Origin of the sequence: Haloferula helveola, from assembly GCF_037076345.1 — a bacterium.
Taxonomy (GTDB): domain Bacteria; phylum Verrucomicrobiota; class Verrucomicrobiia; order Verrucomicrobiales; family Akkermansiaceae; genus Haloferula; species Haloferula helveola.
This window is the reverse complement of sequence record NZ_AP024702.1, coordinates 5,413,148-5,468,954: the sequence shown is the minus strand read 5'-3', so window position 1 is coordinate 5,468,954 and position 55,807 is coordinate 5,413,148. Positions and strand designations below refer to the sequence as shown.

52 protein-coding genes and 1 tRNA gene (2 of these 53 cut by a window edge) are annotated in these 55,807 nt (G+C 62.9%); 23 read left to right on the top strand and 30 right to left on the bottom strand.

Annotated features, from left to right (window positions below; all coding sequences use genetic code 11):
* The 3 genes from HAHE_RS20925 to HAHE_RS20915 all read right to left on the bottom strand — a co-directional run.
* A protein-coding gene (locus tag HAHE_RS20925) for an ABC transporter ATP-binding protein (RefSeq protein ID WP_338687244.1) crosses the window boundary here: on the bottom strand, positions 1-519 show its 5' portion. 456 nt of this gene lie to the left of the window's left edge; the window shows 519 of its 975 coding nt (coding positions 1-519); it begins with the start codon at positions 517-519; its stop codon lies off the left edge, out of view.
* 171 nt (positions 520-690) lie between these two features.
* On the bottom strand, positions 691-2,070 hold the full coding sequence (gene der / locus HAHE_RS20920; RefSeq protein ID WP_338687243.1) for a ribosome biogenesis GTPase Der: 1,380 nt from the start codon (positions 2,068-2,070) through the stop codon (positions 691-693).
* Between the two features lie 58 nt (positions 2,071-2,128).
* Positions 2,129-2,728, bottom strand: a complete 600-nt coding sequence (locus tag HAHE_RS20915) for a CDP-alcohol phosphatidyltransferase family protein (protein ID WP_338687241.1) — start codon at positions 2,726-2,728, stop codon at positions 2,129-2,131.
* Between the two features lie 71 nt (positions 2,729-2,799).
* On the opposite strand from HAHE_RS20915, the gene HAHE_RS20910 reads away from it, so the two are divergent.
* The gene (locus HAHE_RS20910; protein WP_338687240.1) at positions 2,800-3,531 is read left to right on the top strand and encodes an endonuclease/exonuclease/phosphatase family protein; all 732 of its coding nucleotides are present in this window, start codon (positions 2,800-2,802) and stop codon (positions 3,529-3,531) included.
* A 16-nt stretch (positions 3,532-3,547) separates the two neighbouring features.
* Here the strand turns inward: HAHE_RS20910 and HAHE_RS20905 are convergent, their stop codons facing one another.
* The 5 genes from HAHE_RS20905 to hisI form a co-directional block, all read right to left on the bottom strand.
* Entirely contained in the window at positions 3,548-4,717 is a 1,170-nt protein-coding gene (locus HAHE_RS20905) for a prenyltransferase/squalene oxidase repeat-containing protein (RefSeq protein WP_338687239.1), read from the bottom strand.
* Positions 4,714-5,463, bottom strand: coding sequence for a YdjY domain-containing protein (locus HAHE_RS20900; RefSeq protein WP_338687238.1), 750 nt, complete (start codon positions 5,461-5,463; stop codon positions 4,714-4,716). Before HAHE_RS20900 ends, HAHE_RS20905 begins: the two co-directional genes overlap by 4 nt.
* A gap of 118 nt (positions 5,464-5,581) precedes the next feature.
* Positions 5,582-6,502, bottom strand: coding sequence for a hypothetical protein (locus tag HAHE_RS20895; protein ID WP_338687237.1), 921 nt, complete (start codon positions 6,500-6,502; stop codon positions 5,582-5,584).
* Between the two features lie 172 nt (positions 6,503-6,674).
* Positions 6,675-7,022, bottom strand: a complete 348-nt coding sequence (rplS, locus tag HAHE_RS20890) for a 50S ribosomal protein L19 (protein WP_338687235.1) — start codon at positions 7,020-7,022, stop codon at positions 6,675-6,677.
* 116 nt (positions 7,023-7,138) lie between these two features.
* Positions 7,139-7,582, bottom strand: coding sequence for a phosphoribosyl-AMP cyclohydrolase (gene hisI, locus HAHE_RS20885; protein ID WP_338687234.1), 444 nt, complete (start codon positions 7,580-7,582; stop codon positions 7,139-7,141).
* A 178-nt stretch (positions 7,583-7,760) separates the two neighbouring features.
* On the opposite strand from hisI, the gene proB reads away from it, so the two are divergent.
* Both proB and HAHE_RS20875 read left to right on the top strand, forming a co-directional pair.
* Positions 7,761-8,525 carry a glutamate 5-kinase gene (proB, locus tag HAHE_RS20880; protein WP_338687233.1) on the top strand — a complete coding sequence of 255 codons (765 nt, stop codon included), beginning with the start codon at positions 7,761-7,763 and terminating at the stop codon, positions 8,523-8,525.
* Complete coding sequence (locus HAHE_RS20875; protein WP_338687232.1) at positions 8,522-9,781, top strand: glutamate-5-semialdehyde dehydrogenase; 1,260 nt, start codon at positions 8,522-8,524, stop codon at positions 9,779-9,781. Before proB ends, HAHE_RS20875 begins: the two co-directional genes overlap by 4 nt.
* Positions 9,782-9,853: 72 nt before the next feature.
* On the opposite strand, the gene HAHE_RS20870 is transcribed toward HAHE_RS20875, so the two are convergent.
* A complete protein-coding gene (locus HAHE_RS20870; RefSeq protein WP_338687231.1) occupies positions 9,854-16,177 on the bottom strand; it encodes a hypothetical protein in 6,324 nt (2,107 codons plus the stop codon).
* Between the two features lie 115 nt (positions 16,178-16,292).
* Here HAHE_RS20870 and HAHE_RS20865 point away from each other — a divergent pair, with 115 nt between their 5' ends.
* Positions 16,293-17,516, top strand: coding sequence for an MFS transporter (locus HAHE_RS20865; protein ID WP_338687230.1), 1,224 nt, complete (start codon positions 16,293-16,295; stop codon positions 17,514-17,516).
* Between the two features lie 20 nt (positions 17,517-17,536).
* Here the strand turns inward: HAHE_RS20865 and HAHE_RS20860 are convergent, their stop codons facing one another.
* Both HAHE_RS20860 and HAHE_RS20855 read right to left on the bottom strand, forming a co-directional pair.
* Positions 17,537-18,253: a L,D-transpeptidase family protein gene (locus HAHE_RS20860; protein ID WP_338687228.1), complete on the bottom strand. Its 717-nt coding sequence runs from the start codon at positions 18,251-18,253 to the stop codon at positions 17,537-17,539.
* A 31-nt stretch (positions 18,254-18,284) separates the two neighbouring features.
* A complete protein-coding gene (locus HAHE_RS20855) occupies positions 18,285-19,256 on the bottom strand; it encodes an SAM-dependent methyltransferase (protein ID WP_338687227.1) in 972 nt (323 codons plus the stop codon).
* Between the two features lie 95 nt (positions 19,257-19,351).
* Between HAHE_RS20855 and HAHE_RS20850 the strand changes: the two genes are divergently transcribed.
* Positions 19,352-19,789 carry a hypothetical protein gene (locus HAHE_RS20850; protein ID WP_338687226.1) on the top strand — a complete coding sequence of 146 codons (438 nt, stop codon included), beginning with the start codon at positions 19,352-19,354 and terminating at the stop codon, positions 19,787-19,789.
* A gap of 34 nt (positions 19,790-19,823) precedes the next feature.
* Here the strand turns inward: HAHE_RS20850 and HAHE_RS20845 are convergent, their stop codons facing one another.
* Complete coding sequence (locus HAHE_RS20845) at positions 19,824-20,090, bottom strand: PF20097 family protein (RefSeq protein WP_338687225.1); 267 nt, start codon at positions 20,088-20,090, stop codon at positions 19,824-19,826.
* Positions 20,087-21,247 (bottom strand): class I SAM-dependent rRNA methyltransferase, encoded by a 1,161-nt coding sequence (locus HAHE_RS20840; protein WP_338687223.1) that lies wholly within the window; start codon positions 21,245-21,247, stop codon positions 20,087-20,089. The genes HAHE_RS20845 and HAHE_RS20840 overlap by 4 nt, the downstream gene beginning before the upstream one ends.
* Before the next feature lie 109 nt (positions 21,248-21,356).
* On the opposite strand from HAHE_RS20840, the gene HAHE_RS20835 reads away from it, so the two are divergent.
* From HAHE_RS20835 to HAHE_RS20820, 4 genes are all read left to right on the top strand, one after another.
* Positions 21,357-22,196, top strand: coding sequence for a sugar phosphate isomerase/epimerase family protein (locus HAHE_RS20835; protein ID WP_338687222.1), 840 nt, complete (start codon positions 21,357-21,359; stop codon positions 22,194-22,196).
* A gap of 67 nt (positions 22,197-22,263) precedes the next feature.
* On the top strand, positions 22,264-22,539 hold the full coding sequence (locus tag HAHE_RS20830) for a hypothetical protein (protein ID WP_338687220.1): 276 nt from the start codon (positions 22,264-22,266) through the stop codon (positions 22,537-22,539).
* A gap of 66 nt (positions 22,540-22,605) precedes the next feature.
* The gene (locus tag HAHE_RS20825; RefSeq protein ID WP_338687218.1) at positions 22,606-23,028 is read left to right on the top strand and encodes an NYN domain-containing protein; all 423 of its coding nucleotides are present in this window, start codon (positions 22,606-22,608) and stop codon (positions 23,026-23,028) included.
* Between the two features lie 46 nt (positions 23,029-23,074).
* A complete protein-coding gene (locus HAHE_RS20820) occupies positions 23,075-24,082 on the top strand; it encodes a hypothetical protein (RefSeq protein ID WP_338687217.1) in 1,008 nt (335 codons plus the stop codon).
* 11 nt (positions 24,083-24,093) lie between these two features.
* Here the strand turns inward: HAHE_RS20820 and HAHE_RS20815 are convergent, their stop codons facing one another.
* Together HAHE_RS20815 and HAHE_RS20810 are read right to left on the bottom strand one after the other, a co-directional pair.
* Positions 24,094-24,678 (bottom strand): TPM domain-containing protein, encoded by a 585-nt coding sequence (locus tag HAHE_RS20815; protein ID WP_338687216.1) that lies wholly within the window; start codon positions 24,676-24,678, stop codon positions 24,094-24,096.
* Between the two features lie 12 nt (positions 24,679-24,690).
* The gene (locus tag HAHE_RS20810) at positions 24,691-27,621 is read right to left on the bottom strand and encodes a M16 family metallopeptidase (protein WP_338687214.1); all 2,931 of its coding nucleotides are present in this window, start codon (positions 27,619-27,621) and stop codon (positions 24,691-24,693) included.
* 149 nt (positions 27,622-27,770) lie between these two features.
* On the opposite strand from HAHE_RS20810, the gene HAHE_RS20805 reads away from it, so the two are divergent.
* From HAHE_RS20805 to HAHE_RS20780, 6 genes are all read left to right on the top strand, one after another.
* Positions 27,771-27,857 (top strand) — tRNA-Leu (locus HAHE_RS20805).
* Positions 27,858-28,139: 282 nt separating this feature from the next.
* Positions 28,140-29,090: a dihydrodipicolinate synthase family protein gene (locus tag HAHE_RS20800; RefSeq protein WP_338687213.1), complete on the top strand. Its 951-nt coding sequence runs from the start codon at positions 28,140-28,142 to the stop codon at positions 29,088-29,090.
* A 212-nt stretch (positions 29,091-29,302) separates the two neighbouring features.
* Positions 29,303-30,787: a sulfatase gene (locus HAHE_RS20795; RefSeq protein WP_338687212.1), complete on the top strand. Its 1,485-nt coding sequence runs from the start codon at positions 29,303-29,305 to the stop codon at positions 30,785-30,787.
* An 82-nt stretch (positions 30,788-30,869) separates the two neighbouring features.
* Positions 30,870-31,535 (top strand): hypothetical protein, encoded by a 666-nt coding sequence (locus HAHE_RS20790; protein ID WP_338687210.1) that lies wholly within the window; start codon positions 30,870-30,872, stop codon positions 31,533-31,535.
* A 35-nt stretch (positions 31,536-31,570) separates the two neighbouring features.
* Positions 31,571-33,979: a PSD1 and planctomycete cytochrome C domain-containing protein gene (locus HAHE_RS20785; protein ID WP_338687209.1), complete on the top strand. Its 2,409-nt coding sequence runs from the start codon at positions 31,571-31,573 to the stop codon at positions 33,977-33,979.
* 21 nt (positions 33,980-34,000) lie between these two features.
* A complete protein-coding gene (locus HAHE_RS20780; RefSeq protein WP_338687207.1) occupies positions 34,001-35,404 on the top strand; it encodes a DUF1501 domain-containing protein in 1,404 nt (467 codons plus the stop codon).
* Between the two features lie 12 nt (positions 35,405-35,416).
* Here the strand turns inward: HAHE_RS20780 and HAHE_RS20775 are convergent, their stop codons facing one another.
* The 10 genes from HAHE_RS20775 to HAHE_RS20730 all read right to left on the bottom strand — a co-directional run bounded on the left by HAHE_RS20775 (position 35,417) and on the right by HAHE_RS20730 (position 44,019).
* Positions 35,417-36,058 carry an HAD family hydrolase gene (locus HAHE_RS20775; protein WP_338687206.1) on the bottom strand — a complete coding sequence of 214 codons (642 nt, stop codon included), beginning with the start codon at positions 36,056-36,058 and terminating at the stop codon, positions 35,417-35,419.
* Complete coding sequence (locus tag HAHE_RS20770; RefSeq protein ID WP_338687204.1) at positions 36,055-37,485, bottom strand: hypothetical protein; 1,431 nt, start codon at positions 37,483-37,485, stop codon at positions 36,055-36,057. Before HAHE_RS20770 ends, HAHE_RS20775 begins: the two co-directional genes overlap by 4 nt.
* A complete protein-coding gene (locus HAHE_RS20765; RefSeq protein WP_338687202.1) occupies positions 37,482-37,925 on the bottom strand; it encodes a GNAT family N-acetyltransferase in 444 nt (147 codons plus the stop codon). Before HAHE_RS20765 ends, HAHE_RS20770 begins: the two co-directional genes overlap by 4 nt.
* The gene (locus HAHE_RS20760; RefSeq protein WP_338687201.1) at positions 37,922-38,812 is read right to left on the bottom strand and encodes a glucosyl-3-phosphoglycerate synthase; all 891 of its coding nucleotides are present in this window, start codon (positions 38,810-38,812) and stop codon (positions 37,922-37,924) included. Before HAHE_RS20760 ends, HAHE_RS20765 begins: the two co-directional genes overlap by 4 nt.
* Positions 38,813-38,822: 10 nt before the next feature.
* Positions 38,823-40,151 carry a sulfatase gene (locus tag HAHE_RS20755; protein ID WP_338687199.1) on the bottom strand — a complete coding sequence of 443 codons (1,329 nt, stop codon included), beginning with the start codon at positions 40,149-40,151 and terminating at the stop codon, positions 38,823-38,825.
* A 13-nt stretch (positions 40,152-40,164) separates the two neighbouring features.
* Complete coding sequence (locus HAHE_RS20750) at positions 40,165-40,575, bottom strand: CrcB family protein (RefSeq protein WP_338687197.1); 411 nt, start codon at positions 40,573-40,575, stop codon at positions 40,165-40,167.
* A 28-nt stretch (positions 40,576-40,603) separates the two neighbouring features.
* The gene (gene xylA / locus HAHE_RS20745; protein ID WP_338687196.1) at positions 40,604-41,908 is read right to left on the bottom strand and encodes a xylose isomerase; all 1,305 of its coding nucleotides are present in this window, start codon (positions 41,906-41,908) and stop codon (positions 40,604-40,606) included.
* A 76-nt stretch (positions 41,909-41,984) separates the two neighbouring features.
* On the bottom strand, positions 41,985-42,836 hold the full coding sequence (locus tag HAHE_RS20740; RefSeq protein WP_338687195.1) for a metal ABC transporter permease: 852 nt from the start codon (positions 42,834-42,836) through the stop codon (positions 41,985-41,987).
* Positions 42,836-43,522 carry a metal ABC transporter ATP-binding protein gene (locus HAHE_RS20735; RefSeq protein WP_425511004.1) on the bottom strand — a complete coding sequence of 229 codons (687 nt, stop codon included), beginning with the start codon at positions 43,520-43,522 and terminating at the stop codon, positions 42,836-42,838. The genes HAHE_RS20740 and HAHE_RS20735 overlap by 1 nt, the downstream gene beginning before the upstream one ends.
* A gap of 68 nt (positions 43,523-43,590) precedes the next feature.
* Entirely contained in the window at positions 43,591-44,019 is a 429-nt protein-coding gene (locus tag HAHE_RS20730) for a hypothetical protein (RefSeq protein ID WP_338687192.1), read from the bottom strand.
* 256 nt (positions 44,020-44,275) lie between these two features.
* On the opposite strand from HAHE_RS20730, the gene HAHE_RS20725 reads away from it, so the two are divergent.
* From HAHE_RS20725 to HAHE_RS20715, 3 genes are all read left to right on the top strand, one after another.
* The gene (locus tag HAHE_RS20725) at positions 44,276-44,446 is read left to right on the top strand and encodes a DUF1328 domain-containing protein (RefSeq protein WP_338687191.1); all 171 of its coding nucleotides are present in this window, start codon (positions 44,276-44,278) and stop codon (positions 44,444-44,446) included.
* Between the two features lie 12 nt (positions 44,447-44,458).
* Entirely contained in the window at positions 44,459-44,602 is a 144-nt protein-coding gene (locus HAHE_RS20720) for a hypothetical protein (RefSeq protein WP_338687190.1), read from the top strand.
* A 67-nt stretch (positions 44,603-44,669) separates the two neighbouring features.
* The gene (locus HAHE_RS20715) at positions 44,670-45,719 is read left to right on the top strand and encodes a lipid A deacylase LpxR family protein (protein ID WP_338687189.1); all 1,050 of its coding nucleotides are present in this window, start codon (positions 44,670-44,672) and stop codon (positions 45,717-45,719) included.
* A 4-nt stretch (positions 45,720-45,723) separates the two neighbouring features.
* On the opposite strand, the gene HAHE_RS20710 is transcribed toward HAHE_RS20715, so the two are convergent.
* From HAHE_RS20710 to HAHE_RS20700, 3 genes are read right to left on the bottom strand one after another with little or no spacing between them, the layout of a single operon-like run.
* Entirely contained in the window at positions 45,724-46,344 is a 621-nt protein-coding gene (locus HAHE_RS20710; RefSeq protein WP_338687188.1) for a response regulator, read from the bottom strand.
* Complete coding sequence (locus tag HAHE_RS20705) at positions 46,328-48,148, bottom strand: HAMP domain-containing sensor histidine kinase (protein WP_338687187.1); 1,821 nt, start codon at positions 48,146-48,148, stop codon at positions 46,328-46,330. The genes HAHE_RS20710 and HAHE_RS20705 overlap by 17 nt, the downstream gene beginning before the upstream one ends.
* 8 nt (positions 48,149-48,156) lie before the next feature.
* Positions 48,157-49,533, bottom strand: a complete 1,377-nt coding sequence (locus HAHE_RS20700) for a sigma-54 dependent transcriptional regulator (RefSeq protein WP_338687186.1) — start codon at positions 49,531-49,533, stop codon at positions 48,157-48,159.
* Positions 49,534-49,885: 352 nt separating this feature from the next.
* Here HAHE_RS20700 and HAHE_RS21795 point away from each other — a divergent pair, with 352 nt between their 5' ends.
* The 5 genes from HAHE_RS21795 to HAHE_RS20675 all read left to right on the top strand — a co-directional run bounded on the left by HAHE_RS21795 (position 49,886) and on the right by HAHE_RS20675 (position 54,214).
* Positions 49,886-50,059, top strand: coding sequence for an entericidin A/B family lipoprotein (locus HAHE_RS21795; protein WP_338687185.1), 174 nt, complete (start codon positions 49,886-49,888; stop codon positions 50,057-50,059).
* A 213-nt stretch (positions 50,060-50,272) separates the two neighbouring features.
* Positions 50,273-50,842, top strand: coding sequence for a fasciclin domain-containing protein (locus tag HAHE_RS20690; RefSeq protein ID WP_338687184.1), 570 nt, complete (start codon positions 50,273-50,275; stop codon positions 50,840-50,842).
* A 247-nt stretch (positions 50,843-51,089) separates the two neighbouring features.
* Complete coding sequence (locus HAHE_RS20685) at positions 51,090-52,079, top strand: BON domain-containing protein (RefSeq protein ID WP_338687183.1); 990 nt, start codon at positions 51,090-51,092, stop codon at positions 52,077-52,079.
* A gap of 72 nt (positions 52,080-52,151) precedes the next feature.
* On the top strand, positions 52,152-53,579 hold the full coding sequence (locus HAHE_RS20680) for a phosphatidylserine/phosphatidylglycerophosphate/cardiolipin synthase family protein (RefSeq protein ID WP_338687182.1): 1,428 nt from the start codon (positions 52,152-52,154) through the stop codon (positions 53,577-53,579).
* 47 nt (positions 53,580-53,626) lie between these two features.
* Entirely contained in the window at positions 53,627-54,214 is a 588-nt protein-coding gene (locus tag HAHE_RS20675) for a GNAT family N-acetyltransferase (protein ID WP_338687180.1), read from the top strand.
* 13 nt (positions 54,215-54,227) lie between these two features.
* Here the strand turns inward: HAHE_RS20675 and HAHE_RS20670 are convergent, their stop codons facing one another.
* Positions 54,228-55,076 (bottom strand): SMP-30/gluconolactonase/LRE family protein, encoded by an 849-nt coding sequence (locus tag HAHE_RS20670; protein WP_338687179.1) that lies wholly within the window; start codon positions 55,074-55,076, stop codon positions 54,228-54,230.
* On the bottom strand, positions 55,073-55,807 hold the 3' end of the coding sequence (gene ppk1 / locus HAHE_RS20665; protein WP_338687178.1) for a polyphosphate kinase 1. It continues 1,368 nt past the right edge of the window; only the last 735 of its 2,103 coding nucleotides appear in the window; the start codon falls outside the window, past its right edge — the gene reads right to left on this strand; the stop codon is at positions 55,073-55,075. Before ppk1 ends, HAHE_RS20670 begins: the two co-directional genes overlap by 4 nt.

Here is a 55,807-nt window from a genome sequence, read left to right as displayed (position 1 = left end):
GGGTCGGGTGATGAGTGCCATCGCGATCATCACGCGCTGCCGCATGCCGCCGGAGAACTCGTGGGGGTAGGCCTCGATGCGTTTCTCGGGTTCCGGGATGCCGACCTCGGCCAGCGCGTCGATGGCGCGGCTTACGGCCGCCTTGCCGCGAAGATTCTCGTGGATCTCGAGCGGTTCGGTAAGTTGGTCGCGGATCCGCATGAACGGATTCAACGAAGTCATCGGATCCTGGAAGATCATCGAGATCCGTTTGCCGCGGATGCCACGCAGTTCGCGCTCCCTGGCCTGCAGGAGGTCGACGCCGTCAAAGATCGCCTTACCCGAGTGAATCCGGCCTGGAGGCTGTGGAATCAGGCCGAGCAACGAGTAGCAGGTCACCGATTTCCCGGATCCCGACTCCCCGACGATTCCGAGCGTTTCGCCTGCCTTGACCTTGAAGGAGACGTCTTCGACCGCATGAACGACGCCGTTGCGGGTGTGGAAGCGGGTGGTGAGGTTCTGAACGTCGAGAAGGGCCATCGTGCTGGACCTTTCAAAGCACGGATACTGCCGGGTGGGCAGGGAATTTGTTCCGAAAATGTGGGTGGGCGGAGGGTTCGGACCGCGCCAGCCCAGTCGCACGTCTTCCGTAGCCGCCCTTGCGCGAGTGGGTTCGCGCGGTCCGGAGAACTCCGTCGTGATTGCGGAGCTTCAGCGGTAGTTCCGCTCCTCGCGGCGCCGGGAGCGGACGGAGAACACGACGGGAACGCCCGGTGCCGGATTCGACTCGCGGAGCCGGTTCGACAGATACTGCTCGTAGCTGGAGCTCATCAGGGTCTTGTCGTTGACGAACAGTACGAAGGTCGGAACAGGCACGGTTCGGTAGCGCTCATTGACCGCGCTGGTGGCGTAATAGAGCTTCAGCCTGCGCGTGCCTTTGCCAACGGTGGGCGGAGGGTTGGTTTCGAAGGCCTGGTGCAGGAAGCGGTTTAGTGTACCGGTGCTCGGCACCTTCTGGGCCGAGTCGCGGATCGCGAGGATCTGCTTGAAGATCTGGGGGATCGCAGTGCCTTCCTTAGCGGACACGCAAACGAACGGCGCGTAGCTGAGGAAGAACAGTTCGCGGCGGACCTGCGACTCCGCTTCCTTCTTGCGCTCCTTGAGCGGGGCGCCCGGGTGGAAGAGATCGAACTTGTTGAGGACGATCATGCACGGCTTCTTTTCCTTGAGGACGACCTGTGCGATCTTGCGATCCTGGGCGCTGACACCCGAGGCAAGGTCGATGACCAGCACGCACAGGTCGCAGCGTCGGATCGCCTTCTCGGTCCGCATCGCGGAGAACACCTCGACCGAAGAATCTCGCCGGGACCGCTGGCGAAGTCCGGCCGTGTCGATCAGCGTGAAGCGTTCGCCGCCAAACTCGTAGGGCAGGTCGATTGCGTCGCGCGTGGTGCCGGCGATGTCGGAAACGATCGTCCGGTCATCCTTGAGGATCGCGTTCACGAGCGAGGACTTGCCGGCGTTCGGCTTGCCGATGATGGCGAGCCGGATCCCGCTTTCCACGGCCTCCTCGACGGCTTCCTCGATCTCGCCGGCCAGCGGTTCGATCTGGCGGTCGATTTCGCCGGCGAGCTTGCCCATGCCTTTTCCGTGCTCTGCGGAAACCGCGAAGCCGTCTCCGAGTCCGAGTCCGCTCATGTCGGCAAAGGCGTTCTCGTGCTTCTTGTCGTCGACCTTGTTGACGACCAGAACGACCGGGATGCCAGCCTTGCGGAGCTTCTGAGCGAGTGCCTGGTCGATCGGGGTCAGGCCTTCCTGGGCATCGACCACGAACAGGATGAGGTCGGCCGTCTGGATCGCGATGTCGGCCTCCAGCGTGACCTGGGCGGCAAACCCGTCATCCAGCGTGGCACCGATCCCGCCGGTGTCGATGATCGTGCACCGGTGCTCGGTGGCGAGGCAGGGGGCGGATAGCCGGTCACGGGTCACCCCCGGCTGATCGTGGACAATCGCGATCCTCCGCTTGGCGAGGCGGTTGAAGAGGGCGGACTTCCCGACGTTGGGGCGACCGACGATGGCGACCGTGGGCATGCGGGGAGGCTCAGGGAGCGGAGCGCAATTGGGAATTGGATAATTGCGGTATTTGGGATCACGGGTGGGAGCCCGGATGGCTCTTCGGCGACTCCTGCAACTGGCGGATGCCGGCGCGCAGGTAGATGTAGCCTGACCAGACCGTGAAAACCGCCGCGAAGATGCAGGGATACATCGGCGAGAACGGGACGACCTTGAGCATCACCCAGCCGAGTGTGAACATCTGGGCGAAGGTGCAAACCTTGCCGGTCCAGTGCGGCGCGTGGTGCATCTCATGGTTCACGAAGTGGATAATCGCCAGTCCGCCGAGGATGATGATGTCGCGGACGATCACCAGCGCCGCGAACCACAGCGGAATGCTCCACCCGTCGGCGCCCCAGTCGACGGCGCTGAGCGTGATGATGCCCGTCAGCAGAAGGGCCTTGTCGGCAATCGGGTCGATGACGGCGCCGAAGTGGGAGCGCTGGTTGAAGCGCCGGGCGATCCATCCGTCGAGGCCGTCGCTGGCCGAGGCGATGATGAACACGGCGAGGGCGGACCACCGGAGCCACTCCTCCGGATGCCCCTCCTCGACGCTGATGCCGTAGTAAATCGCCAGCGTGGCGAACACCGGAACCAGCAGGATTCGGCTGATCGTGATCTTGCTGGCAAGGGTCATGGCGGTTCTTTCTAGCAGATGATTCCGGGAAAAGCGAGAAGTCGGATGCAGGGCAAGCGTAGGATTCCGGCATGAGGTTGGCGCTGCTTTTGTTGCTTTTCGCTTCGCCGATGGTGCTCGCGGAACCCCTGCGGGTGATGTGCTGGAACATCCATCACGGGCAGGGCATGGACCGGAAGACGGACCTCGAGCGGATTGCCCAAAGAATCACCGAGGAGAAGGCCGACCTGGTGGCCTTGCAGGAGGTCGACAAGCTCTGTGGCCGCAGCGGCAAGGTCGATCAGGCCGTCGAGCTGGGCAGGTTGACCGGGCTGACTCCGGTTTTCGGCAAGGCGATGGATTTCGGAGGAGGCGAGTATGGGCTCGCGGTTCTCAGCCGGCTACCGGTGGTGTCGCATCGGGTGCATCGGCTGCCGGGTGAAGGCGAGCCGCGGATCGCGCTTGAGGTGACGGTTCGCGACGGCGACCGGAAGCTGAGCATCGTCAGCGTTCATCTCGACCATCAGGACGACGGTCGGCGAATCGCCCAAGCAAAGTTTCTGGCCAGCGCTCTGGAGGAATCCCCGAAAGTGATTCTCTGTGGCGACTTCAACGATATCCCGGGTTCCCAACCATTGGCGGTCTTTAACGAAGACTGGAAGACGGCGCAGAAGGAGGCCCCGGGCTTTACCTATTCTTCGACAGCGCCCGTAAAGGAAATCGACCACGCGCTGGTCAAGGGACTGCGCGTGGTCGGAAAGGTCAGGGTGATCGAAGACAGGGTGTCGTCCGATCACCGGCCGTTCGCCCTTCAGATCAGATGAAGCGCGTCGAACGGGGTCAGGGCTTGCCGGGGATCGAGAAGTAGACCTGCTCGAGCGCCATGAGCGTGTAGGCCGAGACAAGCATCGCGTCGGACTCCATCCAGCGCGCGTTGTCGTTGACCCATGAGCCGTTCTCGCGTTGGAGGCTGAGCAACTTGCCGCCGAGGTCCTTGCGCCAGTCGGCGGTCTTGCCGTTCTCCAGCGGCAACCGGTCAATGCCCGCGGCGGAAAGTGCCTTCGACATTGCCTGGTAGTAGTAATAGAGGCCTTGGGCTCCCATGCCCGGGTTCTCATCGATGGTGTAGTTCTTGCCCAGCCACTCTTTCACGGCAACGACGCGGGGGTCGGTCGGTTCGAGCTTGGCGTAGATTAGCGAGAGCAGGCCGGCGTAGGAGATCGAACCGTAGGAGCGGAGCGCGATCTGGCCGTTGCCGAGGTCGTCCTCGCCCGCTTTGGAGCTCTCCGGATTGTAGATGAAGCCACCCTTGTTCTTCGGGTCGTCCGACGCCCATTCCTGGTCGTTGGTCTCGGTCAGGTTCTGGCAGCGGGAAAGGAAGGTGATTGCGGCATCCCAGTCGAGTTCGGGCTGCTCGCCGTGCTTGCCGTCCTCGATCACCTGGCGCGAAAGGCGGAGGGCCTCAATCGCGAGGTAGGTGTTCGAGAGGTCGGAGTGGTCATTGCTCGAACCGTAGCCGATCCCGCCGTCGTTCGGGTTGTCGGTTTCCTTCGGCTTGTCGATGTCCCACTGCTGCGAGATCAGGTAATTCCGGCCCTTCACGATCGCCGGTTCGTAGACGTCGCGCGCGGCGGCGGTGAGAGCGGTGACTGCGGTGGCGGTGTTGTAGACCGCGAGACCACGATTGTAGATGCCGCCGTCCTCCTTCTGCTGGGAGAGCAGCCATTGGAAGCCCTTCTCAATGTGCTCCGGGAACGGTTTGGAGAGGTCGAGCGAGGGATCGCGCACCGCTGCGGTCAGGGCGAGAGCCGTGACGGCCGGAAGGCCCGGGTCACCCCAGTAGCCCTTCTCGTTCTGCTGCTCGGCGAGCCACGCATTGCCGCGGGCGATCGACTGCTTCATCTCGTTCTGCAGCGACAGATACGGATTTGGCGGGGCGTCCTGAGCGGAGGCACCGCCCAGCGTGACGGCGGTCAGGATCAGGGTCGCGGTGGTTTGGAACTTCTTCATGGTTCGTAGGGTTGGATCAGGACGGTGACCTTCGTTCCCTGAGCGGGAACACGGGTCGGGTGAGGGAGCCATACGTCGTCGAGCTCGTTGTCCTCACCGGAGAAATTGATCAGGGCGGAATTGCTCAGGAAAATGGCCATCAGGTCTCCTGAAGTCTCGGCCACAAACTTGCCGTCGTAAACAAAGGATCCGCCGTAGACCCAAGGGGATTTCGGCATCGCCTTCTCGGTAGCGGCGTGGGCGATCAGGTCGTTGGCGGATACGCTCTTGGTTTCCTCGCCGTCCTTCCACTCGACCAGCAGCTTCAGACGGGACTCCTTCTTCTCCTCCGGGGTGGCCTCCTCGAACTCGTTCGAAAGGCTGCCGTCTTCCTCGACTTTTACGTAAAGCTCGCGAGATGCCTTGTACTTGAGGAGTTTGAAGGCGATGTTGAGGTTGGTCGCCGAAATGTCGGAGAGCAGCAGTGACTCGTGGACCTTGCCATTGCGGTGAACGACAAAGAACTCGAGCAGCCCCTCGGTCATGTTGACTTCGGCAGGGAAACGGATTTCACGGGTCTTCGGGTCGAAGGTTACCTCGCCCACTTTCATCCGGCCGTCTTCCAGCCGCTCGATGGCCGGCTTGGCAGGCTCGACCTTCTGATCGGGCGCCGGAAGGCTCTTCGGTTCTACCGGGGCACGCTCCACCGGCTCGGCACCGGAGGCGACGAGGGCGAGTAGGGGAAGGGTCAGCCAGAGCAATCTCACTTCGTGCACTAGGGAACGCCGGAAGAACGGTTCCGTCCAGTCGTGTCTTAGGCAGGAATCGCCGACATTTTGATAAGGCCCACATTCAGGATGCGCTGAGGGGCCGATCCGTGGGGCGTTACTCGGCGGTCGCACGATCGCCGAACTCCCGCCATGCCAATCTCGTGATCCGGGTGGAAAGTGCCTCCATCGGGGGTTCTCCCTGCGACGGAGAGCTGATGGGCCGGAGTTCATCCGAGACCGCCAAGGACGATGCGACCAGCTTGAAAGCGGCGACGAGGATGCCTGACTGGAGTCCGTCGACGCTCGAGGGGGCCTGCCGCGTGACCGACGGGGGAGGGTCATCCGATCCCTTCGCCACGATGCTCACGACAAGTTGGGGGGTATCGCCGCCGGTTGTGGCGACGACCTCGGGCTCAAACCGAACCAGGTGATCCGAAGCCTGCTTGAGAGTTTCGACGGCCAGCTTGGCAGCTTGCTTTGTCAGCTCACTGCGGTCTTTCGGGGTTTCGATCCGCAAGGTCAGCAGCGGGGCATCCTCGGCCGCGGTCTCGTCGTGCGGAATGGTGGCCCGGATCCGGCGCACGCCATTCAGCGCGGCATCGAGTTCCTCATCGTTGGGCAGGCTGGTGTCCAGCACCCGCTCCCACGCGACGCGGGCCCATGCGAGTTTTGCTTCGGCCTCGAGTCGTGATGCCAGCTCGATGAACGAACCGGCGGGGACATCCTTGCGATCACGCCATGCATTGAGGGGGGGCACTTGGTCGAGGTCGCCGACTTCGATCGGGGGCGCTTTGGGCTTCGGGGCGGGTGGGGGCTTCGGCGGCTTGTGGGCCATGCCGGGCTCGGCGGCCGGAGATTCCACTCCGAAGAGATCGGCAGGACGGGCAAGTTCCTGGGTGGCCCGTGCCTTGGCGATCTCGATCTGGGTAGCACTGGGCTCCGCGAGGAAATCGTAGTCGCGCGTCCCGCCCCACCAGGTGAGCCCGATCACCAGTGGGATGGACAGAATGACCACGATCAGTGGAACTCGGCGCATCGCGCGGAGAGTGGATGCCCCGCGGCGGCGTTCCAAGAGGAAAGGTGGGTGACGCCCGTAGTGTGGAGGAGGGAGGGCGCCTCGGCTCCGGAACGGGGCGGTCCAGCCTAGCTTTGGAAAAGAAAAAGCGCCCGCGGCACTGGCCGGGGGCGCTTTCGAAAGCTTGGGTCGATCAGGCGTCGGCGCTCTTCACGAGAGTCGCCTTCTTGCCGATGCGGCTGCGCAGGTAGTGCAGCTTGGCGCGGCGGACCTTGCCACGGTTGGTGACCTCGATCTTGGCGATGCGCGGGGTGTGCACCGGGAAGACACGCTCGACACCTTCACCGTAGGAAATCTTGCGCACGGTGAACGAGGCATTCACGCCCGAGCCGCGCTTGGCGAGGACGATGCCGGCGAAAATCTGGATACGCTCCTTGCCGCCTTCCACCACGCGGGTGTGGACCTTCACCGTATCACCGACGTTGAAGTCGGCGACGTCTTGCTTCATTTGCTCCTGCTCGATCTTGGCGATGATGTCCATGGCGTCCTCCTAACGTAAAATGGGTAAAAAGCTCCCTCGGCCTCGCGAGGGGCGGGAGAACTAGGGGAAGTCCTCACCGTTTGCAATCGCGAAATTCAACGATTTCGGCACTTTTCTCAAGACTTTCCGTAGACCGCGCCGGGGTCGAAGCGCCGACCGTCCTCGGTGAGGCTCATCGAGCCGTCGGGACCGTCGATCCGCCGGTAGAAACAGCCGCTGCGGCCGGTGTGGCAGGCTCCCGCACCGATCTGCTCGACGTAGAGCACGATCGCGTCCTGATCGCAGTCGGTGCGGATCTCCCGAACCCGTTGGACATGCCCCGAAGTTGCGCCCTTGTGCCAAATCTCCCGACGGCTGCGCGACCAGTAGACCGCTTCGCCTTTCTCCAGTGTCAGGCGCAGCGACTCGGCGTTCATGTAGGCGAGCATCAGCGGTTCCTTGGTCGTGGCGTCGAGCGCGACTGCCGGAATCAGGCCGTCGGTATCGAATTTCGGGCTGAAACGGAGGCCCTCCTCGACCGCCTGCTTGTCGCCCCGGGGTTCGAACGATGTGGAACTCATGGCGGGCCGTGTAAACCGGCTCGGGCGGGGTCGCAAGCGGGTTTGGGGGGATGGGAGGTGGATTCGGGAAGGGATAGCCACGGGCTCCGGCGCGCGACCGGGGTCGCGCGGGCCTTTGGGGCTGCCGGGATTTTCGGTGGTCTTTCGGTGCCTAACGGGGCATACGCGCTGCGTCGCGATGAACGGATTGACGGTAATCAAGGCTGGCACCGGGGTGCTGACCCGGGTCGAAGACGGAACCCTCGATGGAGCCGCCTTGGTCAGGTTGGTGACCGCGATCGCCGGATTGATCGAGAACGGGCACCGCTGCCTGCTGGTCAGCTCAGGTGCGGTGGGTGCCGGAGTGTCGGCGTTCGGGCTCGACGGCTACCCCTCGGACCTCGCCACCCGGCAAGCCTGCGCCGCGGTCGGTCAGGCCCGCCTGATGCACACCTATGAGAACCTGTTCCGCAATTTCGAGATCTCGGTCGCTCAGGTGCTTCTGTCAGGCGATGACCTGCGGACTCCCGACCGGGCCAGCTATGTGGGCAACACGCTTTCCCGTCTGCTTTCCGAGCCACGAATCCTGCCGATCCTGAATGAGAACGACTCGGTCGCGGTGGAGGAATTGCGGGTCGGCGACAACGACATGCTCTCGGCGCGAGTGGCCAATCTGGTTCAAGCCGAGCGCTTGATTCTTCTCACCAGTGTCGACGGGCTGCTTTCGCCGGACATGAAGGAGATGATCTCCGAGGTCGCGGATCTCGACGAGGTGATGGGCTGTGTGAAGGACGAGCGAGGACGCTTCTCCATCGGCGGCATGGCGTCGAAGCTGCAGGCCGTGCGGCTTGCGGTGGAGAGTGGCATCGAGACCCACATCGCCCACGGCCGGAAACCCGAGCGCTTGACCGGCATCCTTGCCGGTGAGAGCGGTCTCTCGACCCGATTTCAAGCCAAGTCATGAGTGACGACGTACAAGCATCGATCGAAGCGATGGCCCGCAAGGCGCGTGCCGCGGCGCTGAAGCTTTCCCAGATCCCGACCGAGAAGAAGAATGCGATCCTGCTGGCGATGGCGGCCGGGTTGCGCGCAGCGACTCCGGAGATCCTCGAGGCAAACGCGAAGGATATCGAAGCAGGCGAGCAGAAGGGTTTGAACAAGGCGATGCTCGACCGGCTCCGGCTCGATGAGAAGCGGGTCGACTCGATCGCCGGCGGCATCGAGCAGGTCGCCGCGCTTCCCGATCCGGTCGGCGAGGTGATGGAGTCATGGTCGCGGCCGAACGGAATCCGTCTTGAGCAGGTGCGTGTGCCGATCGGGACCATCGGAATCATCTTCGAGAGCCGCCCGAACGTCACCAGCGACGCCGCGGTGCTCTGTTTCAAGGCCGGTAATGCGACCATCCTCCGCGGTGGGTCCGAAGCGATTCATTCCAACCGCGCGATCGCGGCCGCGCTGCAGGAGTCAGGTGCGGTGGCTGGCCTGCCCGACGATGCGATCCAACTGATTCCCTTTACCGATCGCTCAAGCGTCACTGCCCTATGCCAGATGGACAAGTGGCTCGATGTCATCATTCCCCGCGGCGGACGCGGTCTGATCGAGACGGTGGTGTCGCAGGCGCGGATGCCGGTCATCAAGCACTACGACGGAATCTGCCACACCTTCGTCGACCCGCGGGCGGATCTCGAGATGGCGGTGAGGATCTGTGTCGATGCCAAGACCCAGAAGCCGGGCGTTTGCAACGCGATGGAGACGCTGCTGGTCCACGAATCGGTGGCGGGTGAGTTCCTGCCGATGGTCGCCGAGGCGTTGAAGGCGAAGGGTGTTGAACTGCGTGGCTGTGATCGCACGCGGTCCATCATCGACTGTTCGGCGGCGACCGATGAAGATTGGGAGACCGAGTATCTTGACCTGATTTTGTCGATCAAGGTGGTGTGCTCGCTTGAGGAGGCCGTGGCACACATCAATACCTTCGGTTCCCATCACTCGGATTGCATTGTGACTGCGGACGACGCGGCTGCAGCGGCTTTCCTGTCGGCGGTTGATTCGGCCTGCGTGTTCCACAACGTCTCGACCCGGTTTGCGGACGGTGAGGAGTTCGGCTTCGGAGCGGAAATCGGAATTTCGACCGAGAAGCTCCACGCCCGGGGTCCGATGGGGCTGCGAGAACTGACGAGTTATCAGTATCGCGTTCGCGGCGATGGGCAGACCAAGGGGTGACTCTGACTTGAGAAAAGACCTCCTGAAGGAGGAACTACAAACCCCAGTGGCGGGCTGCCGGGCCGGGAGGCGCTACGGCGAGGTGTCCGTGAACTCGAGTTGGAAAAACCGGACGTTGCTACCGGTCCACGCGGGGTCGGTGAGTTCCAGAGTGACCTCGTCGATGTCCGGATAGCCGGGGAGCGGGGTTTCCGAGATTCGCGGTGCGTCAGGTGCGGGGATGATCGCCGGCGGGGAGGCCAGGTCGATGGTCGTGGTTACGTCGAGTTGGACGGACGGAGGAAGCAGATTGGACTCCAGGAAGATCAGTTCGACCGTGCCGCCACTCTTCTGGATTCGGAACGGCGCGGTCGGGATGGTCGGATCGGTCGGATCGAGGCCGTGGATCCACTCCATTTCGTTGGTGAGTCCGTCGCCGTCGAAGTCGTTGCCGCGATCCGCGTCACCGTTGGCAATCTGCGCCGGCGTGAAGTAGATCGACTGGAAGTCGGCATAGGAGAGCGGGCCGGTCAGTTCGAAGCTCAGAACGACCTGTTTGTTGGTCGCATCGACATCGACGACGAACTCCCCGAAGCCGAGCGGTTGCTCGATCGTGTCGAAGTTGCCGCTCAAGGTGCCGGTGCATGCCATGATCACGAAGGTGTCGCCTGGCGACGGCACGAAGCCGTTGAGGAGGATCGGCTTGAGGGTTCCACCGAGGGATAGGCTGCCGGTGACCTGAAGCAGGTCGTTGCCGGTGGTATCGAGTTCGATCTCGAACCGGCTCGTCGGCGTCGGAGCGGGGGAGCCCGTGATCGAGAGTGTGCCGATCGACGCGCCCGGCGCGATGGTGCCGTTGTTCGTGAAGGTCGAGGCGGTCGACATGTTGAACGTTCCGTTGCCTCCGATCACGCCATCGGTCTCGTTGACGAAGTCTCCGTAGATTGTTGCCGTGGCACCGGATTCGACGCGGAAGCCGCCGTGGTTCGCCGAGGAACTGAGCGGGAAGGTGTCTCCGAACTGGGTTGAATTGGAAACCACCACGCTGCCGGAGTTCTCCAGCGTCGGTTCAAAGGTCCGGTTGCCGGTGCCTGCGAACTCCACGGTGCCGGTCGCCGAGTTGATGAACTTTGCGGTCGAACTGCTGGCGTAGTGCTCGACCCTGCCGGAATTCGTGCCGTCGATGCGGAAGGTGCCGTGATTGGTGAAGTCGTTCACATGGAGATTCAGATCGGCGAATCCACCGGTCGTGGTGTCGAGGGTGAACGATGCACCGGCTTGATTGGTGGTCGCGCCGAAGAAGTAGTTGTTGGCGAACGAACTCGAATTGGAGCCCTCCACGGTGAGGTCGCCTCGATTCACCAGCGAGATGTTCGTATTCATCGACCGGAAGCGCGAGGGAGCGGCTGCCTGTGTTGTCAGGATGCCCGGGCCGTTCATGACTCCGCGATAGAGGTTCAGGTCCAGGTCTCCCGACATCCAGTCGGAGTTGAGCGTCAGGGTGGCGGCGTTCAGGACGAATCCACCGGTCCCGTCCACGCTGAAACCCGGCTCGAAACTCACTGCGCCGTCATCGGTGCCGCCAGGTCCATAGATGTAGAATTCGGCTCCAGGGCCGACGTCGACGTTGCCGCTTACAGTGAGCGTTTGCGGATTCAGGTTGGCGCCGACATTCACCCGTGTGCTGCCGGCGGTGATGTTGAGGCCGCCCACGAGGTTCACGTTCTCGAACCCGGACAGGGTGGAGTTCGCGGCGGTGGTCATCTGTCCGGAATTGCTGAAAAACGACGTCGCCGACGAATTGCCCGTGAAGTTCAGCTCGCCGCCGGTGGAGCTGAGGATACCGGAGTTGTCGAATGACAGAATGCTGGAAAATGTCCAGTTGGCCGCCGCGGCGATGGTCCCGCTGTTCACGTGGGTCGCATCGATGACGCCGTCGGTGAAAGTCGTGCTGAGGACTTCGAACAGTCCGCGGTTGTCGATCGGCACGTCGAAATCACGGGTCCCGTTGCCATCAATGGTTACCGTGCCGGTCGATTCGTTGATGAAGGTGGCGGTGGAGGTCGAACTGTTGGCCAACTGGATGCGGTTGGTCGTGTTGCCGGTGAAATCGACCTGTCCGTAATTGGTAAGGTCCTCGTTGTTGAGGTAGGTTCCGATGAATCCGCTGATCGACGAATCGAGCGAAAGGACGCCGTCGCTCTCGTTGGTGAAGGCGCCGTAGAAGTAGTTGTAGCCGCCGCTGCCGGTGCCGACCGCCTCGACGGTGGCCGAGGCGTGGTTGGACACCGGGACCTGGACCAGCGAGTTGCGGAAGCGGAAGCTGCTGCCGTTCTGGAGCAGCAACGATCCGGTGCCGGTGAGGGTGGATTGGTAGAGGCTGACGGTGGAAGCGCCCGGATTCCAGTCGTCGTTGAGGGTGGTGGTTAGCCGCTGGTGATGGATGTCGCCACCGCCATCGAGTGTGAAGCCGGGTTCGAAGGTGGCGAAGGCGTCATCCTTGCCGTTGGGGCCGTCGATGATGATCGAGGCGCCGGGCGCGACCTCGATGTTGCCGCTGTGGGTGAGGAACTGGTCGTTGAGGTTGAGGCCGATGTTGATCCGGAGTGTATCGGCGTTGACGTTGATGTCGCCGCCGTTGCTGACGTTCTCGCATCCGGTGATCGTCGAGGATGCGGTGGTTGTGAGCGTCCCGGTATTGCTGAAGATCGAGGCAGGGGAATTGTTTCCGCCGAAGTAGAGGTCGCCTCCGGTCGAGACGAGGTCGGCTTGGTTGTCGAAGGAAAGGAAGCTCGATACGGTCCAGTTGGACCCGGCGTTGATGGTGCCCGTATTGACGTGGGAGGCATCGGTGATGCCGTCGGTGGTGGTTGCGGTCTGGATGTTGAACTGGCCGCGGTTGTCGATCGGCACGTCGAAGTCGCGGGTGCCGGCGCCGTCGATCGTGACCGTGCCGGTCGATTCGTTGACGAAGGTGGCGGTGGAGGTCGAACTGTTGGCCAACTGGATGCGGTTGGTGGTATTGCCAGTGAAATCCACCTGTCCGTGGTTGGTGAGGTCCTCGTTGTTGAGATAGGTTCCGATGAATCCGTTGATCGACGAATCGAGCGAAAGCACGCCGTTGCTCTCGTTGGTGAAGGCGCCATAGAAGTAGTTAAAGCCGGCGCTGCCACCGCCGGCCGCTTCGACGGTGGCCGAGGCGTGGTTGGACACCGGGACCTGGACCAGCGAGTTGCGGAAGCGGAAGGTGCTGTCGTTCTGGAGCAGCAGTGATCCGGTGCCGGTGAGGGTGGATTGGTAGAGGTTGACGGGCGAGGCGCCGGGATTCCAGTCGTCGTTGAGGGTGGTGGTCAGCCGCTGGTGGTGGATGTCGCCACCGCCGTCGAGGGTGAAGCCGGGCTCGAAGGTCGCGAAGGCGTCATCCTTGCCGTTGGGGCCGTCGAGGATGATCGAGGCGCCGGGCGCGACCTCGATGTTGCCGCTGTGGGTGAAGAACTGGTCGTTGAGGTTGAGGCCGATGAGAATGGAAGTCGTGCCGGAGTTGACGTTGATGTCGCCGCCATTGACGACGTTCTCGAAACTGCGGATCGACGAGGTGGTTGTCGTCGTCAGGCTGCCGGTGTTGGTGAACAGCGAGGCGGCATTGTTGTTCCCGGTGAAATGGACCTCGCCGCCGGTCGAGACGAGGTCGCCTTGGTTGTCGAAGGACAGGATGTTGGACACGCTCCAGTAGTCCGCGATGTCGATCGTGCCGGTGTTGACGTGAACGGCGTCGGTGACGTCATTGGTGTTGGTGGCGGTCTGGATGTTGAGTTGGCCGCGGTTGTCGATCGGAACGTCGAAATCCCGCGTGCCGGTGCCGGTGATGGTGGCGGTTCCGGTGGTTTCGTTGATGAATTTCGCGGTCGAAGCGTTGTTCAGGTGCTCGAAACGCGCGGTGGTGTCACCAGTGAGCGTGAAGCTTCCGAAATTGGTGAAATCGTTGACGTGGATGCGCCCGGCGGCGAAGCCCGCCGGCGCCGAATCGATCGTGACCGAACCTCCGGCAAGGTTGGTGAAGGCTCCGTAGAAGCCGGTGTAGAAGTTCGGAGAGCCACCGGACTCCACTGAGACGGCTGAGGTGTTGCTGGTCGCCGTGTTGAGGTTGCTTCCCCGCAGGCGGAGTGTGGATCCGGAACTGCCGACGAAGTTGCCCGGTCCGCTGAGGGTGGAATTGTGAAATTCGACCGGAGAGGTGCCGGGATCCCACGTGCCATCGATCGTGATCCCGATCTGGCTGAAGAGCACCGTGCCTCCGCCATCGATGGTCGAGGCCGGGGAGAGAGAGACGAGACCGTCATCCGATCCCCATGGCCCATAGAACGACAGTGTGGCTCCCGGTGCGACCTCGATGTCGCCACTGTTGGTGAAGGTCTGGGGGGCGCCATTGAGGCCCAGGTTCACAGAGAGCGTGCCGCCATTGATGTTGATGTTGCCCGAGTGCCCGTGGGAGTGGAATCCGCTGATGGCTCCGCCTTGGGAAACGTTGATCGTTCCCGAGCTGTCGAAGAACGAACCAGCACCGTTGTTGCCGAGGAAGTCGAGTGCTCCGCCGGTGTAGTCGAGGAGCCCGGAGTTGTCGAATGACAGCAGGCTGCCGACGTCCCATGCGGCGGCAATGTTGACCGTGCCCGAGTTGCTGTGCACGGCGTTGACCACGCCGTCGGTCGAGGTGTTCCTGAGGATGTTGAACGTGCCCCGGTTGTCGATCGGCACGTCGAAGTTGCGGGTTCCCGTGCCGCTGATCGTCGCGGTTCCGGTCGCTTCGTTGATGAACTTGGCGGTCGAGGTGGTCTGGTTGAGCACCTGGAAGTAGGCCGTGGTGTTCCCGGTCAGGGTGAACTGTCCCTCGTTGGTGAAGTCGTTGACGTGAATGCGGCCGGCGGCAAATCCGTTCGGAGCGGAATCGATGGTGAGGGTGCCGCCGACCTGGTTGGTGAAGGAGCCGTAGAAGTTGCTGTATTGCAGCCCGGAGGTGCCGCCGGAGATCGTGGTCGCGTTTGCCGAGTTGAGGATCGGAGACGAGAGTGTCGCGCCACGGAAAGTCGTAGCCGAACCCGCGCCGATGGAGAGGGTGGACGCGCCCCCGACCGTTGCCTGGTGGATGTCGAGATCGGACGCCCCGACTGACAGCGGCTGGTTGAGGATGAGTTGGGTCCGGTAGAGGTCGAGAAAGTCGCCGGGGCTGAAGACCGAGCCGGGCTGGATGATCAGCTGGGAGCCGTCGTTGGTGGTCGACATCGAGAAGCCGCCGCCGGGGCCGACCGTGAGGGAGCCGGTGTGGTCGAAGGTCACCGCTCCGCTGCCTGCTCCCGAGACCGACATGTTGCCGCCCGACTGGAGGGAGCCGTCGTTGTCGATGTCCTGCAGCCCGCCGATCGACAGGGTCGTGCCGGCGGTGATGCTGCCGGTCGCGGTGTTGGTGAGAATCGAGCCTCCGCCCGAGTTGCCGGTGAGGGCGACCGCGCCGAGTGTCGATGACATCAGGCCGTCATTGTTGGTGTCGAAGAAGAGCGACATCGACAGGTCGCCGTTCGAAAGAACGATCGAGCCGGTATTCGAGTGAGAGGCTCCACTTCGCGCGAAGGAAAGCGAGGTGTTGGAGCCGATCGCGCCCTGGTTGTCGATCGAGAGATCCATATTGCGGCTGCCTCCGCTGCCGGCTTCCACGGTGACGGATCCGGCGGAGTAGTTCACCAGGGTTCCGGTCCCCGTCAGAGTGACGTTGGCGGGATCGCTCACGCCGAAATCGGTTCGTAGCTTGATCATGCCGCTGTTTTCGAGAGTCGAGCCGCCGATGTTGAGCGATGCCGAAAGTCCGGTGTCGCCGCGGCCGACGATGTCGATGACTCCGCCGATGTTGTTGAACCCTCCGCTCAATCCGCAACCCGCGGTGAAGAGGAGCGTTCCCCCGGTCTGGGAGCCGTTCAGCGTGATCGATCCGCTCTCGAAGTTGATGGTTCCGTTCGACTGGAAGAAGGTGCCTGAACCGATGAAATCGGAGTCGAGCATGTCGATCGGGCCGGCATTGTGGGCGACCGTCCCGTTGCTGACATAGTTCGAGTTGCTGAAAATCATGCTGTCACCGGCGAGCGTGCTGTTGCCGTTGACGGTGAAGGTCCTCGAGGTCGCGGTGAAATTCCCGGACCCGTTGTGGGTGAATTGGTCGACCGAATAGCTGCCGTCGAGAATCACGTCGTAGGGTCCCGCGGTGTTCGACAGCGTGGCGGTGGTTCCGGCGCCGTTAGGAAAGCCGGTCGACGGGCTCCAGAACACGGGGCTGCCCCAGGTGCCGGAAACGGGGCCGGCCCAGGAATAGGCCTGTCCGAACGCGGGCGTGACGAAAAATCCGAGAAGAAGGGTGATGCGGGGGGTCATGATTCCGGGGGATGGAAAAACGCTGTCGAGGGTAGGAATCCGCCGAGGGCAGGGCAAGCCAACGCTGGCAACGAATGGGTCTTGCCGGCCGGAGAGCCGCCGCTAGCGTCGCGGCGTGTCGAGCGAGCGCAGCCCGGCGCCGGTGATGGGTTGGCTGTGGCTGATGTTCTTCCTGCTGGGAATGTCGCCCGGCTTCTATGTGCCGGCCCTGACGAACATCCTGATGGCGAAGGGTCTGGACAGCCATCAGGTCCAGTGGGCGTGGCTGGCGGGCCCGGTGGCTTCGTTGCTTTCGCCGGTGTGTGTCGGTGCGCTCGCGGACAACCGCTTCTCCGCCGAACGGCTGATGGGATGGATCGGACTCGGCAGCGCGATCCTGCTTGCGGGTGCGTTCGCCGTGCTCGATGTCGGGCTCTCACCCTGGTGGTTTATCGCGCTGCTTTTTGCGAGTTCGATCGTTGCCGCGCCCATGTGGAGCACGCTTGCGAGCATCTCGATGGTGCACCTCAAGTCCGGCGAGCGGGAATTTCCGCTGGTGCGTTTGGGCGGAACGATCGGCTGGATGATCGCGGGCTACGCGACGAGTTTGGTTCTGAATGCCGACGCCTCCCCGGTTGCGGGGTATGCCGGTGCGGGAGTCAGGATGGCTGGTGGATTCGTCGCCTTCTTTCTGCCGAAGACTCCGCCGCTCGGTCGCTCGCGATCCTTGCGCACGCTGATGGGATTCGATGCGTTCAAGCTCCTCCGCGAACGCGACCATTGCGTGTTCTTCGCGACCACGGCCCTGCTTTCGATCCCGCTGGTCGCATTCTATATGTGGACGCCGCGCCATCTCGAGGATGCGGGTGATCCGCACGCCACGGCGACGATGGCATTGGGGCAGTTCAGCGAGATTCTCGCGATGCTGCTGATGGCGGCGCTGATCAGTCGGTTCCGGGTCAAGACGCTGCTGCTGGTGGCGCTTGGTCTTTCGGCAGTGCGCTACGGGCTTTTCGCGTGGTCCGGGGCGAGCGGCGGACGCGCCGGGTTGGTGACCGGAGTCGCGCTGCACGGCATGTGCTACACCTTTTATTTCATCACCGCGCAGCTGTTCCTCGACCGACGTGTTCCGCCGGCGATGAGGACCCAGGCTCAGGGCCTGCTGTCGCTTTTCTCGAACGGGGTCGGGAGTCTGGTCGGCACGGTGGTGGTGAGGTCCCTTTATGATTACACCGTCCCGGCGGGCCGGGGCGGATGGGAAGTCTACTGGGGACTACTCGGCGCGATGATCGTGGCGATTACCATCGGTTTCGCCTTCGCCTACGTTGGCGTGCCCGCTGGGAAACGGCAGAACGAGTGATCCGCCGGACCTCGTGAGGATTACGGCAACCCCCAGTCGCTACGATACTTGCCGTATTCCGCCTTCGGGAGCAGGACGTAGAGCGGCTTCTTGTCCGGGTCGATCCATGCGATGAGCGAGCGAAGGCGTTCTTCGGAAACGGTGGTGCAACCGGCGGTCGGTTTCGAGCCGCCGCCGCGCCAGATGTGGAAGAAGATCGCGCTTCCGGCACCCGGCTGGATCTTGGGAGCGGCATTGTGCGCGATGAAAAGCTTGAGCGAGTGGGCCGGGTCGTTCTGCCGCATCTGCTGCTTCTTCTCCCATGCGGTCGCGGGCTCGTGGTCGAGAATCAGGTGCCGGTTATAGCTCGAAGATGACGAGTCCTCGACCCACAGGTCCCGGGTGGTGATCTTGCGATAGAAGAGCTTCGGGTGCTTCTTGATCTGCGCATCGTAGCCCCATGCCCCGCCGATGTGGAAGACGCCCCCGGGCGCTTTCCAGTCGCCCTCCTTCTTGGTGGTTGCGCCTTGCGGCAGCGGGTGGATGCCCGCGCCCCAGACCAGTCCGGATTTGCCAAGGCGTCCCGGCCACGGTCCGAGGGCCTTCACCCACTTGCCTCCTTTCTTTTCGTAGGCGGTCAGCGTGACGTGGGACGAGTTCCAACCCTCGCTGATCCCGACCACGCATTGGGATGAGCCGGAGGTCAGGTTGCCGAGTGCCGCGATCGCAGTAAGCAGGAAGAGGGCGAGAATCTTCATGGTGGAGAGGTGCAAGCGAAGTGGTGCCCGGTCAAGTGAGGGCTTCGAGTTCGCTGACGAGAAATGCGTGGCCGGCTCCGTGTTCGTCGACGGAGTGACGGTCCGCGGCCTCGTTCGGACGGATATGGGGGAGGAGGAATTCTCGCTGCGTGATCAGTCTGAGTTGGCGGGCATAGGGTGACGACCAGCGGGCGAGATCGCTGAAGTTCACATCGGCTGTGAGGTCCTGATGTCCGGGGCGGGCGAAGGCTTCGGCACCGGTCAGATGCTGGTGGTGGAAGTAGGCCCGGACGCTGCCTCCGGGTTGCCGACGGTAGAGGTCCGCGACTTGAGATCCGTAGTCGATGGTCAGCATTCGGCCGGCCTTCCACCGGGCGAGCGACTCGTCGAGCCAATCGTGGTAGGCCTCGGCGACCTCAATGATCTGGCCTACCGGGAAACTGCGTTCGAACAGAGTGGAGTCCGGAAGGCGCTCGGTCGCCCTCCACAGTTCCTCGCCGGGGAGGAGGTGGCACTCGTGCCATCCTTCTTTCTCCCTGCGGAAGCGCCGGACCGGGAAAGCGTCGGCGAACTCGTTCGAGTAGAGGCAGGCCTTGCCATCGCATGCCGCCAGAGCCTCGGCAGCCGTCTCGTGAAACCGGACCCGGCTGCCGAGTCGCTCTTGCTGGAGTTTGCGGAGCGGGGCCGAGGATTCGACCAGATGAAGCCGAATCCGCAAGCGGCGGTGCCACGGCAGGTTCCGGAGAACGGTCGAGGCCAGTTCCCCGGACCCCGGGCCGAGTTCGATCAGATCGCGGCAGTCGGTGGCGGCCATAGCGCCGACCGCCCAGTCGGCGATGGCGGTTCCAAGGGCCGGCGACAGGGTGGCGGTGGTGGAGAAGTCACCCCGGGCGCCCACATCGCGGATACGTCGGGCGTAGTATCCCTGCGAAGGATCGTGCAGCGCGGCCGCCATGAACCGGTCGAAGCGCAGCGGTTCGGGGGGGGCGGACCAAGGGAACATCGTGAAGGAGGACCTGCGGTCCGATGACGGGAATTTCAACCGTGTCGTGATCAAAAGAACAACGCGAACTTGACCCGGCGCTAATCTGTTGGACGATGAGTGAGGAAATGTGTCGTTGGTTGATTCTCATAGCGGTTGCGGCTTTCGCAGCCTGCGAGAAACCGCGCCCGGTCACTGACCCCGCCACCACCACCAAGGTCACGCCGCTCGAGGAGGTGGAGAAGATTCTCAACGTCGAACCGAAGGAGGACCCGCCGCCCAAACCTCCGGTTGAGAGCACCGACGAAGGGAAGCCGGTCATTCCGGTAGCCGAGCGGGTGCCGGACAAGCCGGGGTTCGTGATCAGCCCCTACAACGGCAAATGGATCGACGTGACCGGCGTGCCGGCTGGCGAGTTGATGGCCGATCCGCACTTCCCCGCAGAGGACAAGAAGTACTTCAAGGTGCCCGAGTTGCCCGAGCCGCCCCCGGCGGAGGAAGGCGACGGGGAACAGGAAGCGCCGCCCGGGGACGAGACGCCTGAGGTGATCTGAGGCAGAAGCGTGAGCGGACCGCTTCGCCCGCCGATCAGCGGTCCGGGAAGATGATCGTCACTCCGCAGCTGGGGCAGTGTTTGGCCTCCTGCTTCCGGGCGCCGATCGAAATGCTGAGGGGTGGTGGTCCGGCGACCCGCTTGCCGCCGATGAACTTCTGCATCGAGCTCGCGTCGTCGGGCAACCAGCGGAGAGTGCCGTCGACGTTGCCGCGGATCAGGCGGGCACCGCATCCGGGACAGTCGTCCATGGTGTCCGGCAGCGGATCGCTTGCCGGACTGGTGTAGGGATCATCGCTCATCGGCTGGGAATCACCTCGACCGTGAAACCCTTGAGGTAGTGGGTCTCGGGCAGTGCCGGAAGGATCGGGTGGTCGTCGCGCTGGGAATGTTCGGCGACCATGCGGATCGTCTTCTTCGCGTCGACCGACGCCTCGACGAGGTTCGACAGGAACAGCTCGCGCCCGGCGTGGTGGGAGCAGCAGAAGGTCGACAGGATGCCACGCTTGTCGAGGAGCTTGAGGGAACGCAGGTGGATCTCCTTGTACCCGCGCATGGCGTCCTTCAGGGTCTTCTTGTTCCGGGTGAAGCTCGGAGGATCGAGGATGATCAGGTCGTATTCCGGACTCGCGTGTTTGAGGAAGTCGAAGACGTTGTGTTCGAGGACCTCGATGTCCAACCCGTTGCGCTCGGCATTCCGGCGGGCCGACTCGCAGGCGGTCGAGGAGATGTCGACCGCGGTGACCTTCGCCGCGCCAGCCTTGGCACAGGCAAGGGCGAAGCCGCCCTGATTGGTGAAGCAGTCGAGCACCCGCTTGCCTTTGGCCAACCGGGCGACCTCGGTGTGGCTCGCGAGCTGGTCGAGATAAAGGCCGGTCTTCTGGCCGTCGAGCAGGTCGATCTCATACTCCAGCCCGTTCGCCACCGCCACCGTCGGTCCGGAAAGTTCGCCATCGAGAATCCGGATTTCGGTTTCGAGCCCCTCCGGCTTCAGCACCGGCGCGTCGTTGCGAAGGATGATGCACTCCGGCGAAAGAACTTCATTCAGCGCGCTCCGGATCAGGTCGAGGCGCTGGTGCATGGCGAGGGTCAGCACCTGCACGACCAGATGCGGGCCGTAGCGGTCGACGATCAATCCGGGAATGCCGTCCGACTCGCTCCACACGACGCGGCACAGGGTGTCGTCGATCCCGCGCGACTGTCGCAGCTCGAGCGCCTGACGGATCCGGCGCACGAAGAAGTCCGCATCGAGATCCTGGCGTCGGCGTGAAAAGCGTCGGGCGATGATCTGCGAGTTCGGGTTGTAGATCGCGCTGCCGAGCTGCCGGTCGCGGAAATCCTTGAGCGTGACGACATCGCCCGGCTGCGGATCGCCGAAGGTCTTCTTCACCTCGGTGCCGTAGACCCATTCGTGGCCGTGGAAGATGCGGGCGCGGGGAGCGATGACGAGTCCGGGCATGCGCGGGAAGAAACAGGGCGGGCGAGCCGGAAGCCAGCACGAAGATTCGGCGGCGTTCAGCCACGGCGAGGTGTGACAAGGGCCTGCCGCCGCGCCCGTATCCCGACCCATGATCCCACTTCGATGGATTCCGGCTGCGGCGCTCGTGATATTGGGAACGGTCATGGCGAAGGATCGGGAGGGTTTCGATCCCGGGTTCTATGCCTTTGAAAACGGAGTGAAGTTCCCGTCCGTCGCCGAGGGTGCCCACGCGATGAAGGAAATGGGCTACGCCGGAGTCGGCTCGGTCCATCCGAATGTGCTCGGCAGTTTCCTGAAGGAGTTCGATGCGGCCGGCCTGCGGGTATTCAGCATCTACGTCGGTGCTCAGGTTGGCGAAGGTGCCGAGACCGAGTTTCCGGCCATCTCGAAGGCCGTTTCACAACTGAAAGGGCGTGATGCGTTGGTGGAGCTGTTTGTCCGGAAAGGGAAAGCAACGACCGACGCCCACGCGGTGGCGTTCGTGCGAAAGGTCGCGGCCGAGGCGAAGGAGGCCGGCCTGAAGGTCGTTTTGTATCCCCATTCCGGCTTCTACGTCGAAACGGTCGACGATGCGGTGCGGATCGCGAAGGCGACCGGAGCCGAAAACATCGGAGTGGCCTTCAATCTCTGCCATTTCCTCAAGGTCGAGCCCGAGAGCGACCTCAGGGCGACGCTGGATAAGGCCGGCCCGCTGCTGTGGAGCGTGAGCACCTGCGGGGCCGAAGCGGGCGGTTCGGACTGGCGCGCCCTGATCCAGCCGCTGGATCGGGGGGATTTCGATCAGGCCGGTTTGCTCCGCCATTTGCGCGAGATTGGCTACCGGGGAGACGTCGGGCTGCAGTGCTACGGGCTGAAGGAGCCTTCCACCGCCCATCTCCCGAAATCGCTCGATGCGTGGAAGAGGATCCGTGCTTCCGTGGCCGAGTAGCCTCCATCGACCGAGATTCCCCTTGCTAGCGCGCGGAGGGGCCAGTAAATCCCTCGCCACCAAAGTCATGGGACAGCAGCACAGGAAAGTCATCAAACGCCGCCGCCGGAAGGAATACCTCAAGCGCAAGGAGGCGAATGCCAAGCTCGGCGGACTCGCGAAGAAGAGCGTCGCCAAGAAGGAAGCCGCGCCTGCCAAGAAGGCCGCGAAGAAGACGGCGAAAAAGGCCGCCAAGAAAACGGCAAAGAAGGCCGCCAAGAAGGCTCCGGCCAAAAAGGCCCCCGCCAAGGAGGCTCCCGAGGCTGCGGAAGAGGACAAGGGTGCGACCTCCGAGGAGGAGTAAGCCCGATTTCCACGAATTTTTCGAAGAGCCGGTTGCCCTCGGGCGCCGGCTCTTTTCTTTGTCCTCATGGAACGCTTGCTGGTGGTCGACGGGCACAGTGCCGTCTTCGCGATCGACGAACTGCGGGAGCTGCACCACGGACCGCGCCGGCACATGGCGCGGCTCGAGTTGGTGCGGCGTCTGCGCGATCTTGGTGACCGTAGCGGCTGGAAGGTGGTCGTGGTGTTCGACGGCCGACGGACCGAGCGGAATTTCGAGGGCGGGACGGAAGACGGGATCCTCGTGGTCTATTCCAAGGGCACCGAGACCGCTGACACGGTGGTCGAGCGGATCGCCGCGCGCTTTGCCGAGAAGGGTGACGAGGTGCGGGTGGCGAGCAATGACCGGATGGTGTTGACTACGGCACTCGCTTTCGGCGCACACGGAATCCGAATCGAGGCGCTGGAGCAGTGGATGGCCGACGCGCAGGGCGAGTGGGAGATTGGCTGATTGAGGGGTTGAGGTGCCGGGCCCGCCGAATCAGCATTGCGGCGCGATGGCATTCACGGTGGACCGGGCATTCGATCTGATCAGCGGCGCGCACGGTCGCGAGCGGCTCGCCCACGCGTTCCTGATCAGCGGACCACGCGGCAGCGGTAAGGAAGAGCTGGCGGCGCGACTGGTGAAACTCCTCCAAAGCGACGGAGGCGGCGGAATCGACCTGTTCGGGGAGCCGGTGAAGGAGGAAGCGCCGCCTCTGGACGAATTGGCGGGTGACGGTGTCCGCATCCTCCGGCCCCAGTCGAAATCGCGCAGGATCACGGTCGACAGCATCCGCGAGCTTGAGAAATCGCTGCATGTCGTCGCCGGCCCGAATGCGTGGAAGATCGGCGTGATTGCCGACGCCGACCGGATGGTGCCTGCGGCCGAGAACGCATTTCTCAAGACTCTCGAAGAACCTCCGCCGCGCACCCTGCTGCTGCTGCTCACCGAGAATCCGGGAGCACTGCTGCCGACGGTGATTTCCCGCTGCGTGCGGCTGCCGCTGATCGGGACGCCCGGGCTCCTGGAAGGTGGCGGGCGCGAGTTGGTCGAGGCGCTCAATGCCGCGGCATCGCAAGGTTTCGGCGGTCCCGCCATCGCACTCGGGCTCAAGGCGGTGTTCTCGGCGATTCTCGTCGAACGCAAGGCCGAGGCCGAGGCGGCGGGGAAGGAACTCCTCAAGGAGGAAGAGAAGGCGCTGAAGCAGGCGGTCGAGGGCGACTGGCTGAAGCGCCGCGAGGAGGCGCTTAAGGCGGTCGCGGAATCGGACTACCTCGCCGACCGGGATCGGCTCTTCGATGTGCTGCAGTCTTGGATGGCCGATGTGCTGAGGGCCAAGACGGGGAGTGGCGGGTTGGAGTTCGCCGAATGTGCCGGGGAGACGGCTGCCGTTGCGGAAGGCGAGTCATTGCCGGGCCTGCTGACCCGCATGGATGCCTTGGAGGAACTGAGGGCCAACCTGAGGACCAATGCGCAGGAGCAGCTCGCGCTCGAGGTCGGGTTCCTCAAGGCGTTCGGCTGAGTCGCCCGGAGCTATTTCTTACCCCGCCCGGATCCCAGACGAGGGGAGAGGCCGAAGGCAAACGCGACGCGCTTCGCTCCGCGCTCGAGCAGGGCTTCGAGCGCGTCGAAGATCACATCGACGCCGCCGGCCCAGTCTTTCGATTGCCATGCGGACTCCGCCATGCCGAGAACGTCATCGAGTTCCTCGTCGGAGAGGAAAGGTTCAAGTCCGTAGCCGACCATCAGTGAGGCATCGTGGCGGACCGGGTCGATGACCAACAGCACCGCACGGTTCTCCGATCCCTTCTCGGTTTCGCTACCGAAGCCGACCAGATTGAAGAGCCAGAAGGTGTGCAAGGACAGCGGGTGCTCGTCAGGAAAGTGGCGGAAGACGACCTGCACCCGGACCTGCGGGAAACGGTATTCGATCTTATCGATGCGTTTCCGCAGCGACTTCTTCTCGGCCGGCAAGAGCGCGTCCGTATCGTCGCTGACCGCGGGGTCGATCCGGGGCAGGGGGCCGAGGAGCTTCGCCGCCCGCTCGAGGTTGAGCCGACACGCCGGGCACTCCGGGCTGTTTTCCCGGAGTGGTCCTCGGCAGTACGGGCAGAGCATGGGGTTGGGGGCTTACTCGGTTTCCTCAGGCTTGATGATCACCTGGATGGCCTTGTCGGTCGCGTAATACTTCCCGGCGAGCTCGTTGACTTCGTCGAGCGTGATCGAAGCCACATCGTCGCGGCGCCCGCGGGCGAGTTCGAACTTGCGCTCGTTCTCGGTGCTGCCGGACATCACCGCTCCGAGCCAGTAGCTGTTGTCCCGCATCGACTTGTCGATGTCTGCGAGCAACGGCTTGAGGGCCCGGTCGAGTTCGTCGTCGGTCGCGCCGCCGGACGCGAGGGTCTTGGCCAGGCCGACCGTGACTTCGGCCAGTTGCTCGGCGTCCTCGGGCTTGCCTTCGATCATCGCGATCATGAAACCGAAGTCATCAAGCGTGCTGGATCCGCTGGCGCCCGAGTTCGGGCTGTAGGAGGCACCGAGTTTCTCGCGGATCTCCTCGCGCAGCCGGTCGCCGAAGATGTCGGCGAGCAGATTCAGGCGGCGGAAGGTTTCCTCGTTGTCCTTCGGTCCGATCGCCTTCCAGAGGACGACCGCCTGGCCGACGGGGATCTTGCTCTCGTAGGTGAGGTTCTTGGTTTGCGGTGTCTCCGGGAACTCGACCTTCAGCAGGGCGTCATCCGGGGCGCTCCGGGGCTTGCGTTTTTCGATCGCCCCGAAGGTCGCGAGCACGAGCGGCTTGAGCGTTTCGGGATCGAAGTCACCGATGATGTTCAGTTCGATCGGAGCAGGGACGAACTCGGCATCGAGCCACTCGCGGACGTCGTCGACCTCGTAGCCGAGGAACACGTCGGCGGATTCCGGGAACGCAAAGCGCGGGTCGTCGCCACGAATCCACGAGCTCATTTTCTGCATCGACCCGGCGGCGGTGTGCTTCATCTGCTGGAAGATCATCGGCACCGCCTTGCGGAACTGCTCGACACCTTCCTGCCGGTAGCCGGGATGCAGGAGTTGGGCGGTCATCGCCTGCAACTGCAACCCGAGGTCTTCCGGAGTCGTTCCGCCGGAGAGAGAGAAGGAATCCTCATCGACCGAGAAACCGAACGAGACGTTCTTGCCGGCGAAGATCTGCTGCAATTCGTCGACCGAGTGCACGCCAATGCCACCACCCTCGACCACGGCCGTGGCGAAATCGCCCAGCCCGACCTTGTCCTTCGGCTGGACCAGTTTGCCTAGCCCGATCCGTGCTGCGATGCGGATCCGGTTCTTTTCGAAGTCGGTCTGCTTGAGGTTCACGGTCACGCCATTGTCGAGGACCAGCCGGGTGATCCCGAGACCCTCGATCTCCTCTTCCGATTCCACCAGGCCGGGTTGACCGAAGTCGGTGTAGGCGAAGGCGGCGACTTCCGTTTCCTCGGGCGCCTCGACGGTCTGTTCGGAGGACTGCTCATAGATCTTGGCGAGTTCCTCTTTGGCGCCTTCGGGTTGCTCCTTGGTCGTCAGGATCAGGAAGTAGCCCTTGTCGGCCCAGAACTCCTTGAAGGCGGCGTGGCAGATTTCAGGGGTAAGGTCTTCCAGGGCGGCGGCGGCCACCGCCAGATTCGTCTCCGGAGAAGTCAGCACGCGACCATCGTTGATCGACCTCGCGATCGAGGTGGCCATGCCGTCCGACTTGCGGGAATCCTTCGACTTTACCGCCTGCTCGTAGGAATTGAGCAGGTTGGCCTTGGCCTCGGCGAACTCCGCCTTGGTGAAGCCGAACTCCCGCGCGCGGCGGAACTCCTGCTCCATGACCGGCACGGCGTCCTGCCAGCGGTCGTCGGCCACCGAGACATCGATGCTACCAAGGGTGACGTAGTTGAAGAGGTCCTGACGGGATGCCGACCCACCGAGGATCGGGGCGCCTTCTTTCTTGGCGAGCCGGTCGAAGCGGGTGCCGAGCATCGCGTTCGCGAGTCCGAGCGGAAGCTTGGCGGCACGGTTCTCGGAAGTGTCGGCCTTCTTTTCGTAAGGCTCGATCGTGAGCAGTCCGAGTTCGGTCGCGGGCACTTCCTTGTCACTGAAGATCAGGGCCTCGAGTCCCTCGGCCTGCTTGAGGGCGCCGAGGTCGGGATCAGTCCCGGGGGCGGCGGGGTTCTCCAGCGTGCCGAATGCGTTCTTGATGCGCTCCTCCGCGGCCGCGGGCTCGATGTCTCCGACGACGATGAAGGTCATCCGCTCGGGAGTGTAGTAGCGCTCGTAGAGATCGACGAAGCGCTCGCGGGGAGCGTTCTTGATCACCTCCTCTTCGCCGATCGGGAATCGCTTGGTGATCAGCGAGTCGGGCATCAGCGTGGAAAACTGCTGTTGCATCAGTCGGTAGCTGACCGAATCGCGCGAGGTTTTCTCCGAAAGGATCACGCCGCGCTCCTTGTCAATCTCCTCGGTCTTCAGCAGGGCGCCGTCGGCGAAGTCACGCATCACGGTGAATCCGAGATCGAGCATCTCGTCGCTGAGGTCGGGCAGGTCGAGCATGTAGACGGTTTCATCGAAGGACGTGTAGGCATTCACGTGCGCGCCGAAAGCGATGCCGAGCCGCTGCATGCGCGGGATGAGTTCGTCGGGTGTGAAATTCTTCGAGCCGTTGAAAACCATGTGCTCGAGGAAGTGGGCGAGCCCGCGTTGGTCTTCCGCTTCCATCAGCGAGCCGGCGGCGATGTGGAGCCGGATGCTGACGCGCTCCGGTGGCTCGCCGTTGGGCAGAATGATGTAGCGCATGCCATTGGGAAGATTGCCGAACACGGCGCCTTCCTCCGGCTTCAGGTCGCTCGATTCCTGAGGCCACGAGCGGGGCTCGAGGGCGGTTGGCGGCGGGGTGGCCGCTTCCTCCTCTTCGATTGGCTCCGCGGCCGGAGGTGCCGGCTCGGTGGGCGGCGCTTCCGGTGGGTTGGGCCGGTTGAGGATGAATACCGTGGCGGCGATGGCCAGCAGCAGGGTCAGCACGATCGGTGCAGGGTTTCTCATGGCCGAAACCTGTTGGCTGGCCGAAGGCTTGGCAACGGCGAAAAGGGGCGGTTGGTGGTGTCCGGACTGCGAATTCCCTCAGAATTCCTATTGCCAAAAGTCCGGCGGCGTGGTGATTTCGCCGCCCGTCGATCTACCCGACCCAAAACGCGCACGTGGCGGAATTGGTAGACGCGCTAGATTCAGGATCTAGTGGCTTCACGGCCGTGGAGGTTCGAGTCCTCTCGTGCGCACCATCTTTGATTTTGGGTTCTGCGGGTGAGCTGCCCGTCACTGGCGTTCCCGACCCCGCTTGACCGCGTTGCGGAAACTACCCGTCCGCCATTCAATACTGCGGTTTCGGACAAGACGGCACCTGTAGAGTGGGCGCCAGTCATGTCACCGGGAGGTGGAAGTGGCGGGCCGGGCGAGGTTACTCACGCCTTGCTTCCCGATGGACTTCCCGGCAACAACCCTCGCGGCGTTCGGTTCCGGCCCCGCCGCCCTCCATTCCCTGATCCCACCGACTCTTCCCAACCATGAGCTCCAGCAACAAAGAAGTATTCCGCGGCACCATTCCGGCTCTTATGACCCCCTGTTCGGAAACGGGCGTCCCGGACTTCGACGCCCTCGTCCAGACCGGCAAGGACCTGATCGCGGAAGGGATGGATGCTGTCGTTTACTGCGGTTCGATGGGGGATTGGCCGTTGCTCACGGATGAGCAACGTCAGGAAGGCGTCAAGCGCCTCGCGGATGCGGGTGTGCCGGTAATCGTTGGGACTGGAGCGCCGAGCACCCGTCAGGCCGCCGCCCACGCCGCCCACGCGCAGGAAGTCGGCGCCGTCGGCCTGATGGTGATTCCGCGTCTGCTTTCCCGCGCCACGTCCGTTCCGGCCCAGCGCGATCACTTCAATGCCGTGTTCAAGGCCGGTAGCGAGCTGCCCGCGGTCATCTACAACAGCCCCTACTACGGTTATGAGACCAAGGCGGACCTGTTCTTCCAGCTTCGCGACGCGAACCCGAATCTCGTTGGGTTCAAGGAATTCGGCGGAGCTGCCGCGATGACCTACGCCGCCGAATACATCACCAGCGGTGATCCGGATCTTATCCTGATGGTCGGTGTCGACACGCAAGCCTACCATGGCTTCGTCCGTTGCGGCGCCTACGGTGCGATCACCGGTGTCGGCAACGCGCTGCCGAAGGAGATCCTGCGGTTCGTCGAGCTCTGCAAACGGGCCGCTGCCGGCGATGCCCAGGCCCGCAAGTATGCCGCCGAGCTTGAAGAGGCACTGACCGTTCTCTCGCGCTTCGACGAGTGCGCCGATCTGGTTCTCTACTACAAGGGTCTGATGGTGCTCGAAGGGCACAGCGCCTACCAGCACCAGCTGAATGCGACCGACCGCCTTTCTCCGAGCCAGGATGCCTTCCTCAAGGACCAGTGGCAGCTGTTCCGCTCGTGGTGGTCGAACTGGGCGGGTGCCAAGGACTGAAGGGCCCTGTCCCGGTGACTTCCGGGACTGCATAACCGGGGCCGCTAGGGTGCTCCGGTCCGTGATCGGGTGCCCAATTGGCTGAGCTGTCTGCGAGGAATCGCGGGTTGCTTCGGTATCGGATAGGGAACGGGTTGGCCCGTCGGCAAATCTTCTCGAAATCGAGGTGAGGCCGTGGCGGTCCGCCCATCGGTTTCGAACCCATGCCTTCCATGACCCGACCTTTCGCATTCCTTTGCCTCATCGCCGGCCTCGCAGGCGTTCTTCCCGCCTCGGAAAAGCCCAACGTCCTGGTCATCGCCATCGATGATCTGAACGACTACATCTCACCGCTCGACAACCATCCCGGGATCAAGACCCCGAATTTCGAGCGTCTTGCCGAACGTTCGGTAACCTTCAGCAACGCCCACTGCGCGGCCCCCGCCTGTCATCCGTCGCGTGTCGCGGTGATGACCGGCGTGCACCCGGTGAAGTCCGGATTGTATCGGAATCTCTTCGGTGCCCATGGGCCGAGATGGCGTCACGAGTCTCCGGTTCTCGAGGATGCCGTGGTCCTGTCGCAGCACTTTCGGAATCACGGGTACCGTGCTGTCGGAGGAGGGAAGATTTTCCACACCTTGCAGTGGACGAAGGGTGACTCGCAGAACGATCCCGATGCGTGGGACGACTATCGCGGCGATCCCCTTGATCCGATCTCGGCCGATTGGCCCCGCCCGGCATTTGTCAGGACAAGGAAGCAGGATGACGGCTTCGTCGGAAAACGTCCGCTCGGTCACCATCTGTTCGGCGCGGCTCCGGTCGAGCTGTCGGAGGAACAGGGAGACGGTGCGGTCGTCGATTGGGCGATTAGGCAGATGAATCACGAAGCCGACGAGCCTCTCTTCCTCGCCGTCGGTCTGTTCCGACCGCACATCCCCTGGGAAGTCCCGCAACAGTGGTTTGATCTTTATCCGGAGGAGTCGGTGCAGCTTCCGGCACACCGCGAAGACGATCTCGACGATGCTCACAGCCATGGGCGGGAAAGCTGGCATGCGTGGGTGAAGGCCAACCGTCAGTGGAAGCATCTGATGCGGGGTTACCTGGCCTCGATCAGCTACGTCGATCACCAGCTTGGCCGTCTTCTCGACGGTCTTGATGCCTCACCGATGGCGAAGGACACAATCGTCGTTCTGTGGACCGACCACGGATTCCACATCGGAGAGAAGGAGAACTGGGAGAAGTTCGCGCTGTGGGAGCAGACGACACGCGTGCCTCTCTTCATTTCCGCACCCGGAGTTTCCAAGGACGGAGAGCGGACGCGCCAACCGACGACCCTCACCGATCTCTATCCGACCCTGTGCGAACTTGCCGGGCTTCCTGTTCCCGAGCAATGCACCGGGGCTTCCGTTGTCCCGCAACTTAAGGCACCCGGGAAAGTGGATGACCGCGTCTCGCTGACCTCGTATGTCTTCCGCGGCCCGGGCGGCAAGCCGTCGCACGGAGTCAGCGACACCAAATTCCGCTACATCCGCTACGCCGACGGTTTCGAGGAGCTCTACGATCTCGAGAAGGACCGCAACGAGTACCTGAACCTTGCAACGGATCCGGAGTTTTCCGGGATCAAGGCGGGGTTTTCAGCTCGACTGCCGAAGGTGGTCGCCCCCGACGTGGATGTGGCGAGGGACTCGCCCTACCACCGGCCGGCGAAGAGGAAGTAGGGAGGCCGACTCTCGCTTCGGTCGGAAGGAAGTGTTCGTTACCGCGCGACTTTTCGCAGCGGGGATGGTTCACCGATCCATCATGAAGACCTCTTTGTTTCTGATTCCGCTGATGACTGTCACTGTTCCCGCCCTTGCTCAGGAGCGCGACCGCGAGACCGACCGCCGACCGATGAACCGACCGGTGCCGCCGCTGATGAAAGCGCTGGACCGCAACGGCGATGGCGCGCTGCAGCAGGAGGAAATCGACATGGCCGTGGCTTCGCTGCGTCAGCTGGATAAGGACGAGGATGGCACGGTAAGCCCGCAGGAAATGGGCGGGGCTCCGCGTGGGGATCGTCCCGATGCCCGCCCGGATGGCGAAGGGCGACCGCAGCGACCCGATGGCAATCAGGATGGCGATGCCCGGCCGCAGCGCCGTGACGGCGCGCCCGAAGGAGGAGACCGGCCGCAACGTCCGGGTGGTCCACAAGGTGGAGGTCCTGACCTTTCTCGCATCGATACCGATGGCGACGGCAAGATCAGCAAGGAGGAGGCTCCCGAGCGGATGAAGGAGCGCTTCGACATGATCGATTCCAACGGCGACGGCTTCATCGACAAGGCCGAACAAGAGGAGATGATCAAACGCCTGCGCGAGCGCTTTCAGCAAGGCAATCGGGAAGGGCGTCCGGGCATGCAGCGGGATCGCCGCGGTGGTGGGGACACTTCCGGTGGCGAGGTCCCGAAGCGGCCCGCTCCGATCGAGTGATGCCCCGCAAGTCCTGACCCACAAGCTTGCAAGCAATGAAGCCCGCACTCGTCATTCTGGCCGGGGCGCTGCCCCTCTCTGCGCCTGCGGAGGAGCTTACCAGCGAGGAGACGAAGTTCTTCGAGCAGAAGATTCGTCCGGTGCTCGCGAAATACTGCTACGAGTGCCACGCGGAAGGAGAGAAGATCAAAGGCGGGCTTCGGGTGGACTACCGCGACGGCCTGATCCATGGCGGCGACAGCGGTCCGGCGGTGGTTCCGGGCGATCCGACGAAGAGCCTGATCTACACGGCGATGGCCTATCAGGATCCGGACTACGAGATGCCGCCGAAGAAGAAGCTTCCGGACGAGATCATCGAGGACTTCCGCAAATGGATCGAGATGGGAGCGCCGGATCCGCGTGTGCCCGACAAGGTCGTGGTGCAGAGTGAGATCGACATCGAAGAGGGCAAGAAGCACTGGTCCTTCCAGGCACCGAAGGCGTCGCCTGCGCCGCAGGTTGAGGATGCGGGATGGCCGGTCAGCTTTGTTGATTCCCACATTCTGTCCGGTCTTGAAAAGGAAGGCCTCCGTCCGGCTTCCGACGCCGCGCCCGACGTGTTGCTCCGGCGCCTTCATTTTGATCTGACCGGGCTTCCTCCGAGCTATGGCCAGATCATGGCATTCGCCGAAGCATGGGCGAAGGATCCTGAAGCGGCCTACAGCGCGAAGGTCGAAGAACTCCTCGCAAGCGAGCACTTTGGCGAGCGCTGGGGAAGACACTGGCTCGACGTCGCGCGCTATGCCGAATCGACCGGCAAGGAGGTGAATACGAGTTTCCCCTATGCGTGGCGCTACCGCGACTACGTCATCGACTCCTTCAACGAGGACAAGCCATATGACCGGTTCGTCATGGAACAGATCGCCGGTGATCTGCTGCCCGCGAAGTACGACGAGGACTGGCAGGAGGGCCTGATCGCGACCGGGTTCCTTGCGATGGGGCCGAAGAGTCTGAACCAGCAGAACCCGCGGCAGTTCGAGGCGGATCTTGTGGATGAGCAGATCGATGCGACCAGCCAGGCGATCCTCGGATTGACCGTGTCTTGCGCCCGTTGCCACGATCACAAGTCGGATCCGATTCCGACCGAGGACTACTACTCGATCGCCGGCATCTTCCACAGCACCAAGACCTACTTCGGAACGGTGAACGCGGTGGCGACCCGCCGGGCCACGAAGCTGCTCGAGCTCCCGGTTTCCACCGACGAGCCGCAGGGAGATATCAGTCCGGAAGAGTATCAGGCACTCGCCGAGCAGTTGGAGGAGCAGCGGAACCAGCTGCGGGAACTCGTGCGGAGCGGTGCCCGTCAGGGAAATCTCCAGCAACAGGTGATCCGCATTCGCACGACCTCGGCGTTTCTTGAGGAACGGCTGGGCAGCTACAATCCGGACGGCACCAAGAAGTCTTTCGCGATGGGTGTTCAGGACCACGCACGGCCCGAAGACGCGACAGTTTTGATCCGCGGGGAACTCGACATGCCTGCCCAGAGGGTCGACCGGGGATTTCTTCAGCTACTCGACTTCTGTGAAGACGAATGTCCGCCTGACGCAAGCGGACGTCTTGAGCTCGCCCAATGGCTGACGTCCGAAGAGAACCCGCTCACCGCCCGGGTGATGGCCAATCGGATCTGGAGCAAGCTGTTCGGGCAGGGAATCGTCACTTCACCGGACAACTTCGGAGTCAGCGGAAACACGCCGACCCATCCGGAGCTGCTCGACGCGCTCGCGCTCGAGTTCGTGAAAGGCGAGTGGTCGGTCAAGTCGCTCATCCGCGAGCTGGTGCACAGCAGGACCTACCGGATGGCATCGACGTGGAACGCCGAGGCCTACCGCAAGGATCCGGGGAATGCGTTGCTCTGGCGGATGCCGGTGCGCCGTCTCGACGCCGAAGCCCTTCGTGACGCGATGTTGTTCGCCAGCGGTCAGCTCGATTCCCAGCGTCCCCTCGGTTCGGTGATCGGGGAAGCGGGTCATGTCGGAATCGGGCGTGCCTTCAACACCGAGCGTCTCGACTCCTACCAGGACTACCGGTCCGTCTACCTGCCGATCGTGCGCGACGCATTGCCTTCGTCACTGGCCCTTTTCGACGGCGCCGACGCCAACATCGTGACCGGAGCACGCGAGGAGACGAACATCCCGTCTCAGGCACTCTATCTCATGAACAACGACTTCGTGCTGACGCAGGCGAAGTCGATGGCGACACGCCTGATGGAACACACCGACGACAAGGACGAATGGATCCGGATGTCCTTCCTTCTCTGCTACGGGCGCGTCCCGAACGGATATGAGGTGTCCGCTGCCAACGGCTTCTTCGCGCAGTTCCGTTTCGGTCAGGACGACGACCTTTCGGTGCTTACCACCTATTGCCACAGCCTGCTCGCCGCCGCCGAGTTCCGCTATCTCAATTGAAATCGCAACCCTCCGACTGCCATGTTCCCGCCCCAGCTCTATACACGCCGCGAAATTCTGAAGTCCGTTTCGAGTGGTGTTGGTTATCTCGCATTCGCGGCGCTCGCCCACCAGCAGGCCCGCGCCGAAGCGGTGGCAGGCGGCAAGCCGCTGGATCCCAAGCTGCCGCATTTCAAGGCGCGGGCGAAGCGGGTGATCTTCCTTTCGATGCAGGGCGCGCCGTCCCACATCGATACCTTCGACTACAAGCCGCAGCTTGCGAAGGATCATGGCAAGGCCGGGCGCACGGCGGGCGCGAGGGGCGGAACCTTGATGGGCTCCAAATGGGAGTTCAAACAACGGGGGAAGAGCGGGCTCTGGATCTCGGAGCTGTTTCCGAACGTCGCGAGGATGGCGGACGAGTTGTGCATGCTCAACGGGATGCACACGGACATTCCGAACCACCCGCAGGCCCAGGTGCAGATGCACACCGGCAGCTTTCAGTTTGTGCGCCCGTCGCTCGGGGCGTGGACTCTCTACGGGCTCGGCACCGAGAACGCCAATCTTCCGGGTTTCGTCGCGCTCAATCCCGGTGCGGGCAACGCCCAGCACATCGGCAGCGCGTTTCTCCCGGCGATTTACCAAGGAACCCCGTTCGGCAATGGCGGAAGGCGGCGTTTCGCGCGGGGCGGAAACCAGGAGGTGAGGATTCCGAACATCAAAAACCCCAATCTGACGAAGGACCAGCAACGCGCCCAACTCGACTTCATTCAGAAGCTGAACGAGGAGAAGTTGCGTCGCGAGCAGCACCAGCCCGGAGTGGAAGGGGTGATCGAATCGTATGAGCTGGCGTTCCGCATGCAGGACGAGCTGCCGGAGTTGATGGACATCAACCGCGAGTCAAAGGAGACGCTGGATCTTTACGGTATCGATGGCAGCGAGACCGACGGCTTCGGTCGGCAATGCCTGCTGGCCCGCCGATTTGCGGAGGAGGGAGTGAGGTTCGTCGAACTGACCCATGGCAACTGGGACCATCACCGCAACCTGTCGCAGGACCTGCCTGCGCGTTGCCGGGAGATCGACAAGCCGATCGCCGGCCTCCTGGAAGACCTCAAGCGTCGCGATATGCTGAAGGACACGCTGGTTGTGTGGGCCGGTGAGTTCGGTCGGACGCCGCACGCGCAGGGCGGCGACGGACGGGATCACAACAACAAGGGCTACACCACGTGGATGGCTGGGGGCGGGGTCAAAGGTGGCTTCTCCTACGGTGCGACTGACGAGTATGGCTACGAGGCGGTGGACGGCCGCCTGCACATCCATGACTGGCACGCGACCATCCTCCATGCCCTCGGTCTCGATCACGAGAAGCTGACCTACCGGCATGCCGGCCGCGACTTCCGTCTGACGGATGTTCACGGAAACGTGGCTCACGACATCTTCGCGTAGGGCCTGAGGTGATCAGAGGTCGTAATCGCGGCGGAAGTCCGACCAATCGCGGAACAGATGAGTTCTGATGCCCAGCGACTGCGCGGGAACGATATCGTTGGTCGGCGAGTCTCCGATCATCAGGATCTCTTCGGGCGGAATGCCGGTTGAGAGAAGTGGTTCGATAGCAGCGCGGAAGAGTCCCGGGTTCGGCTTGGCGAATCCGAAGCGGTAAGAGAAGGCGCAAATCGATGGCTCGAAGAGACTCCATTCCGGGCCGAGGTGTTCCTTCAGCAAGGGAGTCGTGTAAGCCTGCGCGTTGGAGACGATTCCAAGACGACAGCCCCTGTCGTGAAGCCTCCGAATCGCCTCCCGGGCTCCCTGCATCGGCAAGACCGGATGCACGGCTTGCTCGGCGGCGAGAGCGAAAGCATCCGGGTCGGAGAGAGAAGGGAAGATCCGGCGCCAGCAATCGCGGATGTCGACCTCCGGATGGGAATGCTCGGAACGGGCGTGATCCCGTCGGAATTCTTCCCTGAGCCGTTCGCTTGGCGATTGGTCCGGATCGAGTTCAAGGCCGAAGCGGGTGATCACTTCCCGGAGCGGACCGTCAGGCCTCTCTACGCGGCGCCCCGAGAGAAGCGTCTGATACACGTCGAACAGAACCGCTTTCATGATTTCAGGAAGCGGAAGTCAGCCGGATTGCGGAACTGCTCGATCACAGCACTTCGATCGAGGTGTCGAATGGGTGCTGGTGCCTCCGCGAGAAGGCGCGTGGCGTGTTGGGCCAGTGACTCGGCAAGGAATTCGGCGCGGTAGCGATCCAGTTGGTGGTTTGGATCGGCAGCGCTTCGATTCTCGAGATTCAGCAACAGCCAGGTTTCGAGCGGCAACGAACCGAGCCGGTCAACGGCAGTGATCCCGCGACGCCCGGAGAGCCAGGCGCGAATTACGGCGCGTTGCATGTCCTCGGACAAGCGCCCGAAGTCGACCCCATCGTCACCGCCGAGCGCGGAGTGAATCGCGTCGGGATCGGAAGGGAGCCCGGCAAGCTTCAGCGCTTCACGGATTTGAGAATGGAGCAGATCGGTATCGAGCCAGTCGGATGGCACGCGTAGGGACTCGTAGAGACGGTCCGTCGGGTGATCGGGCAGATCCGTATCGATCTCGGGAAGTCTCCGGCCGATCAGCGGGCGCCCGAGGGCAAGGCTTTCGATGAAGGCCAGCCCGAAGCCCTCGCTGATCGAGGTGGTCAGCAGGTGGGTTGAGCGCTCAAGCCACGCATTGAAGGTGCGGGAATCCGTTCCCGGAGCTGGGATTCGGTCGCTAACATCGAAGTCCAGCGGGAGTTCGAACTCGGCCGCAAACTGGGTCCATTCACGGTAGGCGGTTTGCCACCTGGGTTGATCCGGAGCACGGCTGATCGCGAAGCGCGCTCCCTGTGGTGCCGCCGCCGCGAGCAGGATCGTTTCTCCAATGTTCTTCCGGCGGATGGCGCGAACTGGTTGAAAGACGACCGGGTGTTCGGAGTCGCTGGGGGGGAGGGGCGAGTTCGGGGATAGGGGGTTGGGCAAGACGGTGCCTTGCTCAGCCGGTAGGCCTGCCTTGATGAATCGGCGAAGGTCCCGTGAGTTGATGAACGCGTGGATGACACGCGGCGTGATGGGATAAAGTTCATCCATCGAATCCAACGCCTTGAGGTTTTCAGGCCGGCCGTCTTCGGCGAGATCGTGATGCTGGAGGATCATCGCCTCACCTGATGCCGCCATGATGCCGACCGCCGAACTGAGCGTCGGGTTCTTGCCGAGACAGGGATTGTGGAAATGCCACACGACCGGTCCTTCGCCAAAGTGGTCGACGACCGCCGAACGCAACCGGCCGACGAGTTCTGTGGTCGAATGCTCCCCGGGCGCGGCGGTGGAGTAGTCGAGGCCTGCGACAGTACGAATCGGGAGATCATTCCCATACTCGGTCGTCTCTCCACTCAGAATCAGATGGGGCACGCCTGCCCGGGTAAGAGCTTTTGAGGTCGTCCGGATCACCTGCCAAACGCCGCCAGGGCGCAGGTGGTAGTGAACGATCACGAGGGCGGGTTCGGTCACGGCGTCTGGGGCACCGACTTGACGAAGTGGAAGCCGAAGATCTCGAATCCGAGCCGGTGATACAGCCGGTGGGATGCGTGATTCGAAGTGTAGCTGTCGAGAACGATGATCTCGCAGAGTTCCTCTTTTGCGAGAGCTTCGAGGTGCTGGATCATCCGGCTTCCATAGCCTCCAGAGCGGTGGTCGGGGGAGACCACGATGTTGTCGATCTCGAGGTAGCGGCCGCACCAGACCTTGGTGGCCACCCATGCGCCCGCCAGCGCCACCATCTCGTCACCGGCGAAGCCACCGAAAGCCTGGTAGTGCGGATGCTCGTCGAGGATGCGCTCGAAGCGTTCGGCGACCACTGGGGTAGGGATCTCCGGATTCAGAAGTGCGAGCAGTTCAACCGCCGCAGGGTGGTCTCGCTCCTCGAGGGGCCGGATGTGCCATGGTTTCATGCTCCTTTCCTAGCAGTCAGCAGGGTCTCGGGAAAGCGCGCGAGATACTCGTCGAGGGAAGCCATCGGCGGCCGCTCGTTTGAGGAGGGCTGGGCGCCGGGGAGCCTGGCGAAGAACGCGTCCAGAATCTGCTCCGACATTCGCCCGAGATCGGCGAGCGAGCGGTTGCGGTGGATCCTCTCGTCGAGGTCGGTCTGGCCGATTGCATCGGGGCCGCGTCGGGCGAGGACATCGATGAGGTGTGCCGTCTCGACACCGTAGCCCGTGGGGAACGGAATGGACTCAAGCAAGCTACGGCGAGCGGCGTACTCGCCGGCGAGCGGTTGGTGAAGTCTGGCGAGTTCGGGAAAGAAGCGTGCCAGCAGGGGTCTCACAAGGATCTCGGTGACGCGTCCGCCGCCCCGCGGGTCGACACCCTCGCTGGCGAGCAGCGGGCGTTCGTAGAAGCCCTTCACGTAGTCGAGTTGGGGGTCGGTGAGGAGCGGTCCCACAGTGCCGAGCACGAAGCGCGGGTGGATGTTGCCGATGTCACCGTCGAGGTAGCAGATGATGTCTCCACGGCACTGGTAGACTGCCTTCCAAAGGTTCTCGCCCTTGCCGGTGCGCTTACCGTGGAAGGGAAGGATGTCGTTCGCGAGATGGACCACGGCGCCAGACTCTTCGGCGAGCAGGCGGGTGCGGTCGGTGGAACCCGAGTCGATCACGACAAGTTCGTCGATCAGCGGGACGCTCTCGACGAGCGAGTCGCGCAGGCAGGAGATGATCCGGGCGATGGTGCCTTCCTCGTTCAGGGTGGGGATGCAGACGCTGATCGAGGTTCCGCTGGCCTGCTTGGTGGCAAGCAGCGCTGCGGGGTCGGCGAAGTCGTGGTGGTGGAAGGTCTTCACGTCGGCAGGGTCATGGCTCCTCGGCGGCGAGGCGGGTGAGTTCGCGAACCACTTCCGGTTCCTTGTCGGCCAGGTTGGTCGTTTCCCCGAGATCGCGGCCGAGGTGGTAGAGTTCGGCTTGCTGGGTTCCGCGGTCAAACTCCGGCCAATTCCTCAGCTTCTTCAGTCCGGGCAGGCGGAGTTTCCATGGCCCCTTGCGGACGGCCTGAAGTTCGCCGTCGTCGTGGTAGTAGAGGATCTCTCTCGGGTCGGACTCTGACTTGCCCAGCAGTAACGGAACCTGGTTGACCCCGTCGATGACCCGGTCAGTCGGGATTCGCGACTCGGCACCTGCGAGACGGGCGAAGGTCGGAAGCACATCGAGGGTCGAGAAGATCGCGTCGGATTCCTTTCCAGCTGCCACCTTATCGGGCCAGCGGATGATTCCGGGGACGCGCATGCCGCCTTCCCATGTCGAGCCTTTCGCTCCCCGCAGCGGGCCGGATGTGCCCCATGGCGTCTTCGGGCCCTTCGTCCACTCGACGAACTTGCCGTTTTTCTTTCGCTGGCGGCCGACGTCATTCGACCACGGGCCGTTGTCGGAGGTGAGAAGCACCAGCGTGTTCTCGGCGAGGCCTTGTTTTTTTAGTGCGTCGAGGAGGCGTCCGATCTCGTGGTCGAGCTCCTCGAGTGTGTCGGCGTAGATCCCGTGGCCGGTGCGGTCGCGAAACTCCGGGGATGCGTCGATGACAACGTGCATCATCGTGTGGGCGAGGTAGAGAAAGAACGGCGCTTCGCCCTGCTTGCCGAGAAACTCGATCGCCTTGTCGGTGTAGAGTCGTGAAAGTCCGGCCATATCGTCGGTGGTCTCGAGCTTCCGGCGGTTTTCATGGAGCGTGACCTTGTTGCCGTCGTTCGCGCCCAACGGACCGAAGTAGGATTCGAAGCCTTGGGCGTTGGGGACGAGGTCCTCCTGGTAGCGGCGCTGGGACATGTCCCACTTGCCGACGCAGCCGGTGCGGTAGCCGGAGGCCTGAAGGATCTCGGCGATGGTGACTTCGTCAGCGTTTGTCTTCCATCCACCACCGATCCGATGCGGCTGGCGGCCGGTCATCAGCGCGCCGCGTGACGGGCCGCAAACCGTTTGGGCGTAGAACGATGTGAACCGGGTTCCCTGCTTGGCCAGGCGGTCGATGTTCGGCGTGCGGGCGTCCTTGTTCCCGTAGCACCCGAAGTCGCCGTAGCCGACGTCATCGAGAAAGATGATCACGAAGTTCGGACGTTCGGTGTCTTTCGCGACGAGGGAGAGCGGAAGACCTGCCGCCAGGAAAAAGAGAGCGAGGAAAGTGGGACGGATCATCGGTAGGGGGGAACTATGAAGCGAGGCGGTAGCCGACGAAGACGAGGGCGAGTCCGCCGATGGTCGAGAGCAGGAGGTTTCCGACCGCGAAGCCATTGAAGCCTTCGACGAGCAGCTGGTGGGTGTCCTTTCCGAAGGTGGAGAAGGTGGTGAAACCACCAAGGAATCCTGTGACGAGGAAAGGGAAGAGCCACTCCGGCTTCACCCTGCCAGCGGCCCAGCCGAAGACCGCGCCGATCGCCAGGCAGCCGAGCAGGTTGCAGACCGCGATGCCCCAAGGGAAGCGGTGCATGCCCGTCCGTTCGGCGAGGGCCTGGACAGCGCCGGACAGGCCCCAGCGCGAAAGGGCGCCAAGCCCGCCACCGACAAAAACAAGAAGTCCCGGAAGCATGCCGGCGAGAGTGCCGGCAGCCCCGGGAAACATCAAATTGCAAAATGCCGGGGGATCCGGCTCAGAAGTGCTCGTTGAGAATGTTCTCGAGCAGTTCCTGACGGCCCGAGTTGATCACCGGTTCGCCGTTCTGACGGACCCACTGGTCGAGGGTGTCGAGGTCGGTGCCACCCTCGATGGTCGCACCGATGCCCGAATCCCATGACTTGTAGCGGTTGGTGAGCGCTTCAGCGATGCGGCCGTCGGCACGGATCGCCGCGGCGATCTTGAGGCCGCGGGCGAAAGCGTCCATGCCGCCGATGTGGGCGTAGAACAGATCGATCGGCTCGTGCGACTCGCGACGGCGCTTGGCGTCGAAGTTGAGACCGCCGGTGGTGAAGCCCCCCATTTCGAGGACCTTGAGCATGACCTGCGTCGTGCCATAGAGGTCCGACGGGAACTGGTCGGTGTCCCAGCCGAGCAGCGTGTCACCCTGGTTGGCATCGATCGAGCCAAGTGCTCCCGCGCTCATCGCGACGGTCAGCTCGTGCTGCATCGTGTGACCGGCGAGGGTCGCGTGGTTGGTCTCGATGTTCAGCTTGAAGTGGTCGATCAGGTCGTATTCGCGAAGGAAGTTGAGGCACGCCGCCGAGTCGGAGTCGTACTGGTGGGTGGAAGGTTCGCGGGGCTTCGGCTCGATGTAGAACTGGCCTTCGAAGCCGATCTTCTTCTTGTAATCGACCGCCATGTGAAGAAGCGCGGCCAAGTGGTCGAGCTCACGCTTCATGTCGGTGTTCAGAAGCGATGCGTATCCCTCGCGGCCACCCCAGAAGGTGTAGCCTTCGCCGTTGAGCTTGTGGGTGGCGTCCATCGCGGCTTTCACCTGCGCGGCGCCGTAGGCGAACACACGGGCATCCGGCGAGGTGCCGGCACCTTGCGAGTAGCGCGGGTGGGCGAACAGGCAGGCGGTGCCCCAGAGAAGCTTGCGGCCGGATGACTGCTGGAGGCCTTCGAGGTGGTCGACCACGTCTTCGAGCGCCTTGGTCGAGGCGGCGAAGTCATCGAGTTCGGGCGCGATGTCGCGGTCGTGGAAGCAGTAGTAGTCGATGCCGATCTTCTCGAGGAACTCGAAGAACACGTCGGCGCGCTTCTTGGCATTGTCGACCGAGTCCGAGTAGTCGTCCCATGGCATGACCGCGGTCGGTCCTCCGAAGGGATCGGAGAGGCCGTTGCGCATCACGTGCCAGTAGGCGGCGCCGAAGCGGAAGTGGTCGCGCATCGACTTGCCCTCGATGAGCTCGTCCGGGTTGTAGTGCTTGAAGGCGAGAGGGTTTTTCGAGGATGGGCCCTCGAACGGGATGGTGGGTATGTCTGGGAAGTAAGCCATCGCCGCCAGCATGCAGAAGCTGGCCGCCTGCCGTCTACCCAACTTTCGGCAATTATTGTGTAGGATTGCGACTGGGCTATCCTGAGCGCCGGACCCGGTTTGCCGCCAATACGCCGTACCGGGGGCCGAACAACCAGGCCAGCAGGAACAGGCCTCCGAGGACCATGACGATGGTGGGTCCGGGGCTCAAATTGAGGATCGCTGCCAGAATCACCCCACCGACAGCGCCGCCCGCGCCGATCAGTCCGCCGCCCCAGAAGAGCAGGGAGGTTCGGTCGGTGAGCAGCGACATGGTGGCGGCCGGGGCCACAAGCAGGCCGACGGAGAGAACGCAGCCGACGGCTTGCAAGGAAGCGACGAGGGAAAGTGCCAGAAGCGCGAAGACGAGGTACTGCATGGTCCGGACCGGCACCCCTTGGGCAGCGGCGACGTTGGCCTCGAAGAGCGTCAGCAGGAGCGGGCGCATGAGCAGATTGGCGACAATCAGGGTCAAGGCGCCGATGCTGAACATGATCCAGAGGTCGGTATCGCCGACGGCGAGGATTTCTCCGAACAGCCAGTGCTCAAGCTCTTGGCGGGTGTCGAGATGCGGCAGGATCGCCACGCCGGCGGCGAAGGCGGTCGTGTAGATCACCGCCAAGGCCGTTCCTTGCGCGACCCGTTTTCCGCGCGAGACGGCGATTGATCCCAGACCGACGAAAAGTGCGGCGAAGAGAGCCCCGACAAAGGCGCTGACCTGGGTGAGGGCGCCCGCCACCACGATCCCGAGCGTGATCCCCGGCAGCATCGTGTGGGATAGCGCGCTGACCGACAGCGCATGTTTGCGAAGCACCACGAAGCCGCTGAAGAAGCCGTTTGCAAAACCGATCAGCAGCGCCGCCGCGAGGGCGCGCTGGAAGAACGGGCTCTGAAATATTTCGGAGCTCATCACGAGGCGGCCGGTTGGGCGAAACAAGCGTCGAGGTTCGACTCGCTAAGCACCTCGTTGGTCGGGCCGAAAGCGATCTGCCGGGTGTTGAGCAGGAGCGCTTCGTCGAACAGCTCGGGGGCACTGCGCAGGTCGTGGTGGGAGGCGATGATCAGACGGCCTTCGTGAGCGAGTTTGTTGAGGAGTTCGCCGAGCTGGGCCGATGCCCGACGGTCGAGGCCGGTGAAGGGTTCGTCGAGGAGCAGCACGTGCGCTTCTTGGGCGATCGCCCGCGCGATGAAGGCCCGTTGCTGCTGTCCGCCGGATAGCTCGCGGATCTGTCGGTGCTGGAGGTCCGCCAGTTCGAGTGACTCAAGGGCGGCATCGACCGCCGCGTCGTCCTCGTTCCGGAAGCGCCCCCACCAGCCGGTCTGCGGGTAGCGTCCCATTTCGACGAGACCGCGGATGGTGATGGGAAAGGACCAATCGACTTCCTCGCGCTGCGGCAGGTAGGCGAACTCACGCGACCACTTCTGCACGGCCGTGCCACGCCAGCGGATGCTGCCGCTGCTCCGCTTGACCAAGCCGGCGATCGCCTTGATCAGCGTGCTCTTGCCGGCGCCATTCGGGCCGACGAGCGCGACCCGGGTGCCGCACGAGGTTGCGAAGCGGATTCCGTCGAGGGCCATGGTCCTCCGGTAACACACCTGCAGGTCGGCCACCTCCAACTCGTGGTGGTGGTCGTGGTGCTCGCAGCAATCGTGGTGGATCTGGCTCAAGGGTGGAGATGGAGTTCCCAAACGTCCTCGATATCGCCGATGGCATCGAAGGTGCGTCTCAAGGTCGGATGGCCGGCTGGCTCGAGCGTGAGTTTCGCGAACCGGGGTAGATCGGACGGCTTCGCCCAGCGGATGGTGATGAAGATCGTTGGGTGATCTCCCGAAAGTTTGAGCATGCCTCCTGATTCCGCGGAGTCGGGTTCGAGTGAGACCACCGCCCCGCCCGCCTCGATGCTGACTTCCGCGGGCACTTCGGAGCAGGAGACAAAGAAGGGGACCTGAACGGCGTCCTCTGTGGTAGGCGCTGGCGCGGGTGGTGCTTGCGGTTGAGCTGGCGTCGGATTCGAGAGCGCACGGATTCCCAAGGCCGCACCGGCCAAAGCGGCGATGACAAGAAGGGTCCGGAGCAGGGGAGATCCTCGCATGAGTGGGTGCCACGGGTGGCTGCAGAAATGAAATGTCCCAAAGTTGCTAACGCAAGACATTTGCAAGAACGGGTGCCGGATGGAATTGCATTCTGCAACACGGCCTGCCAGGAGAGAGGCACCCTGCACCAAAATTGTCTTCGCCCGAACTGGCCGGTGTATTCGTAACTCGCTGATCACCAGATGAATGAGGCGAGTTCGAGTGATCGGCATATAGCTTGCGACTTCAGAAGCGAACTAACGAAAGGAAAACACAATGCTTCGATGGACTATCACATTCTTAATTCTAGCCCTGATCGCCGCCCTGCTCGGATTCACCGGTTTGGCAGGCGCATCTGCGGGAATCGCGAAGATCCTCTTCTTCGTCTTCCTCGTCCTGCTGGTGATCTCCGGAATCAGCCGGGCCGTTCAAGGCAAAGCTCCCTAACCCCAAACTGACATGAAGAAACACAAGATGATCCTGTTGTTCCCCCTCGCTGCCGCCAGTTTTTTCCTGGCCGCCTGTGAAGACAAGAGCCCGACCGAAGAGGCGATCGATGAAGTTGGCGACTCGGTTGAAGACGTCGCCGAAGAACTCGATTAAGGCTTCGACATCCAACACGACCTCAAAGAGAAGTGGCTTCGGCCACTTCTCTTTCCTTTTCGGGACCATGAAACCGCTCTCCGCGATCGTCGCACTCATGACTACGGCTTCCGCCGTAGCGGACCCGTTGGCCGACGATGCCGGCTATCTGACCTTCTATCTCGACAACGACCTGTTTGGCGGAAGCGATCGGGACTACACGAACGGGGCCCGGCTTTCATGGATCTCAGGCAGTAAGACGGTGAACGAACTTCCGCAGGTCCAGCGCTGGCTGCGGTCCCTTTCCGGGGATCCCGACAGTTTCCGCGTGTTCCAGGGAGTGACCGGCTTCGAAGATCCGGATGCTGTTGTGTACAACTACGGCGTTTCGCTGACGCAGCTGATGTTCACGCCGGCGAATCCGAACCCCTACGCCCAGCCGCCTTTCCAACGTCGCTATGCCGGGTGGCTGGGCCTCGGCTTCTCCCTTCACGTGAAGGACGACTCGATCCTCAACTCGGTCGAGTTCAGCCTCGGAACGACGGGCAGCAATGCCTTCGCCGAGGAAACACAGGACTTCATCCACGACGTCCGGGACATCCAGAAGTTCAACGGCTGGTCCAACCAGATCCCGTCCGAACTGACCTTCGATCTGAGTTTTATCCAGAAGCGGCGCCTCGATCTGGCACGTTTCGGTTACGGTATCATCCGGGTTGACGGTGTGGGTGAATGGGGTGCCCGGCTCGGGACGTTCCGCACGGACGCCCATCTCGGCGGCATGTTCCGGATCGGATACAACCTGCCACCGGACTTCTCCGATCCGCGGCTGTCACCGACAGCCTACTCCCACCAGTATTTCGAATCGGGATTCGACTACGACAGCCACTGGTCGGTCTTCGGCCTGTTCGGGGCGAAGTTGTCCGGCGTCGCCCACGATGCGACCCTCGATGGTCCGCTGTTCCATGACTTCCGGACCGGGATCGACCGCCGCCCGTTCGTGGTGGAAGCGTATGCCGGATTCGGGATCCGCTACCGCGCGGTCGAGTTCAGCTACGCCCACACCTGGCGAACGGAGGAGTACCGGACACAGCGGGGGTTGGCGGAGTTCGGAACGGTCTCCGTGAGGCTCCGGTTCTGAAGCTTCAGTCTCCCGGACGGAAGGCGAGCAGATCGAGCAGCCGGTCGGTCAGTTCCGACTCAGCGCCACCGGGGTCGCCCTGATGTTCCCGGAGCGTCGTCAGAACCCGCAGCCACGCATGTTCGCTGGTGCCAGGGGTGGGCTCGCGTCCTTCCAGAGTGCGGATCGCGTCGTCGAGACCGGACTCCCGTGCCGCGGCCAAGGCGACGCCTAGCGGGCTTTCGTCCATACCAAGCACGGCGGCGACCGCCTGTCGGAGATCCCGCGGGCGCACCGGCTTCATGAGAAAGTCGACGACCTGGTTCTGGATGGCGATCAGCGCCGAGTGGAGGGTGATGAACGCGCTGCAGAGCACGACCGGAGTTTTGATGCCCTCCGATCGCATGCGTTGGATCACCGAGAGGCCGTCGACTTCGGGCATGCGCAGATCCAGCACGACGGCGTCGTACTGCTTCTCATGCAGCCGGTCGAGTGCCTCCGCTCCGTTGGCGGCGGTTTCGGCGACCGTGTTTTCGTTGGTTAGTGCATAAGCGAAGCCGAGCCGCAGCGTCGGTTCGTCATCTACGACGAGAATCCTTTTCCCGCTGCGCTCCTCCGCCCGAGGGTTGTCAGGCAATCGGTACATCGATGAAGAATTCGGTTCGGTTCTGGTTTTCGTTTCGTTCGGCAAGGCCGATTCGGCCTTCGTGAGCCCGCATGATTTCGCGGGAGATGAACAGTCCGAGGCCGACCCCGTCCGACTTTTGGCCGGGTGCCCGGAAGAAGCGTTCGAAGATCCGTCCCTGCAGGTCATCCGGTACTCCGGGACCCTCGTCGGCGACGGAGAGCCGGAGGTAGTCGGCGCCGCGACGGGCGAGCGAAAGGTGGACCGTGCCGCCATTCGGGCTGTGTTTGATCGCGTTCGACACGAGGTTGTGCACGACCTCGGCGATCCTGACCGGGTCGGCGAACACCGGGGGAATGTCATCGGATGGCTCGAGCGCGATCTTGATATCCGAGGCACCGGCCTTGGACTCAAAGAGGTTGGCGCTGGATCGGGCGATCTCCTCGAGGTCAATCGAGGTGCGGTCGAGGTGGGTCGTGCCGCTCTCCGCCCGGGAGAGGTCGAGCAGGGTGTTGAGGGTGGTAAGCAGGCGCTCGCAGTCGTCGTTTGCCGAACCGAGCATCTGCTTCTGCATGTCGGTGAGTTTGCCCGAATGTTCCTCCAGGAGCAAATGAAGAACCATGCGGATTCCCGTTAGGGGGGTCTTGATCTCGTGGCTGACCGTCGAGAGCATGTTCGTCTTCATGTCGTCGAGCCAGCGGATCCGCGTGACGTCGTGGAGCAGCACCGCCCAACCGGAATATTCGCCGGACTCCGCGGAGAATCGGAAAATACGAGGGAGGTAGTAGCTTTCCTCCTCCTTGATCCGGAACAGCAGTGCCTCCCGAGGGTCCTCGGGAAGGAGGTTCTCTCCGTTCTTCTGGCAGTCTTTGAAGAGACGGCTGACCTTGTTGGGAAGGCGGCTTCCCAGCGCGAGAGACTCGTTGAGGTCCTCGGCCGCCGGGTTGAGCTGAACCGTTTCGCCCTGCGTGTCGAGGACGTAGACGGGAGATGGGATCGCGGAGAGCAGCGCGCGGTTGACCAGGTTGTTCCGGAGCAGGTGTTGGTCGGTTTCCCGGCGGCGCACCCGCAGCTCGGCAGCCATTGAGTTGAAGGCGGTGACGAGCGAAGAGAACTCGCTGCCCTTCGAGGGTGCGGGCAGCGTGAGTTCGAAATTCCCCATCGAGACTTCCTCGATGGAATCACGCAGTCCGACTACCGGATCGACCAGGTGACGCAGGAGTTGGAAGTAGATCAGCGTCGCGATGCCCGTGCCGAGAATGACGAGGGTAGCGACGAAGAGCGTGTTTTTTCCCGACTCTTCGGAAAGTGCATGGGTGGCTGCGAACAGCCGCTCCTCGGCCAGCGACTCGAGGTTTTGTGCGAGGTCGGTAATGCGCTGCGTCTGATTGCCGATCGAAACGAGGAGCTGCGCCCGCTCGTCCTGATCGACAACCTCGCCAGAGAACAATTGCCGGTAGGCGCCACGATACTGGCCGATGGCGTCCTCCAGCTGGTCGATCGACTCACCCCACCGGCTGTTGTTTTTGCCGATCTTGCGCAGCTTCGCGACGGCCTTGTCGAAGTCGGCCATCGTTTCTTCGTAGAGCTGTTGGTCAAGAGGCTCTTCCGGAGGTTCGTCGGCCAGGGTGATGGCGTAGGTGCTGTTGATCATCGAGCTTGCCGCGCGGAAGCTGTGGGCGGTGTCGATGGCTTCGTAGTCCTGCGTGAGACGGGTTTGGAAGTTCTCGTCGGCGTGCCGAAGAATCAGCAAGCCCGCGGCGCCGACCGCCCAGAGGAGGATGACGAGGGTGAGGAGACCGAAAAGCAGTCGGGTGCGGAGCATGGTCGGGTTCAGGTGAGTCCGAAGCGCTTGCGCTTGCGGTAGAGGGTGGCCTTGTCGATGCCGAGGATGGCGGCGGCGTCCTGGAGGCTTGGTGCCCACTCCAGCACCCGGCGCATGTGCGCCTCCTCCAGTTCCTCGATTCGGTATTCGCCGCCAACGCTCGGCCCCTTCTGTCCGTTCGAGCCCGCCGTGAGAGCCTCGGTGTCCGCGGGCTTCGGCAGGTCGGTGGCTTCGATATACTCGCCGCGGGCAAGGATCGTCGCACGCTCGATGGCGTTTCGCAGTTCACGGAGATTGCCGGGCCAAGCGTGACGCATCAGAACCTGGGTTGCCTCGTCGTTGAACCCGCGGATCTTGCGGCCGATTTGGTTCGAGAAGTGGAGGAGGTAGCTTTCGGCGAAACGTTGCAGGTCCGAGGGACGGTGCCGGAGACCGGGGACGGTCACGCTGATGACGTTGAGACGATAGTAAAGATCCTCCCGGAACTCGCCGGCTGCGACCTGTGCCGCCAAGTCGCGATTGGTCGCGGCGATTACCCGGACATTGGCGGGACGGGTCTTGTTCTCGCCGACGCGCTCGTATTCGCGCTCCTGCAACAGACGCAAGAGCTTCGGCTGAATTTCCATCGGGAGCTCGCCGATCTCGTCGAGGAAGAGTGTGCCGCCTTCCGCCGCATGAACCTTGCCCCAGACGTCCTTTACCGCGCCGGTGAATGATCCTTTGACGTGACCGAACAGCGTGCTTTCCAGCAGCTCTCTCGAGAGGCTCGGACAGCTCACTGTCACGAACGGCTTTTCCCGGAGATGGCTTCGGTGGTGGACCTCGCGAGCGATCACGCTCTTGCCCGTTCCGCTTTCACCGAGGATGAGCACCGATGCCGGTGACGCTGCGGCCCGGAACAGCGTATCGAATTCCGCGGCGGTCCGTTTGTCCTGCGAGGAGAAGTCGAGCGGGGGATTGTTTTGTGACGCTTCGGTCTGAAGCTCACGGACGGTCTCTTGCAGTTTGACCACCTCGCCTTCGGTCGCGAGGGCCCGTTTGGCCTTGGCCAGGATTCCCCGGAGTTGGTCGGGAGTGAAGGGTTTCTCAAGGTAGTCGAAGGCTCCGGCTTGGGTCGCCTTGACGGCGGTCTCGACCGACGCATGGGCGGTGAAGATCGTCACCAGCTGGCGCGGATACTTCTTCAGGATCTGGGTGAGAATTTCCAAGCCGTCCTCGTCGCCGAGCCGGAGGTCGAGAAACACGAGATCGAACGACTCTTCCTTGAGGCGGAGCATCGCGGATTCGCTGTCGGCAACCGATTCGACGTAGTGACCGCCCTGCTCAAGAGCGAGGGTCGTCGTCTTTCGAATGGTCGCTTCATCGTCAATGATGAGGAGGTCCATATGGGGAATAGACTCTTAACACGAAGCGTGCCTGCTGAGGATGTGTCGTAACCCGTTGGAAATGAGTGAAAAGGGTCCTTTGGTTTTTGTGCGCTTCTTGAATTGGGTTGCGAATTGCAATAACACGCCCGCAGGTAGTTGCAAAATGCGATGTGCGTCGCGAGGCCCGCAAATCAGCCGATTCCCGCCTTGCCCAGGCCTCTTTTCCCGACTTTGGGCGAAAGTGCAGCCTGCATTGGAACCGTGCGTTCTTCAACGGCCTGCCACGGGCGCGACGGACCGACTATCGAGGTTTCTCGCGGCTGTGGTGGCTTCCGGGTGCTGGCGTGCGAATTGCGAAGGTGATGGCGTTATGAAATCGCAATCCACACACGCTGGTCCTTCCGTCTATCGTATCCTCAGTTTCAGTGCGCTTGCGCTGCTGGGCTACTTCGCACTCTTCTGCCTCACCTCGTGCTCGACGATGGCCGGTGTCGGCCAAGACGTCCAGAAGGTCGGCGAGGAAATTGAGGAAGCCGCCTACTGACCCCGATCGCACGCCGCTGGCGTTGCGACGTGCACCGGTTCTCGTGCATGGCTGCAACGTTGGTGGCCGGAAGCCGAGTCCGGTCTCATCCGGAACTTCAACAGAAGTCACTCATCGACAATGAACTGCATGATCATCCCGGCGCATGGCCCGTGTTTTGCCAAGAGAATGGGCGGAGACCGCCACCGGTCCCACCAACCAAAAGACAAGATGATGAAAACCAAACAACTCGCAGCATTCGTGATCGCTCCCGCTCTGATCCACGTCGGACTTTCGGCGGAGACCGATCCCGAAAAGACGCAAACCTCCGAGGACAAGGCGACGACAGTGGTCGAAACCGCGATCCCCGGCAGCGTCGTCAAGATGATCGATGACAGTGCCACCTTCAGCATCCTGAAGAAGGCGATCGATGCAGCCGGACTCCGGGGAGATCTTGAGAGCATCAAGACCGTGACGGTCTTTGCGCCCACCGATGAGGCCTTCATGAAGCTTCCGGAGGGAACTCTCGAAAAGCTCATGCTTCCGGAGAACAAGGAGAAGCTCCGGTCTCTCCTGATGTATCACGCCATCGCCGGAGAGCGCACCGCCCTTAGCTTCGAAGACTCCGAGGTCACCTCGCTCAGTGGCGACAAGCTGGAGGTCGATCTCGATGACAATGAAGTGGAGGTCAATGATGCCAAGGTCGTGAACACCGATCTGCGTGCCGGCAATGGCATCATCCACGTGATCGACGAGGTCCTGGTTCCCGAGAGCCTCGATGACTTCGCCGGTCTGGACGACTGATCCGCTCTAGTTTCACAACAGCCATTGCAACGGGCGCGGCCGGAAGGTCGCGCCCGTTTCCCTGTACCGCAGAAGCTCGCAGGGTGGCAGTTTGCAGTTCGGGAGTCGGACTGAATTGCGTTCCGCATCCCTCGGGCGGATGTTTTACGAAGGTGATCCGGGTGGGTGTATTTGTAAGTCGTTATGAAGTAGGGGGTTGGCTTCATGGTAGTAGCTCTGGCACGTCGCCTGCGATTCCCCCTGCATCATGAAAAGCTCCCGTCTCGCTCTCGCCGTATTCGCAACCATCGGGATGACACTTCACCCGCTGCAGGCATCGCCCAGTGCCGATATCGAGGACTCCTCCAGTTCAGCCGATACGCTGCGGGCGTTCCTGACGCAGAGCGGCCGCGTGGACGGCGCCAATCTTTCGATCGATGTTGCGACCCACATTGCGACCCTCAGCGGTGAAGTCGACAATCTCGACCAGGCAGAATTCGTCGCGACTTCCGCGCTGCGGATCGATGGCATCTACGGAGTCGTCCAAGGGATTTCGGTCCGCCCGGTCCTGGACGGTGTGGATGCGGCTGCAAAACAGGCGGTTGGCGCGGCACCGGAGCTCAAGCACCTCGAACTTACCGTAGCTGTCGATGATGGAGGCACCGCAACCGTGAGCGGTACGGTCGGCTGCATCGATGATGCGGAGGTTGCCCGTGAGCATCTTTCGCGGGTGAATGGCGTGCGTCGCATCGTTCTGAAGACAACGATCGACCCATTACTCTTCCGAAGCGATGACGCTGTCGCGGATCAGGTCAGGCTCTACCAGTTGGACGATCCTCTTCTCGCGCTGTTGCCGCTGGAGTATCACTTTCGCGATGGCGTGATGACCATCGAGGGTCGTGTCGGGTCGGTGGAGGAAAAGGAGCGTGTTATCCTCAGCTCTATGGTGAGTGGGGTGATGAGTTGTAACAGCGACAAGGTCGTGATCGATCCCGCGCTCGCCATGGACGGGATGAGTGAGAAGTTCTACCAGCCCTCCGATGTGGCTGAAGCTTTCCGCCGTGTGGTGAAGGCAGACCCCCGACTTGTTGGGTCGAAGTTGCATGGCGAGTTCGAGCGGGGACGTTTCGTGATCCGAGGCGACGTGAAAGAAGCTGCTGCCAAAGAAGCGGCCATTCGCGACGCACGGGCGCTCCCGGGCGTGATGCAGGTCGAGGACCGGATGCGGATCGTCCGGTCGGAATTGAGCGCCCGCTGAAGCTGGCGATCCCTCTGGACAGGATTCGCTTCGCCATATTACGCACGCCTGATGAAGTTGGTCGGTTCACTCATGCGCCTGGTTCCCGGCGTCCTCGCGGCTTGCTTCGCGACCGGGCTCGTATCATGCGGCGCGTCACTGCGGATGGCCGGCCTCAGGGAGGGCTCCGATCTGCTGAGTGAGTCGATCGAGGGAACCGGAGAAGCGGCGTCGACCGTCGGCCGGGCCTACGTTGGGGCCGCATTTCGTTCGCCGCTCAATTACGTGGCGACGGGAATGGCGATGGCGGCTCGCCGGCCGACCGAATTGGTGAACGGCAATCTCCCGGTATCGCTCCCGGTGACGGATGCGGCTCCTCACGCACCGGGGTCGAGGGGCTTCGAGGCCTGGTTGACGGAACAAGGGCTCCCGGAGCCCTGCGAAGGCCGCCTTCGATCCCTGGTCGATGGTGACGAGTTCTTTGGCGCGCTCGAGCGGGAGACCGCGGGTGCCTCGGAGGCGATCGACATCCAGACTTTCATTTTCGACAACGACGACTTTGCCGTCGGGTATGCGGAGAAACTCGTAGCCCGTTCGGAGAACCTAAGGGTGCGTGTGATGTACGATGACCTTGGTACCATGCTTTCGTCGCGCGTTCCGCCCGATACCCCGATGCCGACGGGATTCGAAAGTCCGGCCTCGATCCACGGGGTTCTGCACGGAAGGGGGCCTCAGGTGCGACGCACGCTCAATCCGTGGCTGACTGCCGATCATACCAAGATGTTCATCTTCGATCGCAAACGGGCCTACGTCGGCGGCATGAACATCGGACGGGAGTATCGGTCCGAGTGGCACGACCTGATGGTTCGTGTCGAGGGCCCGGTGGTTAACGTCCTGCAGGCGGATTTCGACTTCCGGTGGCGTGATTGCCGCTTCCCGGGGCCGATTCCCGGAATGCGGAACGAGCTTCCGCGGGTCGAGCTCGCTCGGGACCCCCGCGATGGCATCCGTGTTCTTCGGACCGATGTGGTGAAGGGGCGCTTTGAAGTGCTAAATGTCAGCCTCGCCGCGATCAGGGCATCAAAGAAGCGGGTGTGGTTGCAGACGCCGTATTTCTCAAGCGACTCGGTCGAGCGCGAACTGCTCGATGCCTGCGCCCGGGGTGTGGATGTGCGGCTGGTGTTCCCGGGGAAGTCGGATTCCGACCTGATGCGCATGGCCAATGCGGCGTCGGCGCTGAAACTTACGCAAGCGGGCGCGCGGGTGTATATCTACCCGGGCATGACTCACCTGAAGGCGTTGCTCTGCGACGACTGGGCGATGGTCGGCTCTGCGAATTTCGACACCCTGAGCATGGTCATCAACCGCGAGTTGAACCTTGCGACGGCCGAGCCGCGATTCGTCCGCGAGCTGACGAGCCGCGTTTTTCTTGCCGACTTCCGAACCAGCAGACGGTTTCGGAAAGAGGAAGCCGACGGACTCGCCCCGCAGATCGCGGAAACGGTGGCGGACCAACTTTGAAGAGAAGCGAATCGACGGCCCGGCGGCTTTCGATTTCCGTAGTCCCGATGCACAGCGTTCGGACCTGCAGGGCGGGGGATCTCGCCGACCGGATCGAGGAACTCGCGGCGTTGCGGATCGCGGTCTTTCGGGAGTGGCCCTATCTCTACGACGGGACACTGGATTACGAGCGGCGCTACTTGGCGACCTATCTGGAGAACCCGCGCGCCCGAGTGGTGGTGGCTGACGCGGATGGGTGCCTCATCGGCATGTCGACCTGCCTGCCGCTCGGCGATGAGGTTGATGAGTTCAAGAAACCGATCGTTCGGGCAGGCCATGATCCGGATCGGGGGTTCTACTTCGGCGAGTCGGTTTTGCTCCCGGACCATCGAGGGAAAGGCATCGGTCGGGAGTTCATGGAAGCGCGGCTCGAGGCGGCCCGCGACGAGGGAGGAATGGACTATTGCTGCTTCTGCGCGGTCGTGCGGGCGGAGGACGATCCCCGACGGCCGTCGGACTATCGCCCGCTTGATCCGTTCTGGATGAAAATGGGCTTCGCGCCGATGGATGGGGTGGAAGCGAGCTTCGACTGGAAGGAAGTGGGGGCGTCCGATGAGACTCCACACCGGATGCGATTCTGGATGCGACGACTGTGAGTCGCTGCCCGTCCTATCCAGCAAAGGCGTTGGCCGGGAGACCTTTCACGCCGAGGTCGCGAATCACGAGCAGGCTGCCGGCGAGTTCCTCGACCTCGGTCTTGTGCACGCCGGTCGTGACGTAGAGGTCGGCCAGATCCGGACCGCCGAATGCACACGCCGTGGTCTCCAGGCATGGCAGGTCAACACGCCTCAGTTCGGCTCCCGACTGAGGGTCGTAGCAGACGACACAGGCGCCGTGGCAGAAGGCGATCCAGAGGTTCCCGTCGGAGTCGATGGTCATTCCGTCGGGGGACGCGTCGATCGCGCCGGTGTCGACCACCGAGCGCAGGTTGTGGAGCTGACCGTTGTCGTAGTCGAAGGCCAGCACCTCGCGGCGGGGAGTGTCGATGTAGTAGCAGGTTGCTCCGTCGGGACTCCAGATGATGCCGTTCGAATTGGTGACGGGACCGAAGATCTCGTGGATCGTCAGGTCGTGGTCGAGGCGATAAAGGCGGGCGTCACCCGTCTTCTTCACCAGACTGATCGTTCCGGCAAAGAAGCGTCCGTCGGGTGAGCATTTGCCGTCGTTGAAGCGGTTGTCGGCCTTGTCGGGCTCCGGATCGCCGATCGGGGTGACCGTGCCGTCGGACTCGTCGAGGAAATGGAATCCGTTGTCGCCGGCAATCACCAGTCCACCGGCTTCGCGGGGGACGACCGTGCCGACCCGTTCGCCGACTTCCCACTGCAATTCCGTGCCGTCGGCCGGATTGAAGCGGATCACGCGTTTGCCTTCGATGTCGACGTAGTAGAGCGACTCGTTCCACCAAATCGGGCCTTCGCCCCATTGGCTGCGGATGGTTCCTGCGGGTTCGATGATCATGACGGGTCGGGTGGTAGATGGGGGTCGAAGCGCATCGCGCGCTCGTGCTCGCGGGCCTTGGCCGTGCGGCGCGCCCGACGGTAGAAGTCCTCCTGCGCCCGGAAAGCCTTTTCGCCTTTGCCCGGCTGGATGCGCTCCGAGGTGCCGTCCGGCAGGATCCGCGACGCCTGGGTGTTGTCGCGGAAGAAGGTCTCCAGGATCTTGAGGAGGCGTTTGCGCGCCCGGCTGTCCTCGATCGGAACCATCAGTTCGACACGGCGGTCGAGGTTGCGACCCATCCAGTCCGCGGAGGAGGTGAAGATCAGCGGGTCGCCTCCTTGGTGGAAATAGAAGATCCGCGCGTGTTCGAGGTAGCGGTCGATGACCGATACGACTTCGATGTTCTTCGCCCGTTTGCTGGTTCCTGTCTTCAGGCAGCAAATGCCGCGGATGTTCAGCTTCACTTCGACACCGGCCGCGGAGGCGTCGTAGAGCGCCGCGATGATTTCCGGATCCTGCAAAGAGTTGACCTTGGCGATGATCCTGGCCGGCTCTCCCTGGCGGGCGCGTTCGGCCTCGTCGGCGATCAGCGAAAGCAGCCGCGGCTTCATCGCGGTGGGCGCGGGCACGAGACGTTGGAAGCGGAGCAGCTTGGAGCGTCCTGTGACCGCATTGAAGAAGAGCGAGGCGTCCGCGCCATACTCCGGGCGGCAGGTGAGGAGGGAAATGTCGGTGTAAAGCCGGGCGGTCGA

Excerpts from the sequence above, each read along its gene's own strand:
- HAHE_RS20670 (WP_338687179.1), bottom strand. The coding sequence starts at position 55,076 with ATGATCATCGAACCCGCAGGAACCATCCGCAGCCAATGGGGCGAAGGC.
- HAHE_RS20905 (WP_338687239.1), bottom strand. The coding sequence starts at position 4,717 with ATGAAGAAGTTCCAAACCACCGCGACCCTGATCCTGACCGCCGTCACG.
- HAHE_RS20690 (WP_338687184.1), top strand. The coding sequence starts at position 50,273 with ATGAAAACCAAACAACTCGCAGCATTCGTGATCGCTCCCGCTCTGATC.
- HAHE_RS20860 (WP_338687228.1), bottom strand. The coding sequence starts at position 18,253 with ATGAAGATTCTCGCCCTCTTCCTGCTTACTGCGATCGCGGCACTCGGC.
- HAHE_RS20715 (WP_338687189.1), top strand. The coding sequence starts at position 44,670 with ATGAAACCGCTCTCCGCGATCGTCGCACTCATGACTACGGCTTCCGCC.
- HAHE_RS20810 (WP_338687214.1), bottom strand. The coding sequence starts at position 27,621 with ATGAGAAACCCTGCACCGATCGTGCTGACCCTGCTGCTGGCCATCGCC.
- HAHE_RS20685 (WP_338687183.1), top strand. The coding sequence starts at position 51,090 with ATGAAAAGCTCCCGTCTCGCTCTCGCCGTATTCGCAACCATCGGGATG.
- HAHE_RS20710 (WP_338687188.1), bottom strand. The coding sequence starts at position 46,344 with ATGTACCGATTGCCTGACAACCCTCGGGCGGAGGAGCGCAGCGGGAAA.
- xylA (WP_338687196.1), bottom strand. The coding sequence starts at position 41,908 with ATGGCTTACTTCCCAGACATACCCACCATCCCGTTCGAGGGCCCATCC.
- HAHE_RS20825 (WP_338687218.1), top strand. The coding sequence starts at position 22,606 with ATGGAACGCTTGCTGGTGGTCGACGGGCACAGTGCCGTCTTCGCGATC.
- HAHE_RS21795 (WP_338687185.1), top strand. The coding sequence starts at position 49,886 with ATGAAATCGCAATCCACACACGCTGGTCCTTCCGTCTATCGTATCCTC.
- HAHE_RS20675 (WP_338687180.1), top strand. The coding sequence starts at position 53,627 with ATGCACAGCGTTCGGACCTGCAGGGCGGGGGATCTCGCCGACCGGATC.
- HAHE_RS20785 (WP_338687209.1), top strand. The coding sequence starts at position 31,571 with ATGAAGCCCGCACTCGTCATTCTGGCCGGGGCGCTGCCCCTCTCTGCG.
- HAHE_RS20845 (WP_338687225.1), bottom strand. The coding sequence starts at position 20,090 with ATGAGCGATGATCCCTACACCAGTCCGGCAAGCGATCCGCTGCCGGAC.
- HAHE_RS20705 (WP_338687187.1), bottom strand. The coding sequence starts at position 48,148 with ATGCTCCGCACCCGACTGCTTTTCGGTCTCCTCACCCTCGTCATCCTC.
- HAHE_RS20840 (WP_338687223.1), bottom strand. The coding sequence starts at position 21,247 with ATGCCCGGACTCGTCATCGCTCCCCGCGCCCGCATCTTCCACGGCCAC.
- rplS (WP_338687235.1), bottom strand. The coding sequence starts at position 7,022 with ATGGACATCATCGCCAAGATCGAGCAGGAGCAAATGAAGCAAGACGTC.
- HAHE_RS20915 (WP_338687241.1), bottom strand. The coding sequence starts at position 2,728 with ATGACCCTTGCCAGCAAGATCACGATCAGCCGAATCCTGCTGGTTCCG.
- HAHE_RS20750 (WP_338687197.1), bottom strand. The coding sequence starts at position 40,575 with ATGTTTCCCGGGGCTGCCGGCACTCTCGCCGGCATGCTTCCGGGACTT.
- HAHE_RS20870 (WP_338687231.1), bottom strand. The coding sequence starts at position 16,177 with ATGACCCCCCGCATCACCCTTCTTCTCGGATTTTTCGTCACGCCCGCG.
- HAHE_RS20835 (WP_338687222.1), top strand. The coding sequence starts at position 21,357 with ATGATCCCACTTCGATGGATTCCGGCTGCGGCGCTCGTGATATTGGGA.
- HAHE_RS20910 (WP_338687240.1), top strand. The coding sequence starts at position 2,800 with ATGAGGTTGGCGCTGCTTTTGTTGCTTTTCGCTTCGCCGATGGTGCTC.
- HAHE_RS20765 (WP_338687202.1), bottom strand. The coding sequence starts at position 37,925 with ATGAAACCATGGCACATCCGGCCCCTCGAGGAGCGAGACCACCCTGCG.
- HAHE_RS20775 (WP_338687206.1), bottom strand. The coding sequence starts at position 36,058 with ATGAAAGCGGTTCTGTTCGACGTGTATCAGACGCTTCTCTCGGGGCGC.
- HAHE_RS20780 (WP_338687207.1), top strand. The coding sequence starts at position 34,001 with ATGTTCCCGCCCCAGCTCTATACACGCCGCGAAATTCTGAAGTCCGTT.
- HAHE_RS20820 (WP_338687217.1), top strand. The coding sequence starts at position 23,075 with ATGGCATTCACGGTGGACCGGGCATTCGATCTGATCAGCGGCGCGCAC.
- HAHE_RS20850 (WP_338687226.1), top strand. The coding sequence starts at position 19,352 with ATGAGTGAGGAAATGTGTCGTTGGTTGATTCTCATAGCGGTTGCGGCT.
- HAHE_RS20855 (WP_338687227.1), bottom strand. The coding sequence starts at position 19,256 with ATGTTCCCTTGGTCCGCCCCCCCCGAACCGCTGCGCTTCGACCGGTTC.
- der (WP_338687243.1), bottom strand. The coding sequence starts at position 2,070 with ATGCCCACGGTCGCCATCGTCGGTCGCCCCAACGTCGGGAAGTCCGCC.
- HAHE_RS20740 (WP_338687195.1), bottom strand. The coding sequence starts at position 42,836 with ATGAGCTCCGAAATATTTCAGAGCCCGTTCTTCCAGCGCGCCCTCGCG.
- HAHE_RS20830 (WP_338687220.1), top strand. The coding sequence starts at position 22,264 with ATGGGACAGCAGCACAGGAAAGTCATCAAACGCCGCCGCCGGAAGGAA.
- HAHE_RS20895 (WP_338687237.1), bottom strand. The coding sequence starts at position 6,502 with ATGCGCCGAGTTCCACTGATCGTGGTCATTCTGTCCATCCCACTGGTG.
- proB (WP_338687233.1), top strand. The coding sequence starts at position 7,761 with ATGAACGGATTGACGGTAATCAAGGCTGGCACCGGGGTGCTGACCCGG.
- HAHE_RS20720 (WP_338687190.1), top strand. The coding sequence starts at position 44,459 with ATGAAGAAACACAAGATGATCCTGTTGTTCCCCCTCGCTGCCGCCAGT.
- HAHE_RS20730 (WP_338687192.1), bottom strand. The coding sequence starts at position 44,019 with ATGCGAGGATCTCCCCTGCTCCGGACCCTTCTTGTCATCGCCGCTTTG.
- HAHE_RS20815 (WP_338687216.1), bottom strand. The coding sequence starts at position 24,678 with ATGCTCTGCCCGTACTGCCGAGGACCACTCCGGGAAAACAGCCCGGAG.
- HAHE_RS20875 (WP_338687232.1), top strand. The coding sequence starts at position 8,522 with ATGAGTGACGACGTACAAGCATCGATCGAAGCGATGGCCCGCAAGGCG.
- HAHE_RS20700 (WP_338687186.1), bottom strand. The coding sequence starts at position 49,533 with ATGGACCTCCTCATCATTGACGATGAAGCGACCATTCGAAAGACGACG.
- HAHE_RS20680 (WP_338687182.1), top strand. The coding sequence starts at position 52,152 with ATGCGCCTGGTTCCCGGCGTCCTCGCGGCTTGCTTCGCGACCGGGCTC.
- hisI (WP_338687234.1), bottom strand. The coding sequence starts at position 7,582 with ATGAGTTCCACATCGTTCGAACCCCGGGGCGACAAGCAGGCGGTCGAG.
- HAHE_RS20790 (WP_338687210.1), top strand. The coding sequence starts at position 30,870 with ATGAAGACCTCTTTGTTTCTGATTCCGCTGATGACTGTCACTGTTCCC.
- HAHE_RS20755 (WP_338687199.1), bottom strand. The coding sequence starts at position 40,151 with ATGATCCGTCCCACTTTCCTCGCTCTCTTTTTCCTGGCGGCAGGTCTT.
- HAHE_RS20795 (WP_338687212.1), top strand. The coding sequence starts at position 29,303 with ATGACCCGACCTTTCGCATTCCTTTGCCTCATCGCCGGCCTCGCAGGC.
- HAHE_RS20725 (WP_338687191.1), top strand. The coding sequence starts at position 44,276 with ATGCTTCGATGGACTATCACATTCTTAATTCTAGCCCTGATCGCCGCC.
- HAHE_RS20800 (WP_338687213.1), top strand. The coding sequence starts at position 28,140 with ATGAGCTCCAGCAACAAAGAAGTATTCCGCGGCACCATTCCGGCTCTT.